The sequence below is a fragment of the Jiella sp. M17.18 genome, assembly GCF_041027365.1.
GTDB lineage: Bacteria > Pseudomonadota > Alphaproteobacteria > Rhizobiales > Rhizobiaceae > VKMB-3413.
Genome location: NZ_JBFTEH010000016.1, coordinates 1 through 46,958 on the forward strand (window position 1 = coordinate 1; position 46,958 = coordinate 46,958).

General features: G+C 67.5%; 47 protein-coding genes, 2 tRNA genes and 3 pseudogenes. 33 read left to right on the forward strand and 19 right to left on the reverse strand.

Annotation, left to right across the window (positions count from 1 at the left end; genetic code table 11):
* Positions 1 to 336: pseudogene (locus tag AB5S17_RS21290) on the forward strand (hypothetical protein); the annotation flags it as partial.
* A 111-nt stretch (positions 337 to 447) separates the two neighbouring features.
* Positions 448 to 813: a hypothetical protein gene (locus tag AB5S17_RS21295; protein WP_369243201.1), complete on the forward strand. Its 366-nt coding sequence runs from the start codon at positions 448 to 450 to the stop codon at positions 811 to 813.
* A gap of 507 nt (positions 814 to 1,320) precedes the next feature.
* Here the strand turns inward: AB5S17_RS21295 and AB5S17_RS21300 are convergent.
* The 3 genes from AB5S17_RS21300 to AB5S17_RS21310 all read right to left on the reverse strand — a co-directional run bounded on the left by AB5S17_RS21300 (position 1,321) and on the right by AB5S17_RS21310 (position 4,605).
* A complete protein-coding gene (locus tag AB5S17_RS21300; RefSeq protein WP_369243202.1) occupies positions 1,321 to 3,567 on the reverse strand; it encodes a DUF6538 domain-containing protein in 2,247 nt (748 codons plus the stop codon).
* 112 nt (positions 3,568 to 3,679) lie between these two features.
* A tRNA-Gln gene (locus AB5S17_RS21305) sits at positions 3,680 to 3,753 on the reverse strand.
* 165 nt (positions 3,754 to 3,918) lie between these two features.
* Complete coding sequence (locus tag AB5S17_RS21310) at positions 3,919 to 4,605, reverse strand: SDR family NAD(P)-dependent oxidoreductase (RefSeq protein ID WP_369243203.1); 687 nt, start codon at positions 4,603 to 4,605, stop codon at positions 3,919 to 3,921.
* A 227-nt stretch (positions 4,606 to 4,832) separates the two neighbouring features.
* On the opposite strand from AB5S17_RS21310, the gene ettA reads away from it, so the two are divergent.
* From ettA to AB5S17_RS21325, 3 genes are all read left to right on the forward strand, one after another.
* Entirely contained in the window at positions 4,833 to 6,482 is a 1,650-nt protein-coding gene (ettA, locus tag AB5S17_RS21315) for an energy-dependent translational throttle protein EttA (RefSeq protein WP_369243204.1), read from the forward strand.
* Positions 6,483 to 6,962: 480 nt separating this feature from the next.
* Positions 6,963 to 8,525 carry a sensor histidine kinase gene (locus tag AB5S17_RS21320; protein WP_369243205.1) on the forward strand — a complete coding sequence of 521 codons (1,563 nt, stop codon included), beginning with the start codon at positions 6,963 to 6,965 and terminating at the stop codon, positions 8,523 to 8,525.
* A complete protein-coding gene (locus tag AB5S17_RS21325) occupies positions 8,515 to 8,901 on the forward strand; it encodes a response regulator (RefSeq protein ID WP_369243206.1) in 387 nt (128 codons plus the stop codon). The genes AB5S17_RS21320 and AB5S17_RS21325 overlap by 11 nt, the downstream gene beginning before the upstream one ends.
* A gap of 48 nt (positions 8,902 to 8,949) precedes the next feature.
* On the opposite strand, the gene AB5S17_RS21330 is transcribed toward AB5S17_RS21325, so the two are convergent.
* From AB5S17_RS21330 to metC, 3 genes are all read right to left on the reverse strand, one after another.
* Positions 8,950 to 9,351 (reverse strand): hypothetical protein, encoded by a 402-nt coding sequence (locus tag AB5S17_RS21330; protein ID WP_369243207.1) that lies wholly within the window; start codon positions 9,349 to 9,351, stop codon positions 8,950 to 8,952.
* A gap of 140 nt (positions 9,352 to 9,491) precedes the next feature.
* A tRNA-Leu gene (locus AB5S17_RS21335) sits at positions 9,492 to 9,576 on the reverse strand.
* A 147-nt stretch (positions 9,577 to 9,723) separates the two neighbouring features.
* Positions 9,724 to 10,905, reverse strand: coding sequence for a cystathionine beta-lyase (gene metC / locus AB5S17_RS21340; RefSeq protein WP_369243208.1), 1,182 nt, complete (start codon positions 10,903 to 10,905; stop codon positions 9,724 to 9,726).
* A 212-nt stretch (positions 10,906 to 11,117) separates the two neighbouring features.
* On the opposite strand from metC, the gene AB5S17_RS21345 reads away from it, so the two are divergent.
* From AB5S17_RS21345 to AB5S17_RS21365, 5 genes are all read left to right on the forward strand, one after another.
* The gene (locus AB5S17_RS21345) at positions 11,118 to 12,137 is read left to right on the forward strand and encodes an amino acid ABC transporter substrate-binding protein (protein ID WP_369243209.1); all 1,020 of its coding nucleotides are present in this window, start codon (positions 11,118 to 11,120) and stop codon (positions 12,135 to 12,137) included.
* Positions 12,138 to 12,254: 117 nt separating this feature from the next.
* On the forward strand, positions 12,255 to 13,445 hold the full coding sequence (locus tag AB5S17_RS21350; protein WP_369243210.1) for an amino acid ABC transporter permease: 1,191 nt from the start codon (positions 12,255 to 12,257) through the stop codon (positions 13,443 to 13,445).
* A 13-nt stretch (positions 13,446 to 13,458) separates the two neighbouring features.
* A complete protein-coding gene (locus AB5S17_RS21355; protein ID WP_369243211.1) occupies positions 13,459 to 14,958 on the forward strand; it encodes an amino acid ABC transporter permease in 1,500 nt (499 codons plus the stop codon).
* A gap of 11 nt (positions 14,959 to 14,969) precedes the next feature.
* Complete coding sequence (locus AB5S17_RS21360; RefSeq protein ID WP_369243212.1) at positions 14,970 to 15,761, forward strand: amino acid ABC transporter ATP-binding protein; 792 nt, start codon at positions 14,970 to 14,972, stop codon at positions 15,759 to 15,761.
* A gap of 184 nt (positions 15,762 to 15,945) precedes the next feature.
* A complete protein-coding gene (locus AB5S17_RS21365) occupies positions 15,946 to 17,094 on the forward strand; it encodes an AI-2E family transporter (RefSeq protein WP_369243213.1) in 1,149 nt (382 codons plus the stop codon).
* 54 nt (positions 17,095 to 17,148) lie between these two features.
* On the opposite strand, the gene AB5S17_RS21370 is transcribed toward AB5S17_RS21365, so the two are convergent.
* On the reverse strand, positions 17,149 to 17,802 hold the full coding sequence (locus AB5S17_RS21370; protein ID WP_369243214.1) for an NADPH-dependent F420 reductase: 654 nt from the start codon (positions 17,800 to 17,802) through the stop codon (positions 17,149 to 17,151).
* Between the two features lie 138 nt (positions 17,803 to 17,940).
* On the opposite strand from AB5S17_RS21370, the gene AB5S17_RS21375 reads away from it, so the two are divergent.
* A complete protein-coding gene (locus AB5S17_RS21375; protein ID WP_369243215.1) occupies positions 17,941 to 18,819 on the forward strand; it encodes a LysR family transcriptional regulator in 879 nt (292 codons plus the stop codon).
* Positions 18,820 to 18,894: 75 nt separating this feature from the next.
* On the opposite strand, the gene AB5S17_RS21380 is transcribed toward AB5S17_RS21375, so the two are convergent.
* The 4 genes from AB5S17_RS21380 to xseA all read right to left on the reverse strand — a co-directional run bounded on the left by AB5S17_RS21380 (position 18,895) and on the right by xseA (position 23,923).
* Entirely contained in the window at positions 18,895 to 20,772 is a 1,878-nt protein-coding gene (locus AB5S17_RS21380; protein WP_369243216.1) for a cisplatin damage response ATP-dependent DNA ligase, read from the reverse strand.
* 40 nt (positions 20,773 to 20,812) lie between these two features.
* Positions 20,813 to 21,181, reverse strand: a complete 369-nt coding sequence (locus AB5S17_RS21385; RefSeq protein ID WP_369243217.1) for a DUF2147 domain-containing protein — start codon at positions 21,179 to 21,181, stop codon at positions 20,813 to 20,815.
* Positions 21,182 to 21,263: 82 nt separating this feature from the next.
* Complete coding sequence (locus AB5S17_RS21390; RefSeq protein WP_369243218.1) at positions 21,264 to 22,085, reverse strand: exonuclease domain-containing protein; 822 nt, start codon at positions 22,083 to 22,085, stop codon at positions 21,264 to 21,266.
* Between the two features lie 161 nt (positions 22,086 to 22,246).
* The gene (gene xseA / locus AB5S17_RS21395; protein WP_369243219.1) at positions 22,247 to 23,923 is read right to left on the reverse strand and encodes an exodeoxyribonuclease VII large subunit; all 1,677 of its coding nucleotides are present in this window, start codon (positions 23,921 to 23,923) and stop codon (positions 22,247 to 22,249) included.
* A gap of 155 nt (positions 23,924 to 24,078) precedes the next feature.
* On the opposite strand from xseA, the gene AB5S17_RS21400 reads away from it, so the two are divergent.
* Complete coding sequence (locus AB5S17_RS21400) at positions 24,079 to 24,843, forward strand: pentapeptide repeat-containing protein (protein ID WP_369243220.1); 765 nt, start codon at positions 24,079 to 24,081, stop codon at positions 24,841 to 24,843.
* Between the two features lie 66 nt (positions 24,844 to 24,909).
* Here the strand turns inward: AB5S17_RS21400 and AB5S17_RS21405 are convergent, their stop codons facing one another.
* Positions 24,910 to 25,854, reverse strand: coding sequence for a LysR family transcriptional regulator (locus tag AB5S17_RS21405; protein WP_369243221.1), 945 nt, complete (start codon positions 25,852 to 25,854; stop codon positions 24,910 to 24,912).
* Between the two features lie 189 nt (positions 25,855 to 26,043).
* Between AB5S17_RS21405 and AB5S17_RS21410 the strand changes: the two genes are divergently transcribed.
* Positions 26,044 to 26,316 (forward strand): DUF1127 domain-containing protein, encoded by a 273-nt coding sequence (locus AB5S17_RS21410; RefSeq protein WP_369243222.1) that lies wholly within the window; start codon positions 26,044 to 26,046, stop codon positions 26,314 to 26,316.
* A 175-nt stretch (positions 26,317 to 26,491) separates the two neighbouring features.
* On the opposite strand, the gene AB5S17_RS21415 is transcribed toward AB5S17_RS21410, so the two are convergent.
* The 3 genes from AB5S17_RS21415 to AB5S17_RS21425 form a co-directional block, all read right to left on the reverse strand.
* Positions 26,492 to 27,487, reverse strand: coding sequence for a hypothetical protein (locus tag AB5S17_RS21415; protein WP_369243223.1), 996 nt, complete (start codon positions 27,485 to 27,487; stop codon positions 26,492 to 26,494).
* Positions 27,488 to 27,651: 164 nt separating this feature from the next.
* A complete protein-coding gene (locus tag AB5S17_RS21420; RefSeq protein ID WP_369243224.1) occupies positions 27,652 to 29,025 on the reverse strand; it encodes a glutamate--cysteine ligase in 1,374 nt (457 codons plus the stop codon).
* Positions 29,026 to 29,157: 132 nt separating this feature from the next.
* Complete coding sequence (locus tag AB5S17_RS21425) at positions 29,158 to 29,904, reverse strand: 16S rRNA (uracil(1498)-N(3))-methyltransferase (protein ID WP_369243225.1); 747 nt, start codon at positions 29,902 to 29,904, stop codon at positions 29,158 to 29,160.
* A gap of 117 nt (positions 29,905 to 30,021) precedes the next feature.
* Between AB5S17_RS21425 and AB5S17_RS21430 the strand changes: the two genes are divergently transcribed.
* Positions 30,022 to 30,819, forward strand: a complete 798-nt coding sequence (locus AB5S17_RS21430) for an SDR family oxidoreductase (protein ID WP_369243226.1) — start codon at positions 30,022 to 30,024, stop codon at positions 30,817 to 30,819.
* A gap of 59 nt (positions 30,820 to 30,878) precedes the next feature.
* On the opposite strand, the pseudogene AB5S17_RS21435 reads toward AB5S17_RS21430, so the two are convergent.
* The 4 genes and pseudogenes from AB5S17_RS21435 to AB5S17_RS21450 all read right to left on the reverse strand — a co-directional run.
* Positions 30,879 to 32,000 (reverse strand): annotated as a pseudogene (locus AB5S17_RS21435) (MFS transporter); the annotation flags it as partial.
* A gap of 76 nt (positions 32,001 to 32,076) precedes the next feature.
* Positions 32,077 to 32,331: pseudogene (locus AB5S17_RS21440) on the reverse strand (MFS transporter); the annotation flags it as partial.
* Positions 32,332 to 32,368: 37 nt separating this feature from the next.
* A complete protein-coding gene (locus AB5S17_RS21445; RefSeq protein WP_369243227.1) occupies positions 32,369 to 32,932 on the reverse strand; it encodes an isochorismatase family protein in 564 nt (187 codons plus the stop codon).
* Positions 32,933 to 33,173: 241 nt separating this feature from the next.
* Entirely contained in the window at positions 33,174 to 33,623 is a 450-nt protein-coding gene (locus AB5S17_RS21450) for a MarR family winged helix-turn-helix transcriptional regulator (RefSeq protein WP_369243228.1), read from the reverse strand.
* A gap of 478 nt (positions 33,624 to 34,101) precedes the next feature.
* On the opposite strand from AB5S17_RS21450, the gene AB5S17_RS21455 reads away from it, so the two are divergent.
* The 19 genes from AB5S17_RS21455 (at position 34,102) to AB5S17_RS21545 (ending at position 46,878) form a co-directional block, all read left to right on the forward strand.
* Entirely contained in the window at positions 34,102 to 35,322 is a 1,221-nt protein-coding gene (locus AB5S17_RS21455) for a tyrosine-type recombinase/integrase (protein ID WP_369243229.1), read from the forward strand.
* Positions 35,319 to 35,909 (forward strand): hypothetical protein, encoded by a 591-nt coding sequence (locus AB5S17_RS21460; protein WP_369243230.1) that lies wholly within the window; start codon positions 35,319 to 35,321, stop codon positions 35,907 to 35,909. The genes AB5S17_RS21455 and AB5S17_RS21460 overlap by 4 nt, the downstream gene beginning before the upstream one ends.
* Before the next feature lie 67 nt (positions 35,910 to 35,976).
* Positions 35,977 to 36,171 (forward strand): helix-turn-helix transcriptional regulator, encoded by a 195-nt coding sequence (locus AB5S17_RS21465; protein ID WP_369243231.1) that lies wholly within the window; start codon positions 35,977 to 35,979, stop codon positions 36,169 to 36,171.
* On the forward strand, positions 36,171 to 36,656 hold the full coding sequence (locus AB5S17_RS21470; protein WP_369243232.1) for a hypothetical protein: 486 nt from the start codon (positions 36,171 to 36,173) through the stop codon (positions 36,654 to 36,656). Before AB5S17_RS21465 ends, AB5S17_RS21470 begins: the two co-directional genes overlap by 1 nt.
* Positions 36,653 to 37,201: a hypothetical protein gene (locus AB5S17_RS21475; protein ID WP_369243233.1), complete on the forward strand. Its 549-nt coding sequence runs from the start codon at positions 36,653 to 36,655 to the stop codon at positions 37,199 to 37,201. The genes AB5S17_RS21470 and AB5S17_RS21475 overlap by 4 nt, the downstream gene beginning before the upstream one ends.
* A gap of 145 nt (positions 37,202 to 37,346) precedes the next feature.
* Positions 37,347 to 37,661, forward strand: a complete 315-nt coding sequence (locus tag AB5S17_RS21480) for a DUF6074 family protein (RefSeq protein ID WP_369243234.1) — start codon at positions 37,347 to 37,349, stop codon at positions 37,659 to 37,661.
* Entirely contained in the window at positions 37,658 to 37,870 is a 213-nt protein-coding gene (locus AB5S17_RS21485) for a helix-turn-helix transcriptional regulator (RefSeq protein WP_369243235.1), read from the forward strand. The genes AB5S17_RS21480 and AB5S17_RS21485 overlap by 4 nt, the downstream gene beginning before the upstream one ends.
* 194 nt (positions 37,871 to 38,064) lie before the next feature.
* Positions 38,065 to 38,397: a hypothetical protein gene (locus AB5S17_RS21490; RefSeq protein WP_369243236.1), complete on the forward strand. Its 333-nt coding sequence runs from the start codon at positions 38,065 to 38,067 to the stop codon at positions 38,395 to 38,397.
* Positions 38,397 to 38,882 (forward strand): HNH endonuclease signature motif containing protein, encoded by a 486-nt coding sequence (locus AB5S17_RS21495; RefSeq protein ID WP_369243237.1) that lies wholly within the window; start codon positions 38,397 to 38,399, stop codon positions 38,880 to 38,882. The genes AB5S17_RS21490 and AB5S17_RS21495 overlap by 1 nt, the downstream gene beginning before the upstream one ends.
* Positions 38,882 to 40,543: a terminase large subunit gene (locus AB5S17_RS21500; protein WP_369243238.1), complete on the forward strand. Its 1,662-nt coding sequence runs from the start codon at positions 38,882 to 38,884 to the stop codon at positions 40,541 to 40,543. The genes AB5S17_RS21495 and AB5S17_RS21500 overlap by 1 nt, the downstream gene beginning before the upstream one ends.
* The gene (locus tag AB5S17_RS21505; protein WP_369243239.1) at positions 40,543 to 41,793 is read left to right on the forward strand and encodes a phage portal protein; all 1,251 of its coding nucleotides are present in this window, start codon (positions 40,543 to 40,545) and stop codon (positions 41,791 to 41,793) included. The genes AB5S17_RS21500 and AB5S17_RS21505 overlap by 1 nt, the downstream gene beginning before the upstream one ends.
* 2 nt (positions 41,794 to 41,795) lie before the next feature.
* On the forward strand, positions 41,796 to 42,491 hold the full coding sequence (locus tag AB5S17_RS21510) for an HK97 family phage prohead protease (protein WP_369243240.1): 696 nt from the start codon (positions 41,796 to 41,798) through the stop codon (positions 42,489 to 42,491).
* Between the two features lie 11 nt (positions 42,492 to 42,502).
* Positions 42,503 to 43,756, forward strand: coding sequence for a phage major capsid protein (locus AB5S17_RS21515; protein ID WP_369243241.1), 1,254 nt, complete (start codon positions 42,503 to 42,505; stop codon positions 43,754 to 43,756).
* A 10-nt stretch (positions 43,757 to 43,766) separates the two neighbouring features.
* Positions 43,767 to 43,997: a hypothetical protein gene (locus AB5S17_RS21520; RefSeq protein ID WP_369243242.1), complete on the forward strand. Its 231-nt coding sequence runs from the start codon at positions 43,767 to 43,769 to the stop codon at positions 43,995 to 43,997.
* Between the two features lie 5 nt (positions 43,998 to 44,002).
* The gene (locus AB5S17_RS21525) at positions 44,003 to 44,620 is read left to right on the forward strand and encodes a hypothetical protein (RefSeq protein ID WP_369243243.1); all 618 of its coding nucleotides are present in this window, start codon (positions 44,003 to 44,005) and stop codon (positions 44,618 to 44,620) included.
* A complete protein-coding gene (locus AB5S17_RS21530) occupies positions 44,620 to 45,618 on the forward strand; it encodes a hypothetical protein (RefSeq protein WP_369243244.1) in 999 nt (332 codons plus the stop codon). The genes AB5S17_RS21525 and AB5S17_RS21530 overlap by 1 nt, the downstream gene beginning before the upstream one ends.
* A 1-nt stretch (position 45,619) precedes the next feature.
* On the forward strand, positions 45,620 to 45,853 hold the full coding sequence (locus tag AB5S17_RS21535) for a hypothetical protein (protein WP_369243245.1): 234 nt from the start codon (positions 45,620 to 45,622) through the stop codon (positions 45,851 to 45,853).
* A gap of 1 nt (position 45,854) precedes the next feature.
* On the forward strand, positions 45,855 to 46,109 hold the full coding sequence (locus AB5S17_RS21540) for a hypothetical protein (protein WP_369243246.1): 255 nt from the start codon (positions 45,855 to 45,857) through the stop codon (positions 46,107 to 46,109).
* A complete protein-coding gene (locus AB5S17_RS21545; RefSeq protein ID WP_369243247.1) occupies positions 46,078 to 46,878 on the forward strand; it encodes a hypothetical protein in 801 nt (266 codons plus the stop codon). The genes AB5S17_RS21540 and AB5S17_RS21545 overlap by 32 nt, the downstream gene beginning before the upstream one ends.
* The last annotated feature ends 80 nt before the right edge of the window (positions 46,879 to 46,958 follow it).

Genomic DNA, 46,958 nt, shown 5'->3' on the forward strand with positions numbered 1-46,958 from the left:
CGCCGGGTCGAGGCGGCGGACGCCGAGAGCGAGGCCGAGGCAGCCGAAGCAGCACCCGTCGCGGACGAGACCGTGACCACGGAGGTCGCCGCAAAGGCGGCCTCCACCCCGGTGCCGCGCGCCAGCAAGGGCGAGGCGACTGCCCCGAAGGTGGCCCGGCGCCCGGCGAGCAGCATGCCGAAGGCGGCCGCGCCGAAGACGTCGAACAGCGGCAGGCTCGCCGCGCCGCTGCCCCGCCCGGCAGAGAAGGTCAGCCGCAACGACCTCTTCATCCCGGTCAGCAAGCCCACGGTCGACAGCAAGGGGCGCAGGGTCATCGGCTTCCTGAACGTCTGATCCGTCTTGCTTCGGCCCCGCCGCCATCTGCGGCGGGGCCGGCGCTCGAAGTTCCCGTCTCCAACCAACGCCAGCCAACTCGCCGCAGCCGATGATCCTGGAGTGAGCCCCATGCCCCGTTCGGAAGCCCAGTCGAACCCGAAGCCGACCCGCCGCGAGCGGCGCCTCGCCGAGCAGGCCGAGTACCAGCGACGCTACCGGGCCGAGCAGCGGCGGCAGCGGGCCCCTTCGCGCGACGACGTCGCCCGGGTCACGCTGCACTGGTTCGTCACCCTCCTCGTCGGGAACGGCGATTACTCCGGGCTAATGAAGCTCCGCGGCGAGATCGTCCGACGCCTCGTCGAGCAGGGCTTCGATCCGGAGAAGGCGGCCCGCCGTGTGGACGATCTCATCGAGCGATACGAGGACGGCTGGACCTTCCGATTGAAATCCGGATTGGCCGATGCCCGCGATCAGCATGGTGCCGACGCCACGTGATGGGCCGACGACGTGCAGCCTGATGGCTGCCGCCCGGCAGGAGGCCTCGGCGAAACTGCGGTCGCGCGGAGAGCGATCTGACGCTCGAAGCGAACCGACGACCGGCGGCATCTGTCGATGTCCGAAGCGAGGTCGGGCTCCCCGGCATTACTCCTGCAAACGCCGTTTGGATCCGTAACGCCAATCTCTAACCTGGAATCGCGATCGTTGCCGGCGAGACGCGGGCGAGAAACTTTTCCTAAGGCCGCTGGCAGATGTGGCGAACTCGGCGGCGGCCTTCGAACTGGCAAACCTTCGGTCCGACAGCCGGCCGGGTCTGGCTGGCTCTCAGGCTGTGAATCGGCACCGAGTCTCGGCGCCGATCGGCGTGGGATCACGCTGACAAACCTCTGAAAGTGCAGCGGAGGGAAGCATGGACCCGGGTCATGCCGCCGCGCCGAACCAACACACTCCCGCATACCCGGCGGATACGTGCCTGGAAGCGGCGTCCCGGTCTGGTGGCATTTGCTACCTAATGCCGGATCTACGAGGCTTACGAAACCTTTCACCGGGTTTCCGTCCTGCCCACGGCGGCGAGGTGTTCGCTTCTACCCAGGGCAGGAGCCGAATAGGTCGCGGGATCAGATGCTCGGTGATGTTGGGGTACTTGCTGATCTTCTCTCGGAGGAGACCTAGCCCGGCGATGTTGGTGTAGCGTGTCTGCGTTTCGCCGGATCCGAGACGTCCCGACAGATCGTCGATGATGGCAACTTCAACGCCCGATTGCTTCAGTGTGTTCGCCAATCCATGACGGAATGCGTGGATGGTCCTTTCCCAGAGACCGTCTGCCAATTCCGGAGAAGCGTTGAGCAGCGGAACGAAATCCTTGTAAAAGCGATCTCCGGGATCGTTCTTCTTCAACCGCGGAGAATAGAGTTCGGGGAACAACCTCTCGTGGCCGATCTTCCCGACGGCCGCGACGTACTCCATGAAGCCTAGCCGGACGAGCTCGTCCGGAAGGGGCAGAAGTCGGTCCGACTGGGCGTTCTTGATGGTGCGGAATGCATTCTGACGGATGTGAATGGCTGGACCATTCTCGGTTTGGATGATGTCTTGGGTGGCCAGCCCCGCGAACTCGTTTCTGCGCGCACCAAGATAGACGAAGAGCATCGGCAGGAAGTAGCAGGCACTGTGGAAGACGGCCTCTCCCGGTCGGTCCTGGTTCAGCTCGTCGAGGCAGCCCGTGAATACCGGAAGGTTAAAGATCGGGCGGATCGTCTCTGGTGGCGGCTTCACTTGTTTCAGGCGAAGCGTTCCTAGCTTCGGTTTGGCTGGCCGGAGACCCGCCAGCTCCCATCTACCGACGGCGTAGCCATTCGCCCTGACGTGACGCAGGAATGTATCGAGATTGCCGAGGTGTTTGCGAATCGTAGCGGCGGACAGGCCGACGCGATACGGCGGCTCGTTAGTTTGCTCTGCCCTGGTTACCTGCTCTGCTGCGAAAGCCCGCAAAGCCGCGGCCTTCATCACCCGCAAGCGCGCACTTTTCCCATAATGCGTGGGAATGTCGTTGAAGTGCTGGCGTAGGGCCGCAATGTGATGCTGCCTGATCTCACCGGAGTGCCGGACGCCGTGTTCCTCGAGGATGTCGCGGAGGGTGACAACGAGCACATGAGCGTCCCTGGCGCTCTCCTCCGTCCACTCCTTGGCCTTGTTCTTGCGCAACTTAGTGAATTCCGCTTCGAAGTCTGCAAGCCTGAGTACGGGAACATCAGGAGCTGGCTCCGGTGCCGCCTCGACCGGAGCTGCGGAAATGATTTCCTCGCCAAGAGCAGGACCAACGGACGGAGCTTCTGGCGCCGCGCGTTCCGCCGGAGACGCCGGGCTGGTTGGGAGCTGACTTTGATCCGGGTCGGCTGAGGGCCCAGCGTTGCCGCCCGCTAACTCTGGCTCCTGCGATGCCGTTTTTCCGAAAGGTGCGTCAGGCTCCTCGGCAGGAGCGGGCTGCGTGGCGTCAGCCAAAAACTGCGGCCGCTCGTCTTCCGGAAGCGTCGAAGCGGTGAGGGCGTTCTGGCGGCGGTCGATCAGAGGCCAGCGAGCGCCGACGTTCAGGAGTGCGTCTGCCTTCGCGCGGAAGATCTCCATCTTGGCGCGCTCGCGGTTGGCGATCGTGTCCGAAAGTCCGACCTCTGACATCTGCTGGCGGATTTCACGATCGAAGACAGGGTTCTGGGCAGCGGCCTGTTCGGAGCGATGAGTCGCCGCAATGACAGCGATGTGCGGGTCCGGGATCCCGTTACGGGTCAGGATAGCGCGTCCCGGGCAATTTTTGTCCAAGGTTAGCCGTCGACCCGTCCCGAAGAGCTGGAGCAGGCGGTAAGCCCACCCCACCTCGATATCCGCTTCCATCTCCCTCACGTCGTCGTACTTGCCGGCGTAGCGCGCAGCGAAGGCGAGATCCTCAAGATGCGCCGTCATGCGCTCGATCTCGGAGCGGAAGAGCTGGTCGAGTTGAGACTTCGTCGTCATTCCGCAGGAGGGTCTCGCGGTGAGCTCGGCGAGGAGAAGATTGAGACGGCGAGCCATGTAGGCTGCCTTGCTGTGGTCAGACTGTCGGAGGCTGAGGGACAGCCTCGCCGACTTCGGGACTGCCACGAACCGGGCAGGGACCCTGGCGCGCCAATAGAACGTGTGACCGCGTCGTTCAAGGTTCTGGACTTCGTGCCGAGTCGCCACCGATCTGCCCCCACGCTGGCCGGAGCGCGCCATGGGCATCAGCTCCGGGCATCAAATTTGGGCCCAATCGACGACTGGAGCGACCGAGAGGATTCTCAGCCAGACAGAAAGCAGAGCGATTTCAGAGGGTTAGATTTCCCCGAAGGGAAATTGGCTGGGGAACCTGGATTCGAACCAGGACTAACGGAGTCAGAGTCCGTGGGTCTACCGTTAACCTATTCCCCACCGCCGGCTGCAGGACCGAGCCCGGTCGCGCCGTTGCGGACCATATAGCCGCAGATGTCGCGACTGTGAACCCTCGCCGGCGAATTTTTCCGTTGGGCGATTTCCGCCTGATCCAAACGGGAGTGGCGGAGGGCCGATCGGGGCGGGCGCGCGTTCGCGGCGCGGTCAGAAGCTCTCGACGAACGGCCGGATCTCGACCTCCCACGACCAGGCCGAGCGGTGCTGGTCGATCAGCGCCATGTAGGTCTCGGCGATCGCGTCGGGGTCGAGCATGGAGTCCGGCCGGTCGGCAGGCTCGGTCCGGCCGGGATTGCGGATCGCGCCGTCGATGACGACGTGGCCGATATGGATGCCCTGCGGATGGAGCTCGCGCGCCATCGACTGAGCCAGGCCGCGCATCGCGAACTTGCCCATCGCGAAGGGCGCCGAATTGGGGAAGCCCTTCACGCCCGCCGAGGCGCCCGTGAAGAGGATGGTGCCGGCCTGTTTCGGCAGCATCCGCCGCGCCGCCTGTTGCGCGACGAGGAAGGCGCCGAAGGCGGTGACGTCCAGCGCGCGGCGCACGTCCGCCGGATCGAGATTGACCAGCGGCCCCCGCACCCGCGCCGAGGGATTGTAGATCGCCACGGCGAGGTCCTCGGCGCGGGGGTCGATGGAAGCGAACAGGCTGGCCACCGACTGCGGGTCAGATGCGTCGCAGGGGACGGTGGCCGCATTGGTCGAAGCCGCAAGGTCCTGCAGCTTGTCGACGTTCCGCGCCGCGAGCACCAGATTGTAGCCGCGCGCCGACAGCTTCCGCGCGAGCGAGGCGGACAGCCCGTCGCCGACCCCGACGATGAGTGCGATGGACATGACGACCTCCTTCGGACGAGAGCAGCAGACCAGCGTGCCGGCCCCGCTGCGGCACAACCCCTTGGCCCACGGGCCGGGCGACCTTCGGCGAGAGCTAGGCCGCCGGCCGCGCGCGGCGAGGACAAACCGGACGCGATCGGTCCCGAACGTTGCGGCGCGCCGAGCAATGGCTTAGAGACGGCGCCAATCTTTCAGTCGAAATTCGCGAGACGGAGCGACAGCGCGCCATGGCACGCCAGTTCATCTATCATATGTCCGGCCTCTCCAAGGCCTACGGGAACAAGAAGGTTCTCGACAACATCCACCTGTCCTTCTACCCCGACGCCAAGATCGGCATTCTCGGGCCGAACGGCGCGGGCAAGTCGACGCTTCTGAAGATCATGGCCGGCGAGGACACCGAGTTCACCGGCGAGGCGTGGGCGGCCGAAGGCGCGACCGTCGGCTATCTGCCGCAGGAGCCGAAGCTCGATCCCGACAAGACGGTGTTCGAGAACGTGATGGAGGGCGTCGCCGACAAGCAGGCGATCCTCGACCGCTACAATGAACTGATGATGAACTACTCCGACGAGACGGCGGAGGAGGGGGCGAAGCTCCAGGACGTCATCGACGCGCAGAACCTCTGGGACCTCGAAAACCAGGTCGAGATGGCGATGGACGCGTTGCGCTGCCCGCCGGGCGACGCCGAGATCGCGCCGCTCTCCGGCGGCGAGCGCCGCCGGGTGGCGCTCTGCAAGCTGCTTCTCTCGAAACCCGATATCCTGCTCCTCGACGAGCCGACCAACCATCTCGACGCCGAGACCATCCTCTGGCTCGAAAAGCACCTGCGCGAGTACGAGGGCTCGGTGCTGATGGTCACCCACGACCGCTACTTCCTCGACAATGTCACCGGCTGGATCCTCGAGCTCGACCGCGGCCACGGCGTTCCCTACGAGGGCAACTATTCGGTCTATCTGGAAAAGAAGGCCAAGCGCATGGCCCAGGAGGGCCGCGAGGACGACGCCCGCATGCGCGCCATCACGAGAGAGCGCGAGTGGATCCAGCAGGGTGCGAAAGCTCGCCAGACCAAGTCGAAGGCGCGTATCCGGGCCTATAACGAGCTCGTCGAGGCTGCGGAGAACCGCAAGCCGGCCGACGGCAAGATCGTCATCCCGACCGGCGAGCGGCTCGGCAACAAGGTGATCGAGGTCGAGAACCTGACCAAGAGCTTCGGCGACCGGGTGCTGATCGAGAACCTCTCCTTCAAGCTGCCGGCTGGCGGCATCGTCGGCATCATCGGCCCGAACGGCGCCGGCAAGTCGACGCTGTTCAAGATGATCACCGGCCAGGAGAAGCCCGACTCGGGCAAGATCGACATCGGCGAGACCGTCGATCTCGGCTATGTCGACCAGAGCCGCGACGACCTCGACCCCAACAACAACGTCTGGGAAGAGATCTCCGGCGGCGTCGACATCATGAAGCTCGGCAAGTACGAGATGAACTCCCGGGCCTATGTCGGCAACTTCAACTTCAAGGGCCCGAACCAGCAGCAGAAGGTCGGGACCCTGTCCGGCGGCCAGCGCAACCGCGTGCACCTTGCCAAGATGCTGAAGTCCGGCGCCAACGTCATCCTGCTCGACGAGCCGACCAACGACCTCGACACCGAGACGCTGACGGCGCTGGAAGACGCGCTGGAGGAATATGCCGGCTGCGCCGTGGTGATCAGCCATGATCGCATGTTCCTCGATCGGCTGGCGACGCACATCCTCGCCTTCGAGGGCGACAGCCATGTCGAATGGTTCGAGGGCAATTTCGAGGACTACGAGCAGGACAAGATCCGCCGCCTCGGCCCGGAAGCGGTCAACCCGAAGCGCCCGACCTACAAGCGCCTGACCCGCTGACCGGCCCCTGACCTGCAAGTGGCGCCTGCGCCCCGGGCCTTTCCCTGGCGGGTGCAGGCGCCGCCCTCAGCGACCGCGCGCCTGTCTTCGACGCGCGCGCGACGGCGAGCGACGGCCCGAGGCATGACCTGCTCGACCTGCCGTGCTTGTCCCGCGCGGCGGTCCGGATTCGCCATCGGCGCGAACCGCGATATCTCCGGAGGCTTCGTGCGGAGTCGCGCGGGCAGGGCGGCTGTCGGCCCGGGAGCATCGCGAGGGCGCCGGCAGGCGCAGGCGGGAGATTCAGGATGTCACTGATTTTTCTGGAACCTCTTGCGCAACTCGGCTATTCCAGCGGTTCGTAGGTTTGGTGGCGAACGATCGACGGCATGTGCTTGCGCTTCGCCGCGCGGCGCCGTCCTGGGGTTGCCGGGCTCTCGATCGCCGGCGTCGCGGACCAGCCGGGCTTGATGGGGTCTCCAACGCAATGTTCGAGTTTGGATGATGCAACAACAGGCCGGTGACACGCTTCTGCCCCGCCTGGTCGCCGGCCTGGGCCGCCCGTCGGGACATGGCGGTGCCGTCGAGGAACCGGACTTTGCCGGCATCTTCGAAGTGCTCCCGAGCCCGTTCATGGTGCTCGACGCCGATCTCAGATACGTCGCCGTCAATCGCGCCTACGAGGAGGCGACGCTGCGCTCGCGCCAGGAACTGCTGGGGCGCGGATTGTTCGAGATGTTTCCGAACGAGGGCGAAAGCGGCCGCCGGTTGCGCGCCTCCTTCGACAGCGTGTTCGCCACCGGCGAACCCGACACGATCGCCTTCATTCCCTACGAGATCCCGCGCCCCGAGTGGCAGGGCGGCGGCATGGAGCAGCGCTACTGGAGCGCGACTCACACGCCGTTGAAGGCAGCGGACGGCAGCGTCCGCTTCGTCGTCCAGAACACGGTCGACGTGACCGAGATCGTGCGGATCAAGGAAGCGCAGTCGCTGCCCTTCCGCAACGTGCCGGGCGAACTCGCTCTCCTCAAGCATGCGCAGGACGTCGAGGAGGCCTATCAGGAGACCGTGTCGGAAGGCGAGGCGTTCCGGCGCCTGTTCCGGCAGGCGCCCGGCATGATCGCGGTGCTCGAGGGCCCGGAGCACGTCTTCACCTTCGTCAACGACAGCTACCAGCGCTTCGTCGGCGGCCGCGACCTCGTCGGCCGGACGGTGCGCGAGGCGCTGCCGGAGATCGCGGATCAGGGCTTTCTGGAGCTTCTCGACGCGGTCTACACGCGCGGGGAGACGGTGTCGGGCGAAGCGATGCCGATCACGATCCAGCCGCATCCGGACATGGCTGCGGTCGAGGCGTTCATCGACTTCACCTACAACCCCATCAGCAACGCCGAGGGCGCGATCACCGGCGTCTTCGTCCAGGGAAGCGACCGGACCGAGGCGGTGCGGGCCTCGCAGCATCAGCGCACGCTGATGGACGAGCTGAACCACCGGGTGAAGAACACCCTCGCGACGATCCAGGCGATGGCGCGGCAGAGCTTTCGCGATGTCGGCGACCTCGACGAGGCGCGCTATGCGTTCGAGTCGCGGCTGCTGGCGCTCAGCCGGGCCCACAACATCCTCGCCGAGCGCCGCTGGGAATCGGCGCCGCTGACGGCGCTCCTGAAGGAGGAACTCGGCAGCTTCGCCGAGCAACGGGTTCGGCTCGACGGGCCGGAAATCCTCCTCTCGGCGAAATCGGCCATCGCGCTCGCTATCGTGCTTCACGAACTGACCTCCAATGCGCGCCGCTACGGGGCACTGGCGGGCGAGGCGGGCGTTCTCGCGGTCCAATGGTCGGGCGAGGCCCAGACGAGCGGACAGACGCTAGAGGTCGACTGGCAGGAGGCGCGCGGCACTGACGCTCCGGGCGCCCCGGTTCATCTGGAGCCCGGCTACGGGGTCCGCGTCATCACCCGGATCATCGAGGGCGAGTTCGGCGGGACGCTGGCTCTTGACCTTCGTGAAACCGGTCTCATCTGCCGCTTCAAGATCAAACTATTCGAGGCCGGGGACATTGCTGTCTGAGGGGCGGGACGGAAGCTGCGACCTGACCGGGGTGAAGGTCTTCATCGTCGAAGACGAAAGCCTGGTCGCCATGCAGCTGGAAGACATGCTGCTCGACCTCGGCTGCGACGTCGTCGGTCTCGCCATGCGGATCAAGGGCGCGCACGAGATCATCGATTCCGGCATCCCGATCGACGTCGCCATCCTGGATGTGAACGTCAGCGGCGAGACCGTTTATCCCGTCGCTGAACGGCTGTGCAGTTCCGGCGTGCCGATCGTCTTTGCCACCGGCTACGGCCGCGAAGGCGTCGAGGAGCGCTGGCACGGCTGCCAGATCCTGCAGAAGCCCTACACGCTCCAGCAGATCGAGACGTCGATCGACCGCAGCCGCCCGTAGCGGCCGTGGCCGGACGCTTCGGGGTGCGATTGCCCGTTCCGGTAGCCGTCAGTCGTCCTGCGTGCCGGTGATCGACTGCACCAGCTGGCGCGGGCTGATCCCGAGACCCAGCACCCTGGCGGATGGATGAATGCGAGCCGCCTCGGCCTGGACCGCAGGGTCGGCCAGGAGGACGAGGCGCGTTCCCGCCGCTTCCAGCGCCGCCGCAAGGGGCGTGCCGAGGCGGGCCTCCGACGTCTGCGTCACGACCGCGAGCGAGAAGGACCGGCGCGCCAGCCGGTCGAGCGCGGCCTCGGTCGTCGGCGCGACCGTCGCTCGCGCGCCTGCCTCCTCCAGCGCATCCGCGATGCTCAGCGCCCGGCGCCTGTCGGAATCGCAGACCAGCACGTCGCGGCCCTTGAGAAGGCTCGCCCAGGAAAACGCATCGAAGCTGTCGAGCCCGGTCGCCATGGCCGAAGGAGAGCATTGCATCGCCCGTCAGGCAACGCGAAAATCGGGCCTGTTCCGGGGCGCGGCGGATCAGCATGATGGCCGCCGCCGCAGTGCCGGCTCCCGGCCGGACGCCGCCGGGAATTTTCTGCGGGAAAGGCTGGTGCCCCCGGTCGGGATCGAACCGACAATCCTTGCGGAACGCGATTTTGAGTCGCGCGCGTCTACCAATTCCGCCACAGGGGCGAGCGGCCAGTACCGTTCGGGCGCGACTATAGCCGCAACGCCCGGCCGGTCAATCAGCCGCTCCCGGCTTTTCTGGCGGAGGCCCGCCCGCCGGCCGGCACGGCCGCATCGGCGGTCGGCGCTGCGCCGGATCGGCCGCCTCGCCGGTCAGCCGCGCCTTGCGGCAGCGGCAAAGCCCGCTTCGAGGTCCGCCTTCAGATCCTCGACGTCCTCCAGCCCGATCTGCAGGCGGATCAGCGCGCCGCCCTCGGGCCCCTTGGCGATGGTGCGGTCGGAGAGATCGACCGCCACCGCCAGGCTCTCGTGGCCCCCCCAGGAATAGCCGAGGCCGAAGATCTCGAGGGTGTCGAGGAAGGCCGCCGCCGCGCTCTGGTCGCCCTTCAGGACGAAGCCGAAGAGGCCGCTCGAACCCTTGAACTGGCGCTTCCAGAGGTCGTGGCCCGGGAACGAGGGCAGGGCGGGATGCAGCACCGAGACGACGTCGTCCCGGCCCTCCAGCCAGGTGGCGACGGCGAGCGCGGATGCCTCGTGGCGGGCAAGGCGCACGCCCATCGTCTTCAGCCCGCGCAGGACGAGATAGGTGTCGTCCGGTGCGGCGTTGACGCCGATCTGCATCTGGGTCTCTCGCAGCCGCTCGTAGGTCGCCGCATTGGCCGAGACCGAGCCCATCATCACATCGGAATGGCCGCCCGGGTACTTGGTCAGCGCGTGGATCGACAGGTCGACGCCGTGGTCGAGCGGCCGGAACAGGAGCGGCGTCGCCCAGGTGTTGTCGATCATGGTGACGGCGCCGCCGGCATGGGCGGCTTCGCAGACCGCGGCGACGTCCATCAGCTCGAAGGTGTTCGACCCCGGCGCCTCCAGGAACACGACCTTCGTCTCGGGCCGCATCAGCCCGGCGATCCCCGCGCCGATGTGCGGATCGAAATACTCGACCGAGACGCCCATGCGGCGGAGCGTCCCGTTGCAGAACTTGCGGGTCGGCGAATAGACGGAATCGACGACGATGCAGTGGTCGCCGGACGACAGGAAGGCCAGGAGCGGGATCGTCACCGCGGCGAGGCCGGAGGGGACGAGGATCGTTCCGGCCGAGCCTTCCAGATCGTCCAGCGCCGCCTCGAGCGCGGTCGTCGTCGGCGTGCCGCGTAGGCCGTAGCTGTACGGGCTTGCCGCACGGTTCTTCATCCGTTCGGTGTTTTCGAACAGGACGGTCGAAGCATGCACGACGGGCGGATTGACGAAACCGTGCAGCGAATGCGGGTCATACGGGCCGTGAGCGAGGCGCGTATTCACGCCCTGCTGCTTGTTCTTCGGGCTGTTGGTGCTCAATCGTTCGGCTTTCTGCTTTGCGGATGGACGATTTGACCGCGACTGGCGGAAATGGGAGGAATCAGGCGGCCGCTTCTTGACCTGTCCATTTTTATGACATGGAATTGCCACGGTCGACGAGGGACGCGGGAGCGCCGGCGGAACGCTGCGCACCCGACGGGGATCGGCGACACCAAAGTTACAAACCAAACCCAACAGGGGAAGGCATCCTGATGAAATCCATGCTTCTGACCGCCGTGTTCGGTCTTTCGCTCGTAGGGCTCGCCGCGGGCGCGGCCTCGGCGCAGACGCTTCAGACCGTCAAGAGCCGCGGGATGCTGCGCTGCGGCGTCAACACCGGCCTGCCGGGTTTCGCCTCGCAGAACGACAAGGGCGAGTGGCAGGGCCTCGATGTCGACTACTGCAAGGCCGTCGCCGCCGCCGTCTTCGGCGATGCTTCGAAGATCCAGTACGTCCCGCTCTCGGCCGTCCAGCGCTTCCCGGCGCTGCAGAACAACGAGATCGACATGCTGGCCCGCAACACCACCTGGACGATGGACCGCGACACCACGCTCGGCCTCGCCTTCGCCGGCGTCAACTACTATGACGGCCAGGGCTTCATGGTGAAGAAGGAGCTGGGCGTGAACTCGGCGCTGGAGCTGTCAGGCGCCACCGTCTGCGTGCAGAGCGGCACCACGACCGAGCTGAACCTCGCCGACTACTTCAAGTCGCACAACATGAACTACAACCCGGTGGTCATCGAGGCGCAGTCGAGCGTGAACTCCGCCTATGACAGCGGCCGCTGCGACGTTCTGACCACCGACGCGTCGGGCCTCGCCGCCTCGCGCCTGGAGATGTCCAAGCCCGACGACAACGTCATCCTGCCGGAGATCATCTCCAAGGAGCCGCTGGGCCCGGTCGTGCGCCAGGGCGACTGGCAGTGGTTCAACATCGTCAAGTGGACGCACAACGCGCTGCTCGATGCCGAGGAGCTCGGCGTGACGAAGGAGAACGTCGACCAGATGATGAAGTCCGACAATCCGGAAGTCCGCCGCCTGCTCGGTGAGGACAAGGATTTCGGCCAGTCGATCGGCCTGTCCAAGGACTGGGCGGTCAACATCATCAAGGCCGTCGGCAATTACGGCGAGATCTTCGAGCGCAACATCGGCGTCAACACCCCGCTGAAGATCCAGCGCGGCATGAACGCCCTGTGGACCAAGGGCGGCATCCAGTACGGCATGCCGATCCGCTAAGCGGACGCGAATGACGATCGGCGGGTGCCCCGAATGCGGGGCGCCCGCCGGCGAAGAGTCCTCCTATAACTCCAGGCGGCGAGCCTGTTCCTCGTCTTGAGCGTGAGAGACCACAGTTTGACAGCTGAGACCGAATCGTTGTCGCCGCGCTCCGGCGGCTCGTCGATCCTGACCAACCCGACCGTGCGGAGCGTCGTCATCCAGGTGGCGCTGATCGCCTTCCTGGTCGGCTTCACCTGGTGGATCGTCGCGAACACGGCCCGCAATCTCGAGGAGGCGAACATCGCCTCCGGCTTCGGCTTCCTGAGCGCGCGCTCCGGCTTCGACATCGCGATCACGCCGATCAGCTACTCATCGAGCATGACCTACGGCCGCGCGATCCTCGTCGGCATCGTCAACACGCTCATCATCTCCGGCAGCGGCATCTTCCTCGCCACGCTCTGCGGCTTCGTCGTCGGCATCGGCCGCCTGTCGCAGAATTTCCTGATCCGCATGCTGGCGACGGTCTATGTCGAGACCTTCCGCAACATCCCGCCGCTCCTGGTCATCCTGTTCTGGTACTTCGGCGTCCTGTCGGTGCTGGGCGGCCCGCGCGGGATCAAGGAGAACGTCTTCGGCGTCTACCTGACCAACCGCGGCCTGCAGGTGCCGAGCGTCCTGTTCGACCCGCTGGCCTGGGTGACCTTCGCAGCCTTCGTCGCCGGCCTCGTGGCCGTGGTGGTGCTGGCGCGGCGCAACCGGCGGACCCAGCTCGCGACCGGCGAGCGCAAGCCGCTGCTGTGGACCGCGCTCGGGCTGATCATCGGCCTGCCGATCCTCGCCTTCGTCGTCACCGGCCTGCCGGCCGCGCTCGACTTCCCGCGCGCGACGCGATTCAACCTCGCCGGCGGCTTCCAGATCCGGCCCGAATACATCTCGCTGCTGCTGGCGCTGTCGATCTACACCGGCGCCTTCATCGCCGAGATCGTGCGCGCCGGCATCATGTCGGTGTCCAAGGGCCAGAACGAGGCCGCCGCCGCGCTCGGGCTGACGCGCAGCCAGGCGTTGCGGCTCGTGGTCGTGCCGCAGGCCTTCCGGGTCATCATCCCGCCGCTGACCAGCCAGTATCTGAACCTGACCAAGAACTCCTCGCTGGGCCTCGCGATCGGCTATCCCGAACTCGTCGCCGTCGGCTCGACCGTCCTCAACCAGTCCGGCCAGTCGATCGAGGTCGTGTGCATCTGGATGGTGGTCTACCTCACCATCAGCCTGTCGGTGTCGGTGTTCATGAACTGGTTCAACGCCAAGATGGCGCTGGTCGAGCGCTGAGAGGAGCGAAACCATGGAAGAACAGGTCGCTCCCTATGTCGCGCACGAGCAGAAGCAGCCGCTGCCGCCGCCGGCATCCGACATCGGCATCATCGGCACGACGCGGCGCAACCTCTTCGCGACCCCGCTCGACAGCGTTCTGACGATCATCGCCGGCGCCTTCATCGTCTGGGCGGCGTGGAACATCGTCGACTGGGCGCTGGTCAACGCCGTCTTCCACGGCTCCGACCGCACCGCCTGCACGCCCCAGGGCGGCGGCGGCGAGGGCGCCTGCTGGGCCTTCATCAGCGCCAAGTTCGCCCAGTTCATGTACGGCACCTACCCCTTCGGCGACCGCTGGCGGATCGACCTCTCGGTCGTCATGCTCGTCGTCCTCGTCGCCGGGGTGGCGATCCCGGCCGTCCCGTACAAGCGGCTGAACGCCATCCTGCTGCTCGGGGTCTATCCCGTGATCACGCTGGTGCTCCTCACCGGCGGCGCGTTCACCTTTTCCGGTGGGCTGATCTCGTTCCTCCTCCTGATCGCCGCGGCCGTGACGATCAGCGACGTCTCCTCCGACCCGGCCGTCGGCTTCCAGTCGACGCCGGTGAAGGCCGCGGCGGCCGCGGCGCTGTTCGCGCTCCTGGCGCTGCTCGTGACCGCCTTCATCAGCGGCAGCACGATCCGCTTCCTCGACTTCCGCTTCACCCCGCTCAGCCTGGCCGCGCTCGTTGCCAGCGCCGCGGCGCTGGTGATGGTGGTGGCCGTCGGCGTTGCCTCGCGGCGCGGCGGCGGTAACGTCTTCGGCGTCTTCATGCCGACGATCGCCGTCATCGCCTTCATCGCGGTGCTCTCGGCCGATTTCGGCCTGGAGCCGGTGCCGACCAATCTGTGGGGCGGCCTGTCGCTGACGCTGGTCGTCGCGCTGACGGGCATCGCCGCATCGCTGCCGCTCGGCATCATGCTGGCGCTCGGGCGCCGCTCGCAGATGCCGGCGATCCGCATGCTCTGCATCATCTTCATCGAGTTCTGGCGCGGCGTGCCGCTGATCACCGTCCTGTTCATGGCGAATTTCATGCTGCCGCTGTTCATGCCGGAGGGCGTCACCTTCGATCAGCTGCTGCGGGCGCTGGTCGGCACGGCGCTGTTCTCGGCCGCCTACATGGCGGAGGTGATCCGCGGCGGCCTGCAGGCGATCCCGAAGGGCCAGTACGAGGGCGCCGACGCGATGGCGCTGACCTACTGGCAGAAGATGCGGATGATCATCCTGCCGCAGGCGCTGAAGCTCGTCATTCCCGGCATCGTCAACACCTTCATCGGCCTCTTCAAGGACACCAGCCTCGTCTATATCATCGGTCTCGCCGACCTTCTCGGCACGGTGCGGCGCGGCTTCAACGATCCCGCCTGGATCACCGCCTCGACGCCGGCGACGGGGCTGATCTTCGCCGCATTCGTCTATTGGATCTTCTGTTTCTCGATGTCGCGCTATTCCATCTACACGGAACGGCGGCTGGACACCGGGCACAAGCGCTGAAGGAGCCGGTCATGGCCGTCGACGTCGAAACCAAATCCCCCGCCACGCCGGTGGCGGCGCCGCTCTCCAAGGAGATCGCGGTGCAGCTCGTCAACGTCAACAAGTGGTACGGCGAGTTCCACGTCCTTCGGGACATCAACCTCACCGTCCGCCAGGGCGAGCGCATCGTCATCTGCGGGCCGTCCGGCTCCGGCAAGTCGACGATGATCCGCTGCATCAACCGGCTGGAGGAGCACCAGAAGGGCAAGATCGTCGTCGACGGCATCGAGCTCACCGGCGACCTCAAGAAGATCGACGAGGTGCGGCGCGAGGTCGGGATGGTGTTCCAGCACTTCAACCTCTTCCCGCATCTGACGATCCTGGAAAACTGCACGCTGGCGCCGATCTGGGTGCGCAAGATGCCGAAGAAGAAGGCGGAAGAGATCGCCATGCACTACCTGACCCGGGTGAAGATCCCGGAGCAGGCGAACAAGTACCCCGGCCAGCTCTCCGGCGGGCAGCAGCAGCGCGTGGCGATCGCCCGCTCGCTGTGCATGAACCCGAAGATCATGCTGTTCGACGAGCCCACCTCGGCGCTCGACCCGGAGATGATCAAGGAAGTGCTCGACGTCATGGTCGGCCTCGCCGAAGAGGGCATGACCATGCTCTGCGTGACCCACGAGATGGGCTTCGCCCGCCAGGTGGCGAACCGCGTCATCTTCATGGATGCCGGCCAGATCGTCGAGGAGAACGAGCCGCACGCCTTCTTCACCAACCCGCAGCACGAGCGCACCAAGCTCTTCCTGTCGCAGATCCTGCACTGATCGGCGGGGGCGGGCCGGGTTCGCCACGGCCGGCGCCCCGTCGGCCCGGCCGGCCGCGGCGGAGCAGGCGGAACCGCTTGCTCACGAAGACGTTATGTCCCTTCCAGGCCGGGAGGTACCCGGGGGTGGCCGCGGGGTGAGGGTGTCCGAGCGAAACGTCGAGAAGCATAAGGACGGTCGCTCGGTGGAGACGACGACCTCTCCGGCGGCCGGCCTCGTCCGCAAGCAGGTCTTCGAGATCGGCCCGCGCTGGGCGATCATCGGGATCTTCCTGATCCTGACGTTCGGCGCCCTCTACCTCACCGCGAGCTTCGTGCTGCCGGTGATCATCGCCATCCTGTTCGCGCTGGTGATGAGCCCGATCGTGCGCTTTCTGCGCCGCCGGCTGCATATCTGGGAGCCGATCTCGGCCTTCATCCTCGTCGCCGGCTCGCTGCTGGCGCTGATCCTCGGCTTCTACATGCTGAGCGATCCGATCAGCAACATCATCAACAACGCACCGCGCTATGCGGCGGCGGTCGACAACGAGATCCGCTCGGTCGAGCAGCGTTTCCAGCGCCTGCAATCGGCGCAGAAGCAGGTCCAGAAGACCGCCGAGCAGGCGCAGGGACCCCCGTCGCCGGACAAGCCGCAGGAGGTGGTGGTGAAGAACCCCGGCCTGCTCGACAACGCCACGGTCCTCGTCCCGCAACTGCTCGCCTCGGTGGCCTTTTCGCTGGTCTTCCTGTTCTTCCTGCTCGCCTCGGGCGACCTCTTTTACGTCAAGCTCGTGCGCGCCATGCCGACGCTGTCGGACAAGAAGCGCGCGCTGCACATCGCCCACGACATCGAGCGGGAACTGTCGCGCTATCTCTTCACGATCACGCTGATCAACATCTGCCTCGGCATCGCGGTCGGGACGGCGGTCTGGTGGGCCGGCGTGCCGACACCGGCGATCTTCGGCGCCCTGGCGACCGTCCTCAACTTCATCCCGTACATCGGCGCGGTCATGGGCATGGCGATCGTCGGGGTGATCTCGCTGGCGCATTTCGGCAATCTCGGCGACGCGATCGTCCCGGTGCTGCTCTACCTCGCCTGCACCACGCTCGAAGGCCAGTTCCTGACGCCGATGATCGTCGGCCGGCGGCTGGAGATGAATGCCGCCGCGATCTTCCTGTCGGTGGCGTTCTGGGGCTGGATCTGGGGCATCGTCGGCATGTTCCTGGCGGTGCCGCTGATGGTCGCGATCAAGGTCTTCGCCAGCTACATCGAACCGCTCGGCCCGCTCGGGGATTTCCTCTCGGCCGAGACCCAGCACCACGGCGACGAGGAACAGGAAGAGGCGGCGGCGTAGGGCTGCACCCCGCCGGTTCGATCCGACGGGGCGGGTCTGCGGCTTCGGCCGCGGTCAGTCGCGCCAGGACGCATCCTCGACGTCCCGCTCGGCGGCCGCCAGCGCCGCCGTCAGCTTCTCCCGGCCGAGGGGAACGCCATAGGCCGGCTTGTCGCGCTCGAACCGCCAGCTGTCGGCGAGGCTCCCCGCATCGACGGGATCGAAGCCAAGCTCGTCGATCAGCGCCATGACCGTCTGCTTGGCCTCGGCATCGTCGCTAGCGACCGGCAGGGCGCGCCGGTCCGCCGCGCCCTTCGGCCGCGCATCCCGCGCCAGATCGACCGCGCGGATGGCGTTGAACGCCTTGACGATCCGCGCGCCCGGCAGCTGCTTCGCCAGCATCTCGCTCGTCGTCGTCTCCCGCGCGTCGAGCGCCGCGATCCGGCCGTCGCGCTCCGGATAGTAGTTGTTCGCGTCGATCACGATCCTGCCGGAGAGGGCCGCGGCGGGCAGGGCGTCGATCGCCTTCAGCGGGACAGCGACGAGAACCACGTCGCCGAAAACGGCGGCTTCCTCCGCCGTCCCGGCCGTGCAGCCGAGCGCCTTGGCGGCGCTGAACAGCGTCTCCGGCCCGCGCGAATTCGACAGCATCACCGTATGGCCCTTGCCGATGGCGAGCTGTGCGACGCCCTGGCTGACGAAGCCGGCTCCGATCATCCCGATCTTCATAGTCATCTCCTTCGTTGACCCGGCGCGCCGTGATGGCGGCCTCGCCGGCAATTTGATTATCCGTACCGAGGGGATAAAGAGCGGATATGGCGGATCACTCGAAACGGATTGGAGGAAATGGCGGATCGACTCCTCAGCATGGCTGTGTTCGTCAAGGTCGCCGAGGCCGGCTCGTTCGCGGCCGCCGCGGCGGCGCTCGGCCTGTCGCAGCAGATGGTCGGCAAGCATGTCGCGGCGCTGGAAGCGCGGCTGTCGGCGCGGCTGATCAACCGCACCACGCGGCGGCAGAGCCTCACCGAACTCGGGCGCGCCTATTGCGAGCAGTGCCGGATCGTCCTCGCCGAGGCCGCGGCCGCCGACGCGCTGGCGGAGGACATCGCCGCCGAGCCGCGCGGCCGGCTGCGCGTCAACGCGCCGGTCACCTTCGGCAGCGCCCGGCTGGCGCCGGTGGTCGTGCGCTATGCGGCGCGCCATCCCGCGGTGGAGGTCGATCTCGTCCTCAGCGACCGCAAGGTCGATCTCATCGAGGAGGGATTCGAGGCGGTGATCCGGATCGGAACGCTGCAGGACTCCTCGCTGATCGCCCGGCCGCTCGCGCCCTATCGCCTCGTCGTGGCCGCGGCGCCCGCCTATCTCGCGCGGCGCGGCGAACCGGAGCATCCGCGCGACCTCGCGGGCCACGACTGCATCGTCTTCATCGGATCCAGCGAGGCTCGCAGCCGCACCTGGATCTTCACGCAAGGCGACGAGCAGGCGGCGGTGCCGGTCGCCGGCCGTCTCCGGATGAACGATTCCCGCGCGATCCTCTGGGCCGTCGAGGCGGGCAGCGGGATCATGATGGGGCCGGAGGAACTGCTGGCGCCGCTGATGGCGGACGGGCGGCTGAGACGGCTGCTGCCGGACTGGCAGGCGCCGTCCTGGCCGATGCACATCCTCACCGCGCCGGACCGGCGGCCGACCGCCAAGCTGAAGCGCTTCGTCGAGATGGTGATGGCGGAGTTTCCACGGCGGGGCTGAAGCGGGCGGCGAGCCGAGCAGCCGGCACGCGCCCCCAGCCGCCGCCGGCGGAGCTTCGCGGCGCCGCCTGAGGCGCTACGCCGGCAGCATGGCCTGCAGCGTCTCCAGCCGGTCGGCCTCGAAGGCCGGCTTGTCCCATCTGAGCCGCGACACCCGGGGAAAGCGCATCGCAACGCCCGACTTGTGCCGCGAGGAGCGCGCGAGCCCCTCGAAGGCGACCTCGATGACGAGGCCGTGGTCGCGCTCGGCGCGCACCGAGCGCACCGGGCCGAAACGCTCGATCGTGTTGTCGCGGATGTACTTGTCGAGTGCTTTGAGTTCCTCGTCGGTGAAGCCGAAATAGGCCTTGCCGACGGGCACCAGCTCCGGCGCGTCCTCGGGACCAGTCCAGACGCCGAAAGTGTAGTCGGAATAGAAGCTCGATCGCTTGCCGTGGCCGCGCTGGGCGTACATCAAGACGGCGTCGATCAGGTGCGGGTCCTGCTTCCACTTGAACCAGGGTCCCTTCGGCCGGCCGGGCACATAGGCTGAATCCCAGCGCTTCAGCATCAGCCCCTCGATCACCGGATGCGGCGGCTCGGCCCTGAGGCGCGAGAGATCGTCGAAGGTCGAAAACGGCACGAAGGGCGAGATGTCGAAGCGCGACGGCTCGATCTGCGCGACGAAGGCCGTCAGCCGTTCGCGGCGCGCGGCGAAGGGCAGGCTCCGCAGGTCGTCGCGTCCCTGCTGAAGAAGGTCGTAGGTCCTGAGGAACACCGGATATTTCTTCAGGACGGCGGCCGAGACGGTCTTGCGGTTCAGCCGCTGCCGCAGGTCGGAAAAGGTGCCGACGACGATGTCGTCCTCGCGCCCGGAGCCTTCCGCCACCTGCGGCCTGCCGCTCTTCGGCGAGGCGGGCCGGGCGACCAGCAGTTCGCCGTCGAGCGTGCCGTCATAGGTCATGAAGTCGAGGAGGTCCGGGAAGGCGCCGGAAATGTTGTCGCCGGTGCGCGAGTAGAGGCGCCTGACGCCCCGCTCGACGCTCGCCTGGACGCGGATGCCGTCCCACTTCCATTCGGCAGCATAGGTCTCGGGATCGATGCGGCCGTAGTCCGGCTCCTCCAGCGGCTGCGACAGCATGACCGGGCGGAACGGCGCGGCGGCGGCCGAGACGGGCTTCTCGCCGGAGCCTTCCAGCCAGGCGAAGAGATCGGCGTAAGGCGGCGCCAGCCCGTGCCACAGCTCCTCGATCTCGGCGATGTCCTTCGCCCCGAAGTCGGCCAGCGCCTGCTTCGCGAGGCGCGAGGAGACGCCGATGCGCATCGCGCCGGTGACGAGCTTCAGGAGCGCGTAGCGGCCGGAGGAATCCAGCCGGTCGAGCCAGGCCTCGACGAGCTTCGGCCCCTGCTGCCGGCTCGCGGCACCGAGGCGGGTGACGATCTCGGCGAGGGAGGGCTCCGGCGGTAGATCCGGAGAGGCTCGGCGGTTGCGATACCCCCCTCTGCCTGCCGGCATCTCCCCCACAAGGGGGGAGATCGACGGTTTCGATGGCGATGACGCGTATTTTTCGTTGCTGCCTATTGCATCTTCAGAGGGAAACGGCGCTGTTTCCGAAATTTCGATCTCCCCCCTGGCGGGGGAGATGCCGGCAGGCAGAGGGGGGCGCGAAGGGCTCGACACCTGACGGCTCTCCTCCGCCTCCGCCTCGGGCCACACCAGCGCGATCGTCTCCGCGAGGTCGCCGACATAGTCGTAGGAATAGCCGAACAGCACCGGGTCCATGCGGCTGGCCATCAGCTCGCGCAGCATGGCCGGCTTGACGCTCGGAATGTCGAGGTCGCCGGTGATCGCGGCGAGGCCATAGCCGCGCTCGGGGTCGGGAACCGCCCGGAAGAAATCCACCATCAGCTTGAGCTTGCCGTTGCGCGACGGCGTCAGGACGAGGCGGTCGAGGAGGTCGGCGAAGGCCTTCACCGGAGCGCGCCGCGGCAGGAGATGAACCGCGCTTCGGTCGTCATGGACGCCGCCAGGTCTGCACGGTCCTGCAGAGAACCTTCGCCAGGCAGCCCCGCAGCTCCAGCGCCTTGCCGTTCAGGCGCAGGGCCCCGCTATAGGTGCTGTCGTTGCGCGGATCGCGGACGGTGCCGGCATGGGTCGGGCCGGCGGTCGCGACCTGCGCCACCCATTCGCCGGAATACGGGCCGGAGACGATCGTCGCGCAGAAGCCGGCGGGGCAGTTGCGCACGGCGATCGCGGTCCCGTCCTCGGCGATCCAACGGCCGAGCGGGCCGGCGGCAGCTAGAGCCGGGGAGGATGCGGCGAGAAACGCCGCCGCGGCGGCGGCTGCGAGGGGCGAAAGCCGGGCAGGCGAGCGTCGAGGCATGTAAGGTCTCCTTGGTCGGCAGCGAAGATGCCGCGCCCGGCGGCGCGCGCAAGGGCCTGCGGCCGAACACCGCCGCCGGCCGTCATCCCGCCGGCGCCACGAGCGGATGATCGGACGGCAGCGCCCGCGCCCCGCGGATCTGCCGCAGCCGCAGGTGATGCCTGGCGGTGAAAACCGCATCGGCGTCCATGCCGGGCTCCGCGACCAGCCATTCCAGATAGTCGCTCGGCACCTTCGAGAGTTCGATGCCCTTGTGGCGGCCGAAGCGCAGCTTCGCCAGCAGCGCCGGCTCATTCGATACGCGCTCGGCCCGCTCCAGGAAGTCGGCGACGTCTAGGCAGCGCGGCATCAGCGTTTCGGCGATGCGCCGCAGGAGCACCGCAGTGCAGAGCGCGTCGTAGAGGGCGCGGTGCGGGTGCAGGCCCTGGAGCATCGGCGCGACCGGCGAGAGGTCGAGCGGCACGTATTTGACGAGGCTCTGCAGTCCGTGCGCCCGCACATGCGGGAAGGCGCGAAGGGCGAGCTTGTGCGTGCAGAGCCAGCGGCCGGTCAGCCGCAGGCGCGAGCGGTCGAAGCTCGCGCGCTGCGCCGCGAAGGTCGGTGCGGCCGCGAACGGCTTGACGGCTTCGGAAAAGGGCGGCGCACCGAGCAGCATCTCGTCGCTGATCTGGTGCACCTTGCGGGCATGCGGGTTGATCACCGCGCCGGTCGGATCGCAGAAGGTCTGCATCGGATTGGCGATCGCGCCGGTCGCAAGATCGAGATCGACCGAGCCGATCTCGATCACCGCGTCCTCTTCCAATCGTTGGCCGGCGGTCTCGGTGTCGATCACCCGGACGAGGGTCGGCGCGGGTTCCGCGAACAGGGATGGCGTCGAAGGCACGGGCGGGAAGAGGTCGGACATCGCGCTAAAGATCGTGCTTTCCCGCCGCTTCCGCAAGCGCCGGAAGGACGCAGCCTTCCTTTCCGAAGGCGCCGGCCGCCGCCGCCGCCGACCGCGCGACCCGCCGCCGAACGGCAAGCCTGTCGTCGCGACCGTAAAGGAGCCTGCGTACTTCCGCCGCTTCAGAACAGCGAGCCTTGGCCCTCCGCCGCCTTCTTCGCCGCCGCCCGGCGCCGGCGGGGCGCCGGGGGGGCGGCTTCGGGCACCCCGTCCGCCTGCGAGACCGCCTCGCCGGCCGGCGCGGCAGCCTGGCGCGCGCGCTTCGGCCGGTCCGGCGGCGGTGTGCTTTGCCCATCCTCCCCGGTCGCGACGGCGTGGCGAATCTGCCGCCCGGCGAACTCCACCTGGAACGCCATCCCCGGCTCCAGGCCGGAGGCCCGCACGATCGGGACGTTTCCGGCGTCGCGGACGATCGCATAGCCGCGCTCCAGCACGCGGCGCGGGTCGAGGCTGCCGGCCATGCGCCAGGCATTGCCGAGGCGCTGGCGCCGCGTCTCGCCGAGCCGTGTCTCGGCGAGGGCCAGCCGCTCGCCCAGTCGGTCGAGATTGACCCGCGCGGCCTCGCTACGCGCCCGCAGCGCGTGCGGCTTCAGCTCTGCGGCGACGCGCTCGAACCGCCGCCGGCGCTCGTCCAGCGCAACCCGCACGGCGTGGTCGACATGGGTGGAGAGATGGCGCAGCGCGGCGCGCTTGTCGCGGGCGAGACCGTCGAGGCTCGACGGCGACAGCCGCGCGGCGATCTCGGCATAGGCGCGGCGCTTGTCGGTGATCGCGACGCGCAGGCACTGGCCGAGGCTGGTCGTCGCCTCGTCGAGCCGGCGCCGCGGCAGCGCGAGCAGCATGTCCGGCGCGGGCAGGGCCCGGGCGGTCGCGGCGACATGCCGGCGCTCGGCATCGAGACGGCGCGACACCGCCGCTCCGTGCCGCGCGTGCAGGCTGGCGATCGCCGCGACGAGCTCGGCCTTCACCGGCACCGCCATTTCGGCCGCGCCGGTCGGCGTCGGCGCGCGGCGGTCGGCCGCATGGTCGATCAGCGTCCAGTCGGTCTCGTGCCCGACCGCCGAGATCAGCGGGATCTGCGAGGCCGCCGCCGCGCGCACCACCGCCTCGTCGTTGAAGCCCCAGAGGTCCTCGAGACTGCCGCCGCCGCGGGCGACGATCAGAAGGTCCGGCCGCGGCACCTTGCCGCCCGGCTCGATCGCGTTGAAGCCCTCGATCGCCCGCGCCACCTCGTCACCGGAGGTCTCGCCCTGCACCCGGACCGGCCAGACCAGGAGATGGACGGGAAAGCGGTCGGCGATGCGGTGGCAGATGTCGCGGATGACGGCGCCGGTCGGCGAGGTGACGATGCCGATGACGTTCGGCATCAGCGGCAGGGGCTTCTTCCGCTCGGCTGCGAACAGCCCCTCCGCTTCCAGCTTGCGGCGGCGCTCGTCGAGAAGCGCCATCAGCGCGCCGGCGCCGGCCGGCTGGATGTCGTCGATGACGATCTGGTATTTTGACGCGCCGGGATAGGTCGTCAGCTTCCCCGTCGCGACGATCTCCAGCCCTTCCTGCGGCTTGAAGGAGAGCTTGGAAAAGCTCGTCCGCCAGACGACCGCGTCCATGCGCGCCTTGTCGTCCTTCAGGCAGAAATAGGCGTGGCCGGAGGAGTGGGGGCCGCGATAGCCGGAGATCTCGCCGCGCACCCTTACATGGCCGAAGGTGTCCTCGACCGTTCGCTTCAGCGCACCGGAGATTTCCGAGACGGTGTATTCGGCGACGTTCGACGCGGGCGCCGATTCGGCAAGAAGGCTCATGGCGCCTAGTGTGGCGACGGGAGTCCGCCGGGGCAAGGCTTCGGCCGGCGCGCAGGACGCATGTCGCGATCACTCCCTCGCGTTTTGACGATGCTTCGCGCCGCATGGCAGGACGGAAAAAGGGTGGGCGCCCAGCGAATTCGGGAGGATCGGCGATGTCGTGTCGGATGACCGTTGCGGCGGTGCTTATGGGATGCCTGTCGGCTGGCGGCGCCGCGCAGGCGCAGGGGATGATGCGCGGGCTCGACATGACCTCGCCGCGCATGACGAAGGCGGAGATGACGCGGAATGAGGTCGCGGCGGTGCTCGAGCGGGCGACCAAGGACGCGCCGGCCGATTTCAGCCGCAAGGCGCTGAACGGCCTCGACCTCACAGGGCTCGACTTCGACGGCGCGCTGTTCACCGCCGCGACCATCAACGGCACGGACTTCTCCGGCGACAGTATGGTCGGCGCGAAGCTCGACCAGGCCTGGGGCCTGAAGGCGAACTTCTCCGGCGCGAACCTCCCGAAGGCGAGCCTGTTCCAAGCGCAGATGATGGGGGCGGACTTCACCGGCGCCAACCTGTCGGGCGCGCGGGTCGCGAGCGACTTCAGCCGGGCGAAGATGGTCAAGGCGAACCTTTCGGGCGCCGACTTCTCCGCCGACATGCGCAACCAGTCGATGGGGCTGATGCGCGGCGTGCTCGATTCCGCCGACCTTGCCGGCGCGAATCTCGTCGGCGCGAAGATGTCGCACGCCTCGGCCGAGTTCGCGAGCTTCAAGAACGCCGACCTGTCCGGTGCCGACCTGACGAAGATCGAGGCCGCCGGCGCCAAGTTCGCGGGCGCGACCGTCACCGGCGCGGACTTCTCCGGCGCCGACCTGCAGTCGGCCGAACTCGCGGGCATGAAGGGCGAGCCGAAGAACCTGACGAAGTGATCGGGGGAGCCGGAGAAATGTCAGCCGGCGCCTCCGTATTCTGTTGCTCCGGAGGGTGTTTGTCGGTCAGCCCGCCACGGAGCGCAGCCGCTGCGGGCGGATGGCCCGCGTCTCCGGGATGTGCGAGGGCTTCGGCTGCACCTCGGGCGGAACGAGATTGTCGAGGCTGTCGCGAATGTGGTCGATCAGTGCGGTGACGACGGGACCCTCGGCATTGCGGGCCCGCAGCACGCCGATCTGCGTATCCGGCAGCGTCGGGAAGCCGTCATATTCGCCGAGGATGCGCATGCCGGGCCTGAGCGCGCATTCCGGCAGGACGCTGATCGCGAGGCCCGCGAGCACCGCCGAGGCGACGATCTGCGCCGACCAGGACGTGAACAGCACCTTGTAGCGCCGCCCCATCGCGTCGAGCGCCTGCATGCCCTGCGCCCGCCACATGCAGTCCTGGCGCCCGAGCGCCAGCGGCAGCACCGGCGCGTGATGGATGTCGTGGGCAGCGGAGGTGACGAAGTGCAGCGGCTCGCGGCGCACCGTCTCGAGCGGCATCCGGTTGTGGTCGCAATCGGAGACGAGGGCGACGTCGAGGCGGCCGCGCTCGATGTGCTCCATCAGGTTGAGCGAAGGCTCGCAGGCGATCTCCAGTTCGACCAGCGGATTGGAGCGCGAGAACCGCGCCAAGATCTCCGGCAGGAAGCGCTCGGCATAGTCGTCCGGCAGCCCGATCCGCACATGCCCCTGCATCGCTTCCTGGTCGAAGGCCGACAGGGTCTCCTGGCTGAGCGTCAGCATGCGCCGGGCATAGGCGAGAAGGCGCGAGCCGTCGTCGGTGATGCGGATCGTGCGGCCGGTGCGTTCGAACAGCGACACGCCGAGCCGCTCCTCCAGCCGGCGCATCTGCATGGACACCGCCGATTGCGTCTTGAAGACGTCGTCGGCCGCCTTGGTGAAGCTGCCGGCGTCGACGATGGCGACGAAGGTGCGGAGCTGGTCCAGATCGAGCGGCGAAGTCATGGCAGCGTCCATCAGGATTGATGATGCCACACATTACTAACATTCGTTGGAGTTATCAATCAGGCCGATCTACCTTCATCCTCGTCAGGAACAACTCAGGGGGCGCCAGGACCCGCCGGCCATTGCGGCCGTGCGGCGAGCGCTCCCGCTTTTTCCCGGCGTCAGATGGCTGCGAAAGGAGATCAAGCCATGACGATCACAGCGAGACCCCGTACCCCCGTCGCCCTTGCCGGCCCGCTGTCCAACCTGCGCATCCTCGCCGAGGCTGCCCGCGCGATCGTCAAGGCGATGCTCCACCGCCGCCAGGTGAAAAGGCTGGCCGACATGCCGGACTACCTGCTGAAGGATGTCGGGATCCGGCGCGACGACATCTACGAGGCCCTCCACACCGACTGGCAGGAGGATCCGTCCTACCGCCTGGCGCTGAGCGCCGCGCGCCGGCGTTGCGGCTTCATGGACTGAGCACCGAGCACCCGAGGGCAGGGCCGCTGCCGCCGCGGTGGCCGGCTCTCCTGGCGGCGCCGGTCGGGGAAACCCGGCCGGCGCATTTTGTTTGCGCGCGGCGGATAGGGGCCGATCGCTCCGGCGGGAGACTCGTCACCTGCGAGACCGCGGCCGGCCTCTGTGCCGAGACGAGTCAGCCGTCCTCGCGCTTCCTGTCGTCCAGCGGCTGGCGGCCGAAGATCGCCATCATCTGCCGGGCATATTCTTCCTGAAGCGCCAGGGACGCGCGGGCGAAGTCCGGGGCCTCGGCGGTGCGCGGCTTCGCCTCCGCCTGCGACGGCTCGCCGGAAGCGGGCTTCGGGGGCGCGCCCGTCTCCGCCCGGATGCCGGATGACGCGGCGGCGGGACCCTCCGCCCGGCCCGCGTCCGGGGAGTCCCAGCCGCGCAGGAAGGCGCGGGTCATGGCGTCCCATTCGGCAAAACCGGGAAGTCCGGCCGCCGCAGAGGCGTCGCCGGCGCCCGCCGTTGCCGCCCGACCCGCCTGCGCCGGACGGGCCTCCGGCGGAAGCCACGGCACGCTTCCGTTCAGAGCGTCGGAAAACAGCTTCTGCAGATAGTCTGCGCCCGGCATCTGCGGCGCGCCGGACGGGCGCGGCCGCGGCTGGTCGGACGGGCGACCCATCGCCTCCACGGCGTTGGCGCTCCGCCGCATCATCTCGGCCATGAGCGCCGGCAGATTGCCTTCGGCGAGACCCGCCGGCTGGTTCCGCGCCATGTTGGTCAGCATCATCTTCAGCATGGTCTCGATCGTCATGATCGACAGGTTGCGCATCAGCTGCTCGACCATGTCCGGCGCGACGCCGATGATCAGCGAGACCTGCCGCGCGACGGCAGCGACGATGTCCTGCGAGCCGAACAGCGTTCCGGCGAGATCCTTTGCGGCGGGGCTTCTTGCCGTCTCCGGCGCGGTGGCGGGGAAGGCGCCGCGCATGAACGGCAGGAAACGCTGCGAGAGTTCGCTCCAGGCGGCCGGGTCGACCATCATCCGCTGCAGGGCGAGAGCGAAGGCCGGCGCCAGCGCATCGGCGGTCTTGCGCATCTCCTGGTGGCTGAGATTGAACGCGCCGGCGAGACGGTCCGCGCCGAGACCGGAATCGCTCGCGGTGAGCCAGTCGAAGAAATCGGTCATGCTCAGCTCGATCCTGTGCCCTGCGACGCATCGCGCCACATCACGGCCGTTCTGTCAAAGCTGGTGCAGTTCCGCGGGCTTGCCAGGGCTCTTGCCGGCATCGGCCGTCGACGAGTCGAGCCCGCTTCGCTAGGGGCCGGAGAGCGAAGCCCGGCAGCCCGGCGTCAGTAGGTCAGGTGCTTGAACACCCGCTCCATCGAGCGATCCCACTGCTCCTCGTAGAGCCGCACGAGTTCCTCGCCCGAGGTCGTGCCGCGGGCGACGACTTCCTCCAGCGGCGCCAGGAAGAAGCTCTCGTCGTTGCCTTCCTCGTTGCGGCGGTCGCGGGCGACGAGGCCCTGCCGCGCGAGCTTGACCGTCTCGCGGGCGAGGTCGAGCACCGAGCCGTCGCGGAACTTCGTGCGGAAGCCGTCGCGCGGCACGCTGGCGCGCATCGCCGAGACTTCCTCGAAGGTCCAGTCCTTGGTCAGCGCCTCGGCCGCATGGAGCGTCGCCGGGTCGTAGAGCAGGCCGACCCAGTAGGCAGGCAGGGCGCAGATCCGCCGCCACGGCCCGCCGTCGGCGCCGCGCATTTCGAGAAAGGTCTTCAGCCGGACGTCGGGGAAGAGCGTCGACAGGTGGTTGGTCCAGTCGCCGAGCTGCGGCTCCGGGTTCGGCACGCGCCCCTTCAGCGCGCCGTCCATGAACTGGCGGAAGGTGACGTCCGTCGCGTCGGTGTAGCGCCCGTCGCGGGTGACGAAATACATCGGCACGTCCAGCGCCCATTCGACATAGTCGCGATAGGAAAAGCCGGGCTCGAAGACGAAGGGCAGGAGGCCCGAGCGCTGGTTGTCGACGTCAGTCCAGACTTCCGAGCGCCAGGAGCACAGCCCGTTCGGCTTGCCCTCGGTGAAGGGCGAATTGGCAAAGAGCGCGTTCGCGACCGGCTGCAGCTTCATGCCGATCTGCATCTTGCGGCGCATGTCGGCTTCGGAGGCGAAGTCGAGGTTCACCTGGATGGTCGCGGTGCGCAGCATCATGTCGAGGCCGCGGGTGCCGACCTTCGGCATGTAGCGGCGCATGATGTCGTAGCGCGACTTCGGCATGATCGGCGTCTCGGCGAGCGTCCAGGTCGGCGACGACCCGATGCCGAGGAAGCCGATTCCGAGTTCCTTGCCCACGGCTCGCACCTGCGCGAGGTGCTGATTCGATTCGCGGCAGGTCGCATGGATGGTCTCCAGCGGCGCGCCGGAGAGCTCGAACTGCCCGCCCGGCTCCAGCGAGATCGCGCCCTGGCCGTCGCGCCCGTAGAGGCCGATGATGCGGCCGTCGTCGATGATCGGCTCCCAGCCGGACAGCGCCTGCATGCGCTCGAGCAGCTTGGCGATGCCGCGCTCGCCCGCATAGGGCACGGGCGAAAGGTCTTCGAAGTAGAAGCCGAACTTCTCGTGCTCGGTGCCGATCCGGAAGCGATCCGCCGGCTTCTCGCCCGAGGCGAGGTGAGCGATCAGGTCATCGACCGAGGTGACCGGTGTCAGATCGGTCGTATCGCGCGCCATGGTGAACTCTCGCTTTGTCCGCCTCGGATCGGCCGCTTCGCGACGGTCCGTTCCCATTCGAACCGGGTCGTGCCCGCAATCGCTGCGGAGCGCAAGATGGCTCCGGTTGACGGTGCGGCCAGTGGGACGGCGTCAGCCGCTCCGCCAGTCCCCGACCGCCGCCTGCAGCACGGCGAGGGCGGCGACCGCGGCGGTGTCGGCGCGCAGGATGCGGGGCCCGAGCGAGATCGGGGTGACGAAGTCGCAGGCCCGCAGCCGCTCGCGCTCCTGCGGGGAGAAGCCGCCCTCCGGCCCGATGAACAGGGCGAGCGGGCCGCGCGGCAGGTCCCGCAGGGTCTCGATCGGGCTCTCCGCATCCTCGCGCTCATCGCAGAAGACGATGCGCCGGGAGCCGTCCCAGCTCGCCATCAGCGCGTCGAACTTCACCGGTTCGCGGCAGCCGGGAATTGACAGGATTCCGCACTGCTCGGCCGCCTCGACCGCATTGGCGCGCATCCGCTCGACGTTCAGTCGCGACGCCTGCACATGCTGCGTCATCACCGGCTGCAGCACGCCGGCCCCCATTTCCACCGCCTTCTGCACCATGTAGTCGAGGCGGGCGTGCTTCAGCGGCGCGAAGAGGTAATGAAGGTCCGGGACGGGCGTCTGCGGCCGCAACTGCTCGCGCGGGATCAGCTCGGCCTTCTTCTTTGCCGGCTGGGCGAGCTCGCAGCGCCACTCCCCGTCGCCGCCGTTGAAGGCGAGGACGCTCGCGCCCTCCGCAAGCCGCATGACGGCGAGGAGATAGTTCGCCTGCGCCGGGCTCACGGCCACCGCAGCGCCTTCCGCCAGGCGCGCCTCGACGAACAGCCGCGGGCTCCTGAAGTCGTAGCTCGGCATCGTGCTCCCTTCTTCCTGCGCGCGGCTTCGCCGCACCCCGGGGTCCGTCTCCGGGCGAAACCTATCCCGGAAGCCTTCGTTGTCACGCGAAACCAATTTCCGGAAGGGACAATGCGCATGGACCTCAAGATCAGGGACCGCGTCGCCATCATTACCGGCGCCACCGACGGCATGGGCTTTGAGACGGCGAGGATCCTCGCGGAGGAAGGCTGCAAGCTCGTCCTCAGCGACCTCGAGATCGACCAGCTGGAGAAGGACGCGGCGGCGCTGCCCGGGGAGGTCGTGTGCATCAAGGCGGACGTGACCGAGGCGGCCGAGATCGACGCCATCGCCAAGGCCGCGCTCGACCGTTTCGGACGGATCGACATCGTCGTCCATACCTCCGGAATCACCGGCGCCAAGGGCGATCCGCTGGAAGTCACCGACGCGGACTATCTCGAAGCGTGGGAGATCGATTTCCTGTCGGCGGTGCGGATCGCCCGCGCGACCTTCCCGGCCATGCGCAAGAACGGCTGGGGCCGCTTCGTCTGCATCACCTCGGAGAATTCCGTGCAGCCCTATTGGGAGGAGGCGACCTACAACACCGCCAAGGCGGCGCTTGGCGCCTTCGTCAAGAACCTCTCCTACGAGGAGGCCAAGCACGGCATCCTCTGCAACACCGTCGCGCCGGCCTTCATCGAGACCGCGATGACCGAGGGTATGATGAAGCAGCGCGCCGAGAAGATGGGCGTCTCCTTCGAGGAGGCGGTGAAGACCTTCCTCGACGAGGAGCGCCCGGGGATCGCGCTGAAGCGCCGCGGCCGGGCGGACGAGGTTGCCGCCGCGATCGCGCTGATCGTCTCAGAGCGCGGCTCCTTCATCAACGGCTCGAACATGCGGATCGACGGCGGCTCGGTGCAGGCCGTGCAAAACTGATCGCCAGCCCTCGACCGGGGGAAGGCGGCCCCTCTTCTGACAGGTCGTTCGAAAGCGCCTCAGGCGGCTGCCGGCCCGCCGCGGCCGCCGTCCGCCGCTTCCTCGGCGGCGACTTCGGGCTCGGTCTCGGCCGGTTCCGCGGGCGCCGCCGCATCCGGGACGTTCGACGTCTTCCAGGCGATCTCGTAGACCTCCGAGCCGTGGCGGGCGAGGTAGCGCAGCGCGACGGCCGCCGCCGCGAGCCCCGAGGCCGCGCCGATGGCGATCGCGTAGCGCGGTCCGAAATGATCGGCTGTCCAGCCCGCGATCGGCGCGCCGACCGGCGTCCCGCCGAGGGTGATTGCCATGCGGATCGCCATGACCCGGCCGCGCATCGCGGGATCGGTCGACAGCTGCATCAGGCTGTTGCTCGAATTGGTGAAGGTGAGCGCGGCGAGGCCGATGAAAAGGAGCGAGGCGCCGAACAGCCCATAGGTCGGCATCAGCGCCGCGACCGCGCAGCCGGCGCCGAACCCGGCCGAGCCGATGAGGAGCAGGTGGAAGCCCGGTCTGTCCCTTCCGGCGGCGAAGAGCGCGCCGAGGATCGTCCCCACCGCCATCATCGACGTCAGCAGGCCGTAGCGCCCGGCGCCGGCATGGAACACCGTGACCGCCATGGTCGAGATGTAGATCGGGAAGTTCAGCCCGAAGGTGCCGATCAGGAACAGCATGGTCATGATGGCCATGAGGTCCGGCCGCTTGCGGACATACCGGAAGCCTTCGACGAAGCTGCCGCGCGCCCGCTTCACGCGGGTATTCTGATGGAGTTCGTCCTGCCGCAGGAAGGTCAGCGAGATCAGCACGGCGACGAAGGAGATGGCGTTGAGGAGGAAGGCCCAGCCGGTTCCGACCGCCGCGATCAGCAAGCCGGCAACGGCCGGGCCGATCATCCGTCCGGCGTTGAACGAGGTCGAGTTGAGGCCGACCGCGTTGGACAGGTCGGCGTCGCCGACGAGTTCGGCGACGAAGGTGTGGCGCGCCGGCGCGTCGAAGGCCGAGGCGCAACCGAAGCAGAGCGCGAAGAGGTCGACCTCCCAAAGCCGCACGAGCCCCGTGATCGTCAGCAGCGCCAGGCCGAGCGCGAGCACCGCCATCACCGCCTGCGTCGTCAGGAGCAGCTTGCGCCGGTCGAAATGGTCGGCGGCAAAGCCCGTCCAGNACGAGCCCCGTGATCGTCAGCAGCGCCAGGCCGAGCGCGAGCACCGCCATCACCGCCTGCGTCGTCAGGAGCAGCTTGCGCCGGTCGAAATGGTCGGCGGCAAAGCCCGTCCAGGGCAGGAGCAGGAGCTGCGGACCGAACTGCAGCGCCATGACGACGCCTACCGCCGAGGCGCTGTGGTCCGTCAGCACGGTCAGCACCAGCCAGTCCTGCGCCGTGCGCTGCATCCAGGTGCCGATGTTCGACACCAGCGCGCCGCCGGCCCAGACCCGGTAGTTGTAGACCTTCAGCGACCGGAAGGTGCCGCGCATCATCGCCGCCTCCTTCCCGGCCGGTCGGCTGAAGCCACGGTCATGCGCCCATCGCTTCGACCAGGGCGACGATCCCCGCCGTGCCGCCCGTCTCGCCAAGGCGCGGGAAGATCCGCTCGACGCTGTTGGCGTGGCACTCGGCCTGCATGTCGGTCATCGCGTCGGTCGCGAGCGTGACGTTGAAGCCGCTTTCATAGGCCTGCCGCGCGGTGGACTCGACGCCGATGCTGGTGGCGACGCCGCACAGGACGACCTGGGTCACCCCGACCGTCCGCAGGCGCGCCTCGAGATCGGTGCTGGCGAAGGCGCCCCAGGTGGTCTTGGACACCAGGATGTCGCTCGGCTGCCGGCCGAGTTCGGGCGCGAGATCGGCCCAGTCGTCGGGCAGGTTGGTCAGGCTTCGGTTCCGCTCGGTGCGGCCCGGGGCGCCGCCGGTGACGTTCACCAGCGCGACCGGCAGCCCCTTCTTCCGGAACGCCTGCGTCAGCCGGGCGGCGTTTGCGACGATGCCGTCGATCGGGTGGACGGTCGGATAGGACAGGATGCCCTTCTGCAGATCGATGACGACGAGAGCAGTGTTCGCGTCGAGCGTGGTGAGAGCCATGGGATGATCCTTGTCTGGATGGGGGGAGGTTGGAGAAGCTCGATCGAAGGGAGGGCGCCGCGGACATCCGCGACCGGACATTCTTCTGCGCTGCCGGGCTGACGCGCCGCGCCCTGAAGGAGGCGCGCGGCTCCCGTCCGGCGATGCCGTGGGCCGCCCGGGAATCTTGACGGACCGGATGCCGTCTCGTCGGCCATCCGGCACGCCGAAGTCCGGCAGCCGACCCGCCGCGACGCCTGCGTCAGCTGGTGTCGGCGAGGCGTTCCAGAAGGGCGACGGCGCGCGCCAGGTCCTTCTGCTCCGCGTCCGTCAGGGCCGCCTCGATGCGGCGCACGAGCCAGTCCTTCCGTGTGGCGCGGTTGGCCACCACCATCCGCCGGCAGGCGTCGGTCAGCGTCAGGATGGTCTGCCGCCCGTCGGCCGGGTCGGGCGCGCCCTCGACCAGCCCGGCGGCCTGAAGCGCGGCGACCGTCGATCCCATGGATTGCGGCCGCACCCCCTCCATCCGCGCCAGGGCGGAGACCGTTGCCGGCCCATCCCGCTCGAGCCGCACGAGCACGGCGACCTGCGACGGCGTGAGGTCGCCGGCGTTCGCCTGCTCGCGCAGCCGCCGCTTCAGCCGGCTGATCAGGCTGCGCAGCCGCTCGGCCAGCTCCGCAACGCTCTCCGACGATGTTCCGCGATCGACCATGCCCCACGATCGCAGATCAGAAGGAAAACTGCAAAGGCAATCTTCATATCTTCGGCAGGCGCAGACGAGCCCGCGGCCGGCGTGTCGGCGGTGGGCCAAGGAGCTTCGGCCGGTTGGCGCAGGTCGGAGGAAGCCGGAACGCGCCGGAATAAGGCAGAGAGCCGCGGCGGGGCTCGCCACCACGTTCGGCACGAGGGTGTCACCCATGTCTTGGGAACAGTCTGTTGCCTATGTGTCCGGGCCGGACAAAAAGCGGCTTGGTGAGCGCGGTGGGACTCGAACCCACGACCTACAGATTAAAAGTGACATCTGACGGTACTGATAGAAACCGAAACGAACACGAATAGCGGGCCGTACGCCTTGAAATTCAAGGCCCTCCGTGTTCTCTCTCGTTAGAGGCTGTTCGATCGAGTTTAGTCGTTCTGGAACCCTGTCGGAACCCCGGCCTCAGAAACCGAAAAAATATCGGTAGGTCGAGATGCCGCGCAAGAGCCTCACAACCCGCTTCGTTGAGACCGTCAAGGTCGAAACCCGCACCGACTTTTGGGACGACGTCGTCCGCGGGCTGGTGCTCCGAGTGTCGCCGACGGGCGTCAAGGCCTGGACCGTCGTCTACAGCCGGGAGGCAGACGGAGAGAAGCGCCGCGTCACCCTCGGCAAGTTCCCCGCGCTGTCGCTTGAGAAGGCGCGCCGCAAGGCATTGGATGCCGTGGCAGCGGTGTCGGACGGCTTGGATCCTGCCGGCGATAAGCGCGCGCGTCGTGAAGCCATGACGGTTGCCGAGCTCGCCGCTCTGTATGTTGAGCGCTACGCCAAGCGGAACAAGAAGAGCTGGGCGGAGGACGAACGAGTCCTGAGGGTGGATGTCCTGCCGGTGATCGGCCGCGCGAAGGCTGTGGCCGTAAAGCGCCGCGATCTGCTCGACATCATCGACGCGAAGGCTGAGGCCGGGAAGCTCACACAGTCGACGCACACTCTGGCGGTGGTGCGGAAGATGTTCGGCTGGGCTGTGGACGAGGAATATCTTGAAGTCTCGCCGGCCGCGGGGATCCGACCTCGAGCCAAGCCCGTCCAGCGCGATCGAGTGCTGTCGGCCGACGAGGTGCGGCGCATCTGGAAAGCGCTTCCGGATGCCGCGCTGCGGCCTGTCACGGTCGAGGTGTTTCAGCTCCTGTTCCTCACCGGCCAGCGAAGCGGTGAGGTCTGCGGATTGAGGCGGGGCGAGGTCGACGTCGATAGGGCGCTTTGGACAGTCCCCGGCGAGCGGACCAAGAACGCGCTGACGCATGTGGTGCCGCTGTCACCGGCCGCGCTCGCGATCGTGGAGCGGGCAATGCGACGGGTCGGAGACGAAGCCTCGGCGCCCCTTTTCACTCGCACCGGTGAGCCGATCGAGAGCAACGCCATCGCCAAGGCGGCGAAGCTGAAGCTCCAGATCCTCGACGAGCGGTGGACGCCCCACGACATCCGCCGGACCGTCGCGACCATGATGGGCGACATCGGCATCCTTCCGCACATCATCGAGGCGGTGCTCAATCACATCAGCGGTTTCCGCGCCGGTGTGGCCGGCACCTACAATCGCGCGCGGTATGAGCCGGAGAAACGGCGCGCGCTCGCGATGTGGGCCGAGCATCTCGACTCCGTCGTTGAAGGGCGCCCTCGGAAGGTCACGCCTTTTGCTGCGGGGAATGCAGCATGATCAGTTTCCTTCTACGCCGCTACGATGCTCGCACGATTGAGAATCTGTGTGCCGATCTTCCAGCGCATGCGCGAGACGAAGCGTGCGCCTTTGTCCAGAGCGCAGTGCTCAAATTCGGGATCGCTGTCGATTATGAAAATCGAGAGATCACAAAGGACTATCTCGAAGATTGGGGGCGGCGCCTGGCTGCAGTCCGCCTGACGATCCGAACGCTTGAGCAGAATCGAGCTTATTTCGTCTCGGCGGGCACTGATGAAGATGCGACCCTTAAGGGTCTCGCCCACATGGAGCGCGAGCTGGCGGCGATGATCGATCACTGGCGATCGCTCGACAAGTCGCGAGGGGCGACAAGTTCCGCCAAGCACGAGGCCCGGTTCATCGTCCAGATTGCGCACGTATGGGCGAAGGCTCACGGCATAGAGTTGGCCGAGCTCAAGATGTCAGAAAGCCGCGAAAATTCCGCCATGGCATTCATCGAGAGCGTCATCGAGCCGGCTTTCGCGGCGGCGAAGTCGAGGAAGCTGGATAACCTCCCCCGCCACATCAAAGAGACCGTGTACGAAACTAGGCGCCAAATTACCGCATAGTTCTGGTCACGGACGCATCCGTATCGGCCCTAACGTCTCCGTATCGCGAAGCACGGAGACAAACGCCATGGAACTAAAGAGCATAAAGGAAGCCTGCCAGATGCTGGGGGTGTCGCGCACGACCCTCTGGCAGATGGGGAAGGATCCAACCTTCCCGAAGCCGATCACCATTTCAGCCGGCCGTAAGGGTTTCGTTGCGTCGGAGCTGGAGGCCTTCATCAAGGCCCGCATCGCCGCACGCGACGCGGGGAGGGCGGCTTAATGTCCGGCTCGTCTCTCCCCGTCTCCCTCCGCGAGTGCGCCTCAGTTGGAAAGCACGTCGCGCAGCTTGCGGCGGAATTGGTCGAAGGTCTCGGCATCTGCCTCGCGGCGACACAGCGCAGCGCAAACACGATCCGCGAGGCGTCGAACCGGGCAACGCTCTGGCATTACGCCGACCACCTTCGGCAATACAATCTGATCACCCTTCGGTTCGGAGTTGCGGACGACCTGGCCCGCAGCCTCTCTGCCGCTCCGAACGACGAGGCCTATGCTGCCTGCGCTCGCGATATCCTCAAGATGCTTGAGTGCGCGGACGACATGCTCACGGGCCACTGCGATCCGTGGGTCCACGTCCGGCGCCGCAAGCGGTTCAAGGAATCGGTCCTCGGTGTTCTCGACGATCACGCCTATTTCCTCCGCGAGGCATTCATGATGGCGCAGGCGCTCGCTTCCGGCCACCTGCCGGAGGAAGCGGGTGCGGCATGAGCGGCGGGGCGGTGAAGCCCAAGAGGCTGAAATCCTATCCCGAGGCGCCATTCGTACAGCACTCGAAAGCCATGCTGGAGTCTGTCGCCTTTCGGTCGCTCGGCTGGCACGCCCGCAAGATCATGGACGAACTCGAGCGCGAACATCTCGCCCATGGCGGCCACCAGAACGGCCGCCTCATGAGAACGTGGGCGGACCTCAGGAAGGCCGGCGTCGGTAAGGACAGCATCTCGACCGGGCTCATCGAACTGGAGGCGCTCGGTTTCGTCGAGATCGTCCGGCAGGGCGGCCGGTCCGTCGGCGATTTCCATCAGCCGAATCTATACCGGCTGACCTATCTGAAGGCCCGCCTGCCGGACAAGGACGGGAAGCTGTCTGGCCGGGAATACATCACTGACGAGTGGTTCGACGTGCTCGACGAGGAGGACGCCGAGCGTCGCATAGCTCGCCGCAAGCAGCGTTGGGAAGAGGAGCACGGCCAGCGGGCCCGGCCGACGAAGCGTTCGGTCGCGGAGCCACAAGCGCATCACGGGAGGGCAGCATGAAAAACGCGTTTCCCAGTCCCGAAATCCGCCAATCCCCAATCCCGAAATCCGGACTGTCGATGGCGTTTCCCAGTCCCGAAATCCGGACTCCTGTCCCAGTCCTGAAATCCGGAACCCTATATAAATCTTGGCCGGAGTTCGCCCGATGAGCGCGCACGACGACCTGCCTCTGTTCGCGTGGCGTCCGCCCAAGTGCGCCGTCCTGCCGTTTCCGTCGAGGCGCCGCGTGGCCAAGATCCGGCAGACCGCTGACACGCTCATGGGAGCGAGCACCGAGAAGCAGATCGACCGCTACCGTCAGCAGATCTTCGATGGGATCGAGAACGCCTTCCTGCGTGTCGGCTTCGACGAGGAGACGGCCCGGCGGGAGCGTCAGGCCTTCGTCGAGGCCGTCGAGAACGAGATCCGCCGGCGCACCTATGGCGGCTGGAGATCGCAGCCGGACGAGGGCGCGTCTTGAACCGCCCCGAAAAGAAGGACCTCATCGACACGGCGCAGGCGGCTGACGAGATCGGCGTCAGCCCGGAGACCATGGCCCGCTGGCGCCGGGCCGGCTACGGTCCCAGCTTCCTGCAGCTTGGGCCGTCCGGTAGGAAGAAGCTCTATCTCCGTTCGGAGGTGCGAGCGTGGATGGCCAGGCAGATGCGCCGGCCAGAGCCGACAGAGTGAAGCAAGGACGTCGGCGCAGAACCGCGCTGACGTCCATCCACTTTTGGATGCGCCTCCAACCGGCGCAAAACTGCGCTCGCTGATCGAACCGTGTTCCTCGCGCCCTGTGGCGCTTCTTGACTACGTAAAGCGTCACCGCCGTCGCCCGAAAGCATCACGAATGCAATCAAGCTCCCCGTCACCGCGGGAGCCCCATGTCAGCACAGCACGAAATCGCCAAGCTCGATCGAGCGCTCGCCACGCGCGGCCAGCCCGTCGTGTTCAGGCGCGACGACTTCGATACCGGGCGACAGGACATCCCTGTCCGCGCGTTCCTCAAGGGCTTCGATCCGACTGAACTCGTCGGCGGCGTCGATCTCAACACCTCCCACGCCACGCTCAGCCCCAGCGACTTCGCCTCTTCCGGCCTCGTGCCGCAGAAGGGCGACAGCATCATCGCAGGCGGCCGCACACAGTACGTCGATAACGCCGAGATCCGGCGCATCGGTGATCAGGCCGTTCGCTTCGAACTGACGGTGACCGGCTGATGACCCGCCCCACCGCACGACAGCGAGGATATGACAGCAAGTGGGATCGCGCCCGCGCCGCCTTCCTCACCGCGCATCCGTGGTGCCGCCGCTGCGAAGCGCAGGGCAAGCTGCACCGCGCCACCGTCGTCGACCACATCGAACCCCACCGGGGCGACTACAAACTCTTCTGGAGCCGGAGCAACTGGCAGCCGCTTTGCCAGCCCTGCCACGACCAGGACAAGCAGCAGGTCGAGCGCCGGGGCTACGCCGCCCGCGTCGATGCCAGCGGCCGTCCCACCGATCCGCAGCACCCGTTCAACCGAGGCAGCGACGAGGAGCACGATCAGCAGCCGGCGAGCAGCCGCAGCAGCGAGGATGTGGCCGGCGCGCCACAGTGTGACAGGGGGGCATCAAAAGTCGCAGGGACTGGACCTCGCGGACCGGCCTGGACCCATCGCGCAGAATTAGTTTCGGGTCGCGGCCTCTGCGGGAGGGCCCGCTGATGGGTTTGCGCGGGCCGGGAGCGGCACGGCTGAAGGCCGCACGAGAGGCGCTGCCGACGCGCAAGAGGCGTCTGCCGTGGCAGAAAAAGGGTCTCGACAGAGCCGAGCGCATGCTCGCCTTCATCCGCTGGCTGCCGGTGACGAAAGGCAGCAAGGCCGGGAAGCGAATGCGCCTTCTGCCGGGACAGGAGCGCTTCGTCCGCGACGTCTACGGCGCCCTGCAGAAGGACGGCCGGCGGAAGGTCCGGATCGCGGTCAAATCCGAGCCCCGCGGCAATGGCAAGACCGGCCTCGTCGCCGCGCTGTGCCTGGGGCATCTCCTCGGCCCGGAATCGGAGCAGCGAAACGAGATCTATTCCGCCGGCATCGATCGGCAGCAGGCCGGCCTTCTCTTCGCCGAGATGGCGGCCGTGATCGAGCGGGTGCCGGAGTTCGCCATCCGCTGCAACATCGTCAAGTTCCACAAGCGGATTGAGGTGCTTTCCGGGCCCGGCGAGGGCTCGATTTATGAGGCGCTGAGCGCTGACGCGCGCCGCGCTCACGGTCTGGCGCCCGGGCTGTGGATCTTCGACGAGTTGGCGCAGACGCCGAACGCCGAGCTGCTCGAAAACCTCCGGACCGCGATGGGCAAGCGGCGCGAGAGCCTCGGCATCGTCATCTCGACGCAGGCCGCGACCGACGACCACGCCCTCAGCCGCTTGATCGACGACGGGCTCACCGGAATCGATCCGAGCATTCACGTCGACCTGACATGCGCGCCGGAAGATGCCGACGTGTTCGACCCGGCAGTGCTGAAGGCCTGCAATCCGGCCTGGGGCGTCTTCCTGGACGGCGCAACAATCCTTTCCGAAGCGGACCCGGCGCGCCGTATCCCCGCATTCGAGAGCCGGTTCCGGAACCTCCGATGCAACCAGCGAGCGGAGGCGAGGACTGACGAGCGGCTTTGCACGGCGGCGGTGTGGCGATTGGGAGGGCAGCCGGTGGATCGAGCTTCGTTGCGCGGTCGGACCGCCTATGCCGGCCTCGATCTGTCCGCGAAGGGCGATCTGACGGCGCTGGTGCTGGCGTTCCCCGACGACGCCCGCGACCCGAGTTATGACCTCCTGCCGTTCTTCTGGACGCCGCGGGACGCGCTCGCCACCCGCACCGCCACCGAACAGGACAGGTTCCGCGACTGGATTCGCGGCGGTCACCTGATCGAGGTGCCGGGCCCGGTCATCAAATACAGCTTCGTGGCGGCCGAGCTGACGCGCCTTGCCGAGGAGTTCGACATCGCCGTGGTCGGCTTCGATCGCTGGCGAATCGAGCAGTTCAAGGCGGACCTGTTCGACGTCGACCCCGGCTTCGACGTGCCGCTTCAGGAGTTCGGCCAGGGCTTCCAGTCGATGGGCCCGGCGATCGACTATTTCAGCGAGCTCGCGCTCTCCGGCCGGCTTCGGCACGGCTCGCACCCGCTCCTGACCGCCTGCGTCGCCGGCGCGATCACGGTTCCGGATCCTGCCGGCAATCTCAAGGTCGAAAAGGGGAAATCCAACCGCATGGGCCCGGTCCGCGTCGACGGCGCCGTGGCGATGCTGATGGCGCTCGGCACCGCTCACGGATTCGAGGCCGCGCCGAAGATCGACGTCAACGACTTCCTCTCCAACGCGGTGTTTGCCTGATGCTCGGACTATCCACCCTCGTGCGACGGTTCGGGCTGAAGCAGAACCGAATTTGGACGACGTTCTTCGGGACGGAGTCCTGGGCCGGCAAGGCGGTGACGCCGGACAGCGCCATGCAGATCGCGACCTTCTGGGCCTGCGTGCGCCTCATCGCGCAGCAGATCGCAACGCTGCCGCTGGGCGTCTACCAGAAGCGCACCGACGGCGGCCGAGACGTGGCGACGGCGCACCCGCTATCCGCGCTCCTCAGGGAGGCGCCGAACGCCGATCAGACGCCGTGCGAGTTCCTGGAGGGGATGACGGCGCATCTCCTCGTGTGGGGCAATGCCTTCGTCGAGATCTTCCGCGACGGCGACCGCATCGTCTCGCTGTACCTGCTCCGGCCGGATCTTATGGAGGTCTACCGCGATCAGTTCGGAGCGCTGCGCTACCGGCTGAACGATCCCCGCGGCGTGCGGGAGCTCGCCGAGGACCAAATCATGCACGTCCGCGGCTTCGGCTTCGGCGGCGACCTCGGCCTGTCACCGGTTGCGCACGCCCGGCAGACGCTCGGTGCCGCGATGGCGACCGACGAGGCCGCGGCGCGCACCTTCGCCAACGGCCTGCGGCCCGGCGGCGTCATCACATACGAAGGAAAGGACCTCCTCACGCCCGAGCAGCGGGCGCAGGCGAAGAAGGCGCTGATCGAGCCCTTCAGCGGATCCGAAAACGCCGGGAAGACGCTGCTCCTCGAGGGCGCGGCCGGCTTCCGCTGGCAAGACGTGAACATGCCTCCGAAGGACGCCGAGATGCTGGCGACCCGGGCCTTCCATATCGAGGAAATCTGCCGCTGGTTCGGCGTCCCGCCCGTGCTCGTTGGGCACAGCGCCAACGGCGTCACCGCCTGGGGCACCGGCATCGAAACGCTGATGCTCGGATGGCTGACCCTCGGGCTGCGGCCGTACCTGACCCGGATCGAGCAGGCGATCAAGCGGGCGCTCATCGCGCCGGCCGAGCGCCCGCGCCTGTATGTCGAGTTCAACGTCGAGGGGCTTCTCCGCGCCGACAGCGCCGGCCGCGCCGAGATGTATTCGAAGCTGATGCAGGTCGGCGCGATCACGCCGAACCAGATCGCCGACCGGGAGAACTTCCCCCGCTTCGATGGCGGCGACGTTCACCTCGTCAATTCCACCCTCGTGCCGCTCGACCAGGCCGGCCGCAAGCCCGCCCGCGTCCAGCCGGCGCCGGGCGATCCCATTCCGGAGGCATGAACATGGAGCGCAAGGAAGCCGCCACGAAGCACCGCGCCTTCGATCTGAACCTGAAGGCGAAGCCGGACAGCGCCGGCCACTTCTCGGGCTATGCGAGCGTCTGGGACGTCGTCGACAGCTACCGCGAGAAGGTCGCGACCGGCGCCTTCGCCGGAAGCCTGGCCGAGACCGCCGCCAAGGGCCGGACGCTGCCGATCCTGTGGCAGCACCGCACTGACGAGCCGATCGGCCAATGGGACGTGCTCCAGGAAGATCAGCACGGCCTCTATGGCGAGGGCACGCTGTGGCTCGACGAGGCGCCTTATGCGCGGCTCGCCAAGCGCGGCATGAGCGCCGGCGCGATCACCGGCCTATCCGTCGGCTACTACGTCAAGGACTCGTCCTTCGACGAGACGACCCGCATCCGCACGCTGAAGCAGGTGGATCTGGTCGAGGCGTCGATCGTCACCAATCCCGCCAACGACGAGGCGCGGGTCGACACGATCCGGGCCAAGCTCGCCGCGGGCGAGATCATCACAGAACGCGAGTTCGAGAAGCTCCTGAAGGATCGGGGTTTCTCGCGCTCTGACGCCGCTGCCATCGCCGACAGCGGGTTCAAGGCGTGGAACGCGGGAGCGGGCCGGCCTCACCAGGCGACCAACGCCGGACTTGGCGACCTCGCGAAGGCGCTCTCCGGCTTCTCCCTTCCCAGCTTCTGAGGACCAGAACGATGAATATGCATGTTGGAATGCGCGAGTTCGGGCGAAAGGATGCCGGCCAGCAGGTCGACGATCGCGCCGAGCTCAAGGACGTGATGACCGCGCTCGCCGCCCGCGATGCGCAGATCAAGGCCTTCGCCGAAAAGGCGCAGGAGGAGATCAAGGCCACCGGCCAGATGGCGGCCGAGACGAAGTCGGCGCTGACCGGCCTCGTCGAGCAGGGCACCGCGCTGCAGGCGCGCCTGACCGATGTCGAGCAGAAGCTCGCCCGGCGCGGCGGCTCCGGCGACGGCCCGGCGATGAAGTCGAACGGCGTGCTCTTCACCGAGAGCGACGACTTCAAGGCGATGAAGGCCCGCGGCGCCGGCACCGCCCGGATGAACGTCAAGGCGGTCACGTCGATCACCTCGGCCACGACCGGCACCGGCGGCGTCGGCGATGCCATCCGGCCCGAGCGCCTGCCGTACATCGTCACTCCCGGGATGCGGACCTTCACCATCCGCGATCTGCTCATGCCGGGCCGGACGGCGTCGAACGCGATCGAGTACGTGAAGGAATCGGGCTTCCAGAACAGCGCGGCGCCGGTCGCCGAGCTCGCCACGAAGCCGCAGTCGGACCTGAGCTTCACCCTCACCACGACGCCGGTACGCACGATCGCGCACTGGTTCCACGCTTCGAAGCAGGTGCTCGACGACATCCCGCTCCTGCAGAGCTACATCGACGGCCGCGCCCGCTACGGCCTCGCGCTCGTCGAGGAGGCGCAGCTTCTCGCCGGCGACGGCACCGGCCAGAACCTCCTGGGTATCGTCCCGCAGGCGACGGCGTTCGACTTCGCGAACCTCTCGCTCGCCGGTGACACGATGATTGATCGCGTCCGCCGGGCGATGCTGCAGGTCCGCAAGGCCCTGTATCGCGCCACCGCCGTGGTGATGTCGCCCACGGACTGGTCGATCATCGAGACCATGAAGGACAGCGAAGGCCGCTACATCATCGGCGACCCGCGCGGCGTGATCGAAAAGCGGCTCTGGGGCCTGCCGGTCGTCGACAGCGACGCCATCGCCGACGGCAAGTTCCTCGTCGGCGCCTTCAACATGGCGGCGCAGGTGTTCGACCGCGAGGATGCCAACGTCCAGGTCTCGACCGAGGACCGCGACAACTTCATCACGAACGCCGTCACGATCCGCGCCGAGGAGCGGCTCGCGCTCGCCGTCACCCGTCCCGAGGCCTTCGTCTACGGCAACCTCGTCGACGGCAACGCGAGCTGAGGGCCCGATCATGGCTAAGGTCGAGATCGAGGCCCTGCGGCCGTTCAACCGGCATGCGCACGGCGACCCGTGCGAGGTCGGCGACCGCTTCACCGTCAGCGCCGCGCGCGCTGACGAGCTGGAGCGGCTGAATCTCGCCCGTCGCACGGCCGCAGCGCCCAAGCCCGAAAACAAGATGCTGCCCGACCCGCCGACGAAGCGGGCAGCGTCCACGCGTCGATCCAACCCCGAAAAGGATTGATCCCCATGCTCACCGTCGTCACGGCCGCCACGGCCGCCAACCTGACCACGCTCGAAAGGGCGCGGGCGATGCTGGACTTCGCCCCGAACGAAGATGCGGCGGTGAGCACCCTCATTGACCAGGCGTCGCGCACGATCGCCGACTACTGCCGGCGGCCGTTCGGCGTCGAGATCCTGCGCGACACCTTCGCCGCCTTCCTGCGGGGCTCGTCGGTGCTCCTCAGCCGGTCGCCGGTGATCAGCATTTCCGAGGTGCTCGACGGCACCGATACCGTCGCCAGTGACAGCTACCGCCTGGAGTCTGAAACCGGCCTGCTGCACCGCGTCGATGGCGACTACCCGCGGTGCTGGGTGGGCCCGACCGTCACCGTCTCCTACACTGCCGGCTTCGTGCTGCCGTCCGATGCCGACGGCGCGCCGGCCACCACTCTGCCGCCGCCGGTCGAGCGCGCCGCCATCCGCCTCGTCGGTGCCTATCGGTCGATCGGCCAGCGCGACCCGCTTATCAAGAGCGAGACCACCGAGGGCATCGGATCGACGTCCTGGTGGGTGCCGGGCGCCGGCGCCGTGCTCGCCGATCCGGAAGCGGAGCAGCTCTTGCAGCCTTACCGGAGGCTGTTCTGATGCTGCAGCTCACCCCCGAAACCCTCACTTACCTGCGCACGGCGCAGCGCCAGGCGGAAGCGCTTGAGCGCCAGCGCAAGGCCATGAAGGTCAAGAAGGAGCGCCGCAAGCTCGGCCATAAGGTCTTCCTCCGGCTCGTCGAGACGACGGTTGCCATCCTGCGCACCGGCGAGCCGACCCGGTTCGAGTTCGAGGGTTCGTGCCGGCACGGCATCCGCCGCTCCCTCATTCTGGAAGAGTGGTCGTGGGCTGATGCCGACCATGCCGCCGCCGAAGTCGTGGCGAAGGCGCTGAACCAAATTGGAGCCGTGCGTCCGACTCTCATCGAAGGGCAGCCGGAGTATGCGGCGAACTTCAGCATTGAGCGGCATTGGTGCGCCCGTGAGAAGTGCGGGAAGATCATTCCGGAAGAGCGGCGCCTGCACTGGCGGACGAAGTACTGCAGTGACCTCTGTTCAGATGCCGCTTACCACGCCTTTGCATCTCTCTCAGGCGAGCGGAGGTCAGCCGCCGAATGGCTTGCGGAGTGCGCCCGGAGATCCGCGCAGTCAGTTCGTGAGCGTACGCTAAATTGCGAATATGAGCCGTGCGGCCGACCGTTCATAGGAGCGCGCTACGACTCGCGCTTCTGCAGCTACAGCTGCGCCAATCGGGCCGCAACGAAGCTGCCGGAGACCGCCTGCGCCAACCCCGACTGCGGCAAGCAGTTCAAGCCTACCATGGTCCAGGCTCGAGGGAAGGCCGAGCCTCAGCCGCAAAAATACTGCTCGCGAGCCTGTGCCGGCGCTGTCAGGCGCGGCAACCGCTCCACGTCGCGGACCTGTGCGAACCCGCCGTGCGGGGCAAACTTCCACGTCAGATTTCCCTCTGACCCGAACATCTATTGCTCGCCCTACTGCGTCCAGGAAGGCCGGAAGCTGAAGAAGCGCAGCGCCTTCCGCTGCGAGCCCGTGAGCGAGCCGCAGGAATGGGACTTCGACAAGAAGGAGGGCCGCTGACATGGCCACAGAGAAAGCCGCTCGCGAGATCGAAATCCGCAGATCTGTGGCCTTTTCGGTCGCCGAAATGGGCGCCGCGCTCTCGAACCTGCAGCCTTTGGCCGAGATGAAAGCCTGGCTGCAGCGCAGCACCGCCATGAGACCGACCAGCCAATTCAGCGGCTCCCGATCTTCGGTCGCTGAAACCGCCTGGCGGCGCCCGATCGCCGTCGGGCACACCGAACGGAGACCCTGAGATGGCCTTGCCAGCATTCAAGATCGAGCCGGAGAAGCCACCGGCAAACGACAATCGTTCGGCGCGTTTCGCGTCATTCGCTTCCGGCTTTCAGTCCGGATCCCCGGTCGTGGGCGGTCTGCAAGGTGCCCTTGCGGGGCTCGCGACCGGCGACCCCATAAGCGCCGTGGTCGGGTGTCCCGCCGGCAAGATCGGGCGAATCAACTTCGAAAAGAGGAACGGCGATGAGCGCGCTCAATCTGATCATCGGGCGTGAACGCGCCTTTCTCCTAACGGATAGCCTCCTCTATCTGGCGTCAGGCGAAGTGACCGGGTTTGCGCGGAAATGCGAGATTGCGCCAAAGGCGAAAATCGCCGTAGCAGCGCGCGGCGACCACCGCCTTCCGCTGTCATTCGCGCTTGCCGTGGACGACGATTACGGCTGCATCGACGACCTCATTGCGGATGCCGGCGAGGGAGTGTTTTGGCGCTACAGCGCGACGCTTCAGCGCTTCAATGATCGCCTCCACCTCGATTTCATGCAGCAACTGGCTTTTGCCGGTTGGTCACAAGCCGAGGGGCGGCCGATGGGCGTTTCGATGATTCTTGGCCAGGACGAAAGCTTTGAGGTGGTTCGGGACGGGATCGCATCTCCGCTTCCTGGACCGGCAGAGCTTGATCAGTTGCACGCGCTTGGCGCCGAGCCGGGTGAGGATTGGATGCCAGACACGTTCGATCCGATCCGCCATGGGCTGCCTTACCTCGAGGCGCAGCGCCGGATGATCATCGAAACGCGCTGGGGCGACGATGGGAACAAGGCGCACGTCATCGGTGGCGAGCTCACCCTGACGACCATTACGCGCGACTGCATCGATCAGCGGGTTATCCACAGCTGGCCGGACGAGATCGGCAAGGTGATCGTGCCGGAGCCGTTCGTCCAGCCGGCGCCACCGGCCGGGTCACGCCAGGCGCAGCGGACGACCGAACGGCAGGCCAAGAAGCTGAAGAATCGCGCTGTCCTCTTAAGCTTCTTGACTAACGAATGACATGACGGTTTCGACCGGCCTGCGGCCCATGTTGCGGTAGCCGAGGTGCGGGCGTTCGGTGTTGTAGTGGACGAGCCAGG

Bases quoted from the DNA above. Each gene is read 5' to 3' on its own strand.
- AB5S17_RS21420 (WP_369243224.1), bottom strand. From the start codon at position 29,025: ATGGCGCGCGATACGACCGATCTGACACCGGTCACCTCGGTCGATGAC.
- AB5S17_RS21295 (WP_369243201.1), top strand. From the start codon at position 448: ATGCCCCGTTCGGAAGCCCAGTCGAACCCGAAGCCGACCCGCCGCGAG.
- AB5S17_RS21500 (WP_369243238.1), top strand. From the start codon at position 38,882: ATGGGTTTGCGCGGGCCGGGAGCGGCACGGCTGAAGGCCGCACGAGAG.
- AB5S17_RS21545 (WP_369243247.1), top strand. From the start codon at position 46,078: ATGAGCGCGCTCAATCTGATCATCGGGCGTGAACGCGCCTTTCTCCTA.
- AB5S17_RS21475 (WP_369243233.1), top strand. From the start codon at position 36,653: ATGAGCGGCGGGGCGGTGAAGCCCAAGAGGCTGAAATCCTATCCCGAG.
- AB5S17_RS21390 (WP_369243218.1), bottom strand. From the start codon at position 22,085: ATGTCCGACCTCTTCCCGCCCGTGCCTTCGACGCCATCCCTGTTCGCG.
- AB5S17_RS21455 (WP_369243229.1), top strand. From the start codon at position 34,102: ATGCCGCGCAAGAGCCTCACAACCCGCTTCGTTGAGACCGTCAAGGTC.
- AB5S17_RS21370 (WP_369243214.1), bottom strand. From the start codon at position 17,802: ATGAAGATCGGGATGATCGGAGCCGGCTTCGTCAGCCAGGGCGTCGCA.
- AB5S17_RS21415 (WP_369243223.1), bottom strand. From the start codon at position 27,487: ATGACCGATTTCTTCGACTGGCTCACCGCGAGCGATTCCGGTCTCGGC.
- AB5S17_RS21510 (WP_369243240.1), top strand. From the start codon at position 41,796: ATGGAGCGCAAGGAAGCCGCCACGAAGCACCGCGCCTTCGATCTGAAC.
- AB5S17_RS21515 (WP_369243241.1), top strand. From the start codon at position 42,503: ATGAATATGCATGTTGGAATGCGCGAGTTCGGGCGAAAGGATGCCGGC.
- ettA (WP_369243204.1), top strand. From the start codon at position 4,833: ATGGCACGCCAGTTCATCTATCATATGTCCGGCCTCTCCAAGGCCTAC.
- AB5S17_RS21460 (WP_369243230.1), top strand. From the start codon at position 35,319: ATGATCAGTTTCCTTCTACGCCGCTACGATGCTCGCACGATTGAGAAT.
- AB5S17_RS21535 (WP_369243245.1), top strand. From the start codon at position 45,620: ATGGCCACAGAGAAAGCCGCTCGCGAGATCGAAATCCGCAGATCTGTG.
- AB5S17_RS21465 (WP_369243231.1), top strand. From the start codon at position 35,977: ATGGAACTAAAGAGCATAAAGGAAGCCTGCCAGATGCTGGGGGTGTCG.
- AB5S17_RS21405 (WP_369243221.1), bottom strand. From the start codon at position 25,854: ATGACTTCGCCGCTCGATCTGGACCAGCTCCGCACCTTCGTCGCCATC.
- AB5S17_RS21530 (WP_369243244.1), top strand. From the start codon at position 44,620: ATGCTGCAGCTCACCCCCGAAACCCTCACTTACCTGCGCACGGCGCAG.
- AB5S17_RS21320 (WP_369243205.1), top strand. From the start codon at position 6,963: ATGATGCAACAACAGGCCGGTGACACGCTTCTGCCCCGCCTGGTCGCC.
- AB5S17_RS21450 (WP_369243228.1), bottom strand. From the start codon at position 33,623: ATGGTCGATCGCGGAACATCGTCGGAGAGCGTTGCGGAGCTGGCCGAG.
- AB5S17_RS21360 (WP_369243212.1), top strand. From the start codon at position 14,970: ATGGCCGTCGACGTCGAAACCAAATCCCCCGCCACGCCGGTGGCGGCG.
- AB5S17_RS21520 (WP_369243242.1), top strand. From the start codon at position 43,767: ATGGCTAAGGTCGAGATCGAGGCCCTGCGGCCGTTCAACCGGCATGCG.
- AB5S17_RS21375 (WP_369243215.1), top strand. From the start codon at position 17,941: ATGGCTGTGTTCGTCAAGGTCGCCGAGGCCGGCTCGTTCGCGGCCGCC.
- AB5S17_RS21490 (WP_369243236.1), top strand. From the start codon at position 38,065: ATGTCAGCACAGCACGAAATCGCCAAGCTCGATCGAGCGCTCGCCACG.
- AB5S17_RS21385 (WP_369243217.1), bottom strand. From the start codon at position 21,181: ATGCCTCGACGCTCGCCTGCCCGGCTTTCGCCCCTCGCAGCCGCCGCC.
- xseA (WP_369243219.1), bottom strand. From the start codon at position 23,923: ATGAGCCTTCTTGCCGAATCGGCGCCCGCGTCGAACGTCGCCGAATAC.
- AB5S17_RS21505 (WP_369243239.1), top strand. From the start codon at position 40,543: ATGCTCGGACTATCCACCCTCGTGCGACGGTTCGGGCTGAAGCAGAAC.
- AB5S17_RS21470 (WP_369243232.1), top strand. From the start codon at position 36,171: ATGTCCGGCTCGTCTCTCCCCGTCTCCCTCCGCGAGTGCGCCTCAGTT.
- AB5S17_RS21330 (WP_369243207.1), bottom strand. From the start codon at position 9,351: ATGGCGACCGGGCTCGACAGCTTCGATGCGTTTTCCTGGGCGAGCCTT.
- AB5S17_RS21540 (WP_369243246.1), top strand. From the start codon at position 45,855: ATGGCCTTGCCAGCATTCAAGATCGAGCCGGAGAAGCCACCGGCAAAC.
- AB5S17_RS21300 (WP_369243202.1), bottom strand. From the start codon at position 3,567: ATGCCCATGGCGCGCTCCGGCCAGCGTGGGGGCAGATCGGTGGCGACT.
- AB5S17_RS21445 (WP_369243227.1), bottom strand. From the start codon at position 32,932: ATGGCTCTCACCACGCTCGACGCGAACACTGCTCTCGTCGTCATCGAT.
- AB5S17_RS21345 (WP_369243209.1), top strand. From the start codon at position 11,118: ATGAAATCCATGCTTCTGACCGCCGTGTTCGGTCTTTCGCTCGTAGGG.
- AB5S17_RS21355 (WP_369243211.1), top strand. From the start codon at position 13,459: ATGGAAGAACAGGTCGCTCCCTATGTCGCGCACGAGCAGAAGCAGCCG.
- AB5S17_RS21525 (WP_369243243.1), top strand. From the start codon at position 44,003: ATGCTCACCGTCGTCACGGCCGCCACGGCCGCCAACCTGACCACGCTC.
- AB5S17_RS21400 (WP_369243220.1), top strand. From the start codon at position 24,079: ATGTCGTGTCGGATGACCGTTGCGGCGGTGCTTATGGGATGCCTGTCG.
- AB5S17_RS21430 (WP_369243226.1), top strand. From the start codon at position 30,022: ATGGACCTCAAGATCAGGGACCGCGTCGCCATCATTACCGGCGCCACC.
- AB5S17_RS21480 (WP_369243234.1), top strand. From the start codon at position 37,347: ATGAGCGCGCACGACGACCTGCCTCTGTTCGCGTGGCGTCCGCCCAAG.
- AB5S17_RS21310 (WP_369243203.1), bottom strand. From the start codon at position 4,605: ATGTCCATCGCACTCATCGTCGGGGTCGGCGACGGGCTGTCCGCCTCG.
- AB5S17_RS21495 (WP_369243237.1), top strand. From the start codon at position 38,397: ATGACCCGCCCCACCGCACGACAGCGAGGATATGACAGCAAGTGGGAT.
- AB5S17_RS21425 (WP_369243225.1), bottom strand. From the start codon at position 29,904: ATGCCGAGCTACGACTTCAGGAGCCCGCGGCTGTTCGTCGAGGCGCGC.
- AB5S17_RS21410 (WP_369243222.1), top strand. From the start codon at position 26,044: ATGACGATCACAGCGAGACCCCGTACCCCCGTCGCCCTTGCCGGCCCG.